Origin of the sequence: Stutzerimonas kunmingensis (assembly GCF_014764705.1) — a bacterium.
Classification (GTDB): Bacteria; Pseudomonadota; Gammaproteobacteria; order Pseudomonadales; family Pseudomonadaceae; genus Stutzerimonas.
Window position 1 is genome coordinate 1 of record NZ_JACXXG010000027.1, and the last position, 55,921, is coordinate 55,921.

The 55,921-nt window shown below is 62.4% G+C and carries 53 protein-coding genes, 2 tRNA genes and 1 pseudogene (1 of these 56 cut by a window edge); 22 read left to right on the top strand and 34 right to left on the bottom strand.

The window, feature by feature from the left end; genetic code table 11:
- Positions 1 to 116 precede the first annotated feature (116 nt).
- From IEG05_RS17655 to ppc, 5 genes and pseudogenes are all read right to left on the bottom strand, one after another.
- Positions 117 to 569, bottom strand: a pseudogene (locus IEG05_RS17655) (DUF72 domain-containing protein); the annotation flags it as partial.
- A gap of 74 nt (positions 570 to 643) precedes the next feature.
- Positions 644 to 988 (bottom strand): hypothetical protein, encoded by a 345-nt coding sequence (locus IEG05_RS17660; protein WP_046618735.1) that lies wholly within the window; start codon positions 986 to 988, stop codon positions 644 to 646.
- Positions 989 to 1,052: 64 nt separating this feature from the next.
- Entirely contained in the window at positions 1,053 to 1,730 is a 678-nt protein-coding gene (gene tsaB / locus IEG05_RS17665) for a tRNA (adenosine(37)-N6)-threonylcarbamoyltransferase complex dimerization subunit type 1 TsaB (RefSeq protein WP_046618737.1), read from the bottom strand.
- A gap of 144 nt (positions 1,731 to 1,874) precedes the next feature.
- Entirely contained in the window at positions 1,875 to 2,522 is a 648-nt protein-coding gene (gene adk / locus IEG05_RS17670; RefSeq protein ID WP_046618738.1) for an adenylate kinase, read from the bottom strand.
- A gap of 245 nt (positions 2,523 to 2,767) precedes the next feature.
- Positions 2,768 to 5,407, bottom strand: coding sequence for a phosphoenolpyruvate carboxylase (gene ppc, locus IEG05_RS17675; protein ID WP_046618739.1), 2,640 nt, complete (start codon positions 5,405 to 5,407; stop codon positions 2,768 to 2,770).
- 224 nt (positions 5,408 to 5,631) lie between these two features.
- Between ppc and IEG05_RS17680 the strand changes: the two genes are divergently transcribed.
- The 3 genes from IEG05_RS17680 (at position 5,632) to lptF (ending at position 7,495) form a co-directional block, all read left to right on the top strand.
- Positions 5,632 to 5,982: a hypothetical protein gene (locus IEG05_RS17680; RefSeq protein WP_041014543.1), complete on the top strand. Its 351-nt coding sequence runs from the start codon at positions 5,632 to 5,634 to the stop codon at positions 5,980 to 5,982.
- Between the two features lie 287 nt (positions 5,983 to 6,269).
- Complete coding sequence (locus tag IEG05_RS17685) at positions 6,270 to 6,662, top strand: DUF4398 domain-containing protein (RefSeq protein WP_014820986.1); 393 nt, start codon at positions 6,270 to 6,272, stop codon at positions 6,660 to 6,662.
- Between the two features lie 50 nt (positions 6,663 to 6,712).
- Positions 6,713 to 7,495, top strand: a complete 783-nt coding sequence (lptF, locus tag IEG05_RS17690) for a lipotoxin F family OmpA-related lipoprotein LptF (RefSeq protein ID WP_046618740.1) — start codon at positions 6,713 to 6,715, stop codon at positions 7,493 to 7,495.
- Positions 7,496 to 7,563: 68 nt separating this feature from the next.
- Here lptF and IEG05_RS17695 read toward each other — a convergent pair whose 3' ends face one another.
- From IEG05_RS17695 to IEG05_RS17745, 11 genes are all read right to left on the bottom strand, one after another.
- Positions 7,564 to 7,887, bottom strand: coding sequence for a PA3694 family proteiin (locus tag IEG05_RS17695; RefSeq protein WP_041014544.1), 324 nt, complete (start codon positions 7,885 to 7,887; stop codon positions 7,564 to 7,566).
- Between the two features lie 58 nt (positions 7,888 to 7,945).
- Positions 7,946 to 8,692 (bottom strand): TIGR00266 family protein, encoded by a 747-nt coding sequence (locus tag IEG05_RS17700; RefSeq protein ID WP_042926247.1) that lies wholly within the window; start codon positions 8,690 to 8,692, stop codon positions 7,946 to 7,948.
- Between the two features lie 62 nt (positions 8,693 to 8,754).
- Positions 8,755 to 9,414, bottom strand: a complete 660-nt coding sequence (locus IEG05_RS17705) for a Bax inhibitor-1 family protein (protein ID WP_046618741.1) — start codon at positions 9,412 to 9,414, stop codon at positions 8,755 to 8,757.
- A 42-nt stretch (positions 9,415 to 9,456) separates the two neighbouring features.
- Entirely contained in the window at positions 9,457 to 10,866 is a 1,410-nt protein-coding gene (locus tag IEG05_RS17710) for a flavohemoglobin expression-modulating QEGLA motif protein (protein ID WP_191122464.1), read from the bottom strand.
- Positions 10,867 to 10,938: 72 nt separating this feature from the next.
- Positions 10,939 to 12,441 carry a lysine--tRNA ligase gene (gene lysS, locus IEG05_RS17715; protein WP_045666686.1) on the bottom strand — a complete coding sequence of 501 codons (1,503 nt, stop codon included), beginning with the start codon at positions 12,439 to 12,441 and terminating at the stop codon, positions 10,939 to 10,941.
- Between the two features lie 64 nt (positions 12,442 to 12,505).
- Positions 12,506 to 13,601, bottom strand: a protein-coding gene (prfB, locus tag IEG05_RS17720) for a peptide chain release factor 2 (RefSeq protein ID WP_152664397.1) whose coding sequence is annotated in 2 segments (ribosomal slippage) — positions 12,506 to 13,528 and positions 13,530 to 13,601 — 1,095 coding nt in all. Because the reading frame shifts where the segments join, the coding sequence is not laid out codon by codon here.
- Positions 13,602 to 13,725: 124 nt separating this feature from the next.
- Positions 13,726 to 14,442, bottom strand: a complete 717-nt coding sequence (locus IEG05_RS17725) for a tellurite resistance TerB family protein (RefSeq protein WP_042926252.1) — start codon at positions 14,440 to 14,442, stop codon at positions 13,726 to 13,728.
- Positions 14,443 to 14,485: 43 nt separating this feature from the next.
- Positions 14,486 to 15,595: an NADH:flavin oxidoreductase/NADH oxidase gene (locus IEG05_RS17730; protein WP_046618745.1), complete on the bottom strand. Its 1,110-nt coding sequence runs from the start codon at positions 15,593 to 15,595 to the stop codon at positions 14,486 to 14,488.
- 95 nt (positions 15,596 to 15,690) lie between these two features.
- Positions 15,691 to 17,784, bottom strand: coding sequence for a molybdopterin oxidoreductase family protein (locus tag IEG05_RS17735; protein ID WP_046618746.1), 2,094 nt, complete (start codon positions 17,782 to 17,784; stop codon positions 15,691 to 15,693).
- Between the two features lie 128 nt (positions 17,785 to 17,912).
- Positions 17,913 to 19,628 carry a single-stranded-DNA-specific exonuclease RecJ gene (gene recJ, locus IEG05_RS17740; protein ID WP_046618748.1) on the bottom strand — a complete coding sequence of 572 codons (1,716 nt, stop codon included), beginning with the start codon at positions 19,626 to 19,628 and terminating at the stop codon, positions 17,913 to 17,915.
- Positions 19,629 to 19,654: 26 nt separating this feature from the next.
- Entirely contained in the window at positions 19,655 to 20,182 is a 528-nt protein-coding gene (locus IEG05_RS17745; RefSeq protein ID WP_046618750.1) for a winged helix DNA-binding protein, read from the bottom strand.
- Positions 20,183 to 20,374: 192 nt separating this feature from the next.
- Here IEG05_RS17745 and IEG05_RS17750 point away from each other — a divergent pair, with 192 nt between their 5' ends.
- The 4 genes from IEG05_RS17750 to IEG05_RS17765 all read left to right on the top strand — a co-directional run bounded on the left by IEG05_RS17750 (position 20,375) and on the right by IEG05_RS17765 (position 24,074).
- Positions 20,375 to 21,124 (top strand): 5-oxoprolinase subunit PxpA, encoded by a 750-nt coding sequence (locus tag IEG05_RS17750; RefSeq protein ID WP_046618752.1) that lies wholly within the window; start codon positions 20,375 to 20,377, stop codon positions 21,122 to 21,124.
- On the top strand, positions 21,121 to 21,828 hold the full coding sequence (pxpB, locus tag IEG05_RS17755) for a 5-oxoprolinase subunit PxpB (RefSeq protein WP_046618753.1): 708 nt from the start codon (positions 21,121 to 21,123) through the stop codon (positions 21,826 to 21,828). The genes IEG05_RS17750 and pxpB overlap by 4 nt, the downstream gene beginning before the upstream one ends.
- Positions 21,825 to 22,739, top strand: a complete 915-nt coding sequence (locus IEG05_RS17760) for a 5-oxoprolinase subunit C family protein (protein ID WP_046618754.1) — start codon at positions 21,825 to 21,827, stop codon at positions 22,737 to 22,739. The genes pxpB and IEG05_RS17760 overlap by 4 nt, the downstream gene beginning before the upstream one ends.
- Positions 22,740 to 22,853: 114 nt before the next feature.
- On the top strand, positions 22,854 to 24,074 hold the full coding sequence (locus IEG05_RS17765) for an NRAMP family divalent metal transporter (protein ID WP_046618755.1): 1,221 nt from the start codon (positions 22,854 to 22,856) through the stop codon (positions 24,072 to 24,074).
- 18 nt (positions 24,075 to 24,092) lie between these two features.
- Here the strand turns inward: IEG05_RS17765 and IEG05_RS17770 are convergent, their stop codons facing one another.
- Positions 24,093 to 24,632, bottom strand: a complete 540-nt coding sequence (locus IEG05_RS17770) for a YaeQ family protein (protein ID WP_046618756.1) — start codon at positions 24,630 to 24,632, stop codon at positions 24,093 to 24,095.
- A gap of 197 nt (positions 24,633 to 24,829) precedes the next feature.
- On the opposite strand from IEG05_RS17770, the gene IEG05_RS17775 reads away from it, so the two are divergent.
- Positions 24,830 to 25,048 carry a bacterioferritin-associated ferredoxin gene (locus IEG05_RS17775; RefSeq protein ID WP_014821003.1) on the top strand — a complete coding sequence of 73 codons (219 nt, stop codon included), beginning with the start codon at positions 24,830 to 24,832 and terminating at the stop codon, positions 25,046 to 25,048.
- Positions 25,049 to 25,239: 191 nt separating this feature from the next.
- Positions 25,240 to 25,710: a bacterioferritin gene (bfr, locus tag IEG05_RS17780; protein WP_003300730.1), complete on the top strand. Its 471-nt coding sequence runs from the start codon at positions 25,240 to 25,242 to the stop codon at positions 25,708 to 25,710.
- A 71-nt stretch (positions 25,711 to 25,781) separates the two neighbouring features.
- Here the strand turns inward: bfr and IEG05_RS17785 are convergent, their stop codons facing one another.
- The 3 genes from IEG05_RS17785 to IEG05_RS17795 all read right to left on the bottom strand — a co-directional run bounded on the left by IEG05_RS17785 (position 25,782) and on the right by IEG05_RS17795 (position 26,964).
- Positions 25,782 to 26,531: a BamJ family beta-barrel-assembly machinery protein gene (locus IEG05_RS17785; RefSeq protein WP_014821004.1), complete on the bottom strand. Its 750-nt coding sequence runs from the start codon at positions 26,529 to 26,531 to the stop codon at positions 25,782 to 25,784.
- Positions 26,532 to 26,798: 267 nt separating this feature from the next.
- Positions 26,799 to 26,875: transfer RNA gene (locus IEG05_RS17790), tRNA-Asp, on the bottom strand.
- A gap of 13 nt (positions 26,876 to 26,888) precedes the next feature.
- Positions 26,889 to 26,964, bottom strand: a tRNA-Val gene (locus IEG05_RS17795).
- Between the two features lie 215 nt (positions 26,965 to 27,179).
- Here IEG05_RS17795 and rdgC point away from each other — a divergent pair.
- Complete coding sequence (gene rdgC / locus IEG05_RS17800; RefSeq protein WP_045666798.1) at positions 27,180 to 28,100, top strand: recombination-associated protein RdgC; 921 nt, start codon at positions 27,180 to 27,182, stop codon at positions 28,098 to 28,100.
- Positions 28,101 to 28,136: 36 nt separating this feature from the next.
- Here the strand turns inward: rdgC and IEG05_RS17805 are convergent, their stop codons facing one another.
- The 4 genes from IEG05_RS17805 to IEG05_RS17820 all read right to left on the bottom strand — a co-directional run bounded on the left by IEG05_RS17805 (position 28,137) and on the right by IEG05_RS17820 (position 31,299).
- The gene (locus IEG05_RS17805) at positions 28,137 to 29,549 is read right to left on the bottom strand and encodes an MFS transporter (protein ID WP_046618759.1); all 1,413 of its coding nucleotides are present in this window, start codon (positions 29,547 to 29,549) and stop codon (positions 28,137 to 28,139) included.
- On the bottom strand, positions 29,546 to 29,872 hold the full coding sequence (locus IEG05_RS17810) for an AzlD domain-containing protein (RefSeq protein WP_046618760.1): 327 nt from the start codon (positions 29,870 to 29,872) through the stop codon (positions 29,546 to 29,548). Before IEG05_RS17810 ends, IEG05_RS17805 begins: the two co-directional genes overlap by 4 nt.
- A complete protein-coding gene (locus IEG05_RS17815; RefSeq protein WP_014821007.1) occupies positions 29,869 to 30,585 on the bottom strand; it encodes an AzlC family ABC transporter permease in 717 nt (238 codons plus the stop codon). Before IEG05_RS17815 ends, IEG05_RS17810 begins: the two co-directional genes overlap by 4 nt.
- A 153-nt stretch (positions 30,586 to 30,738) precedes the next feature.
- Positions 30,739 to 31,299, bottom strand: a complete 561-nt coding sequence (locus IEG05_RS17820) for a GNAT family N-acetyltransferase (protein ID WP_046618762.1) — start codon at positions 31,297 to 31,299, stop codon at positions 30,739 to 30,741.
- A gap of 277 nt (positions 31,300 to 31,576) precedes the next feature.
- Here IEG05_RS17820 and IEG05_RS17825 point away from each other — a divergent pair, with 277 nt between their 5' ends.
- Both IEG05_RS17825 and IEG05_RS17830 read left to right on the top strand, forming a co-directional pair.
- Positions 31,577 to 35,044 carry a hybrid sensor histidine kinase/response regulator gene (locus IEG05_RS17825; RefSeq protein ID WP_046618764.1) on the top strand — a complete coding sequence of 1,156 codons (3,468 nt, stop codon included), beginning with the start codon at positions 31,577 to 31,579 and terminating at the stop codon, positions 35,042 to 35,044.
- Between the two features lie 88 nt (positions 35,045 to 35,132).
- Entirely contained in the window at positions 35,133 to 36,380 is a 1,248-nt protein-coding gene (locus IEG05_RS17830; RefSeq protein ID WP_046618766.1) for an MgtC/SapB family protein, read from the top strand.
- A gap of 9 nt (positions 36,381 to 36,389) precedes the next feature.
- Here the strand turns inward: IEG05_RS17830 and IEG05_RS17835 are convergent, their stop codons facing one another.
- Together IEG05_RS17835 and IEG05_RS17840 are read right to left on the bottom strand one after the other, a co-directional pair.
- Positions 36,390 to 37,862, bottom strand: a complete 1,473-nt coding sequence (locus IEG05_RS17835) for a DNA recombination protein RmuC (protein WP_046618768.1) — start codon at positions 37,860 to 37,862, stop codon at positions 36,390 to 36,392.
- A 65-nt stretch (positions 37,863 to 37,927) separates the two neighbouring features.
- Positions 37,928 to 38,275, bottom strand: a complete 348-nt coding sequence (locus IEG05_RS17840) for a tetratricopeptide repeat protein (protein ID WP_046618888.1) — start codon at positions 38,273 to 38,275, stop codon at positions 37,928 to 37,930.
- Positions 38,276 to 38,821: 546 nt separating this feature from the next.
- Here IEG05_RS17840 and IEG05_RS17845 point away from each other — a divergent pair.
- The 3 genes from IEG05_RS17845 to IEG05_RS17855 are packed head-to-tail and all read left to right on the top strand — an operon-like array spanning position 38,822 to position 41,977.
- On the top strand, positions 38,822 to 41,395 hold the full coding sequence (locus IEG05_RS17845; protein ID WP_046618770.1) for an intermembrane phospholipid transport YdbH family protein: 2,574 nt from the start codon (positions 38,822 to 38,824) through the stop codon (positions 41,393 to 41,395).
- A 37-nt stretch (positions 41,396 to 41,432) separates the two neighbouring features.
- Entirely contained in the window at positions 41,433 to 41,624 is a 192-nt protein-coding gene (locus IEG05_RS17850) for a YnbE family lipoprotein (protein WP_014821014.1), read from the top strand.
- Between the two features lie 8 nt (positions 41,625 to 41,632).
- The gene (locus IEG05_RS17855; RefSeq protein ID WP_014821015.1) at positions 41,633 to 41,977 is read left to right on the top strand and encodes a YdbL family probable chaperone protein; all 345 of its coding nucleotides are present in this window, start codon (positions 41,633 to 41,635) and stop codon (positions 41,975 to 41,977) included.
- 48 nt (positions 41,978 to 42,025) lie between these two features.
- Here the strand turns inward: IEG05_RS17855 and IEG05_RS17860 are convergent, their stop codons facing one another.
- The gene (locus tag IEG05_RS17860) at positions 42,026 to 42,334 is read right to left on the bottom strand and encodes a hypothetical protein (RefSeq protein ID WP_046618772.1); all 309 of its coding nucleotides are present in this window, start codon (positions 42,332 to 42,334) and stop codon (positions 42,026 to 42,028) included.
- A 72-nt stretch (positions 42,335 to 42,406) separates the two neighbouring features.
- Entirely contained in the window at positions 42,407 to 44,773 is a 2,367-nt protein-coding gene (locus IEG05_RS17865; RefSeq protein WP_046618773.1) for a DNA polymerase II, read from the bottom strand.
- A gap of 360 nt (positions 44,774 to 45,133) precedes the next feature.
- Here IEG05_RS17865 and IEG05_RS17870 point away from each other — a divergent pair, with 360 nt between their 5' ends.
- The 7 genes from IEG05_RS17870 to IEG05_RS17900 all read left to right on the top strand — a co-directional run bounded on the left by IEG05_RS17870 (position 45,134) and on the right by IEG05_RS17900 (position 50,562).
- On the top strand, positions 45,134 to 46,417 hold the full coding sequence (locus IEG05_RS17870; protein ID WP_052462862.1) for a tyrosine-type recombinase/integrase: 1,284 nt from the start codon (positions 45,134 to 45,136) through the stop codon (positions 46,415 to 46,417).
- 102 nt (positions 46,418 to 46,519) lie between these two features.
- Positions 46,520 to 47,350 carry a DUF6387 family protein gene (locus IEG05_RS17875; RefSeq protein WP_041014568.1) on the top strand — a complete coding sequence of 277 codons (831 nt, stop codon included), beginning with the start codon at positions 46,520 to 46,522 and terminating at the stop codon, positions 47,348 to 47,350.
- A gap of 113 nt (positions 47,351 to 47,463) precedes the next feature.
- Entirely contained in the window at positions 47,464 to 47,691 is a 228-nt protein-coding gene (locus tag IEG05_RS17880) for a helix-turn-helix transcriptional regulator (RefSeq protein WP_041014569.1), read from the top strand.
- A 148-nt stretch (positions 47,692 to 47,839) separates the two neighbouring features.
- Positions 47,840 to 48,079 (top strand): hypothetical protein, encoded by a 240-nt coding sequence (locus tag IEG05_RS17885; RefSeq protein ID WP_041014570.1) that lies wholly within the window; start codon positions 47,840 to 47,842, stop codon positions 48,077 to 48,079.
- A 68-nt stretch (positions 48,080 to 48,147) separates the two neighbouring features.
- Entirely contained in the window at positions 48,148 to 48,474 is a 327-nt protein-coding gene (locus IEG05_RS17890; RefSeq protein ID WP_224742878.1) for a virulence-associated protein E, read from the top strand.
- Complete coding sequence (locus tag IEG05_RS17895; protein WP_052462863.1) at positions 48,471 to 49,985, top strand: YfjI family protein; 1,515 nt, start codon at positions 48,471 to 48,473, stop codon at positions 49,983 to 49,985. The genes IEG05_RS17890 and IEG05_RS17895 overlap by 4 nt, the downstream gene beginning before the upstream one ends.
- Positions 49,969 to 50,562, top strand: coding sequence for a hypothetical protein (locus tag IEG05_RS17900; RefSeq protein ID WP_041014572.1), 594 nt, complete (start codon positions 49,969 to 49,971; stop codon positions 50,560 to 50,562). The genes IEG05_RS17895 and IEG05_RS17900 overlap by 17 nt, the downstream gene beginning before the upstream one ends.
- Positions 50,563 to 51,038: 476 nt before the next feature.
- On the opposite strand, the gene IEG05_RS17905 is transcribed toward IEG05_RS17900, so the two are convergent.
- The 6 genes in view from IEG05_RS17905 to IEG05_RS17930 are tightly spaced (at most 15 nt apart) and all read right to left on the bottom strand, a layout consistent with a single transcriptional unit that may run on beyond the window.
- Positions 51,039 to 51,725, bottom strand: coding sequence for a GntR family transcriptional regulator (locus tag IEG05_RS17905; RefSeq protein WP_031323376.1), 687 nt, complete (start codon positions 51,723 to 51,725; stop codon positions 51,039 to 51,041).
- 15 nt (positions 51,726 to 51,740) lie between these two features.
- Positions 51,741 to 52,142 (bottom strand): oxalurate catabolism protein HpxZ, encoded by a 402-nt coding sequence (hpxZ, locus tag IEG05_RS17910; RefSeq protein WP_041014573.1) that lies wholly within the window; start codon positions 52,140 to 52,142, stop codon positions 51,741 to 51,743.
- Positions 52,139 to 52,807 carry a cysteine hydrolase family protein gene (locus IEG05_RS17915; RefSeq protein WP_041014574.1) on the bottom strand — a complete coding sequence of 223 codons (669 nt, stop codon included), beginning with the start codon at positions 52,805 to 52,807 and terminating at the stop codon, positions 52,139 to 52,141. The genes hpxZ and IEG05_RS17915 overlap by 4 nt, the downstream gene beginning before the upstream one ends.
- The gene (locus tag IEG05_RS17920; protein WP_041014575.1) at positions 52,804 to 54,339 is read right to left on the bottom strand and encodes an ABC transporter ATP-binding protein; all 1,536 of its coding nucleotides are present in this window, start codon (positions 54,337 to 54,339) and stop codon (positions 52,804 to 52,806) included. The genes IEG05_RS17915 and IEG05_RS17920 overlap by 4 nt, the downstream gene beginning before the upstream one ends.
- 2 nt (positions 54,340 to 54,341) lie before the next feature.
- The gene (gene biuH / locus IEG05_RS17925; protein ID WP_191122465.1) at positions 54,342 to 55,031 is read right to left on the bottom strand and encodes a biuret amidohydrolase; all 690 of its coding nucleotides are present in this window, start codon (positions 55,029 to 55,031) and stop codon (positions 54,342 to 54,344) included.
- A gap of 4 nt (positions 55,032 to 55,035) precedes the next feature.
- Positions 55,036 to 55,921, bottom strand: the 3' portion of a protein-coding gene (locus IEG05_RS17930; RefSeq protein WP_041014577.1) for a formamidase. Its footprint extends 122 nt past the window's final position; the window shows 886 of its 1,008 coding nt (coding positions 123-1,008); its start codon lies off the right edge, out of view; its stop codon occupies positions 55,036 to 55,038.

Below are 55,921 nucleotides of genomic sequence, written 5' to 3' on the forward strand. Positions count from 1 at the left end.
TATAACTGAACAGCTCGTTTTGTTTGAGGTCGAGTCCACGCATCGGCTTGGGCTGGCTTCGGCAGAAGAGGATGGCCGCCATTTTGCCAGAGCCACGCGGGCTCTGGCTTTTTTCAACGGCCTGCTAGACAGATGCGCTCAATGCCGCGATCACGCAGCAATCGGTTCAACGCGCGCTCGCCATCCCCTCGGTCGAAGAATCCGGGATGCCGCACCTCGATCGCCAGCGATGCGTCGAAGCCATCGATGAACGCCGCAAGCTCGCTCAATCTGGATGGCCCAACGCTGGCGGGCAGTTGCAGCCAGAACGGCGTTACCCTTCGCCCCAATGGCAGCAAGAGCCGCTGGAAGGCATGCGCCTGCTCCAGCGCCGCACGCAGATCGCCGGCCTGGCTGACATCGCGGGGAAATTTGGCACAGAAGCGGAAGCCCTCGGGCATCTCGCCGGCCCAGCGCTGGACCTTCTGCTCCGATGGCCAGGCGTACAGCGTGGTATTGCCCTCGACTGTATTGAAGGTGGAACAGTAGGCGGCAAGGAAATCGGAAGCCGGCGTAGCCGTCGGGTACAACGAGCCGAGCCAGGCACTCTCGTTCCAAGAGGGACAACCGATGTAATAGGGAAGCTCTGGCAGATCGAACCGCCTCAGGCGTAGAGGTCGAGCCCGAGCACCTCTGCGCCGTCGAACTCGACGCTCATGCTGGCGGTGCTGGCGTAGCTGGCCAGCGCCTGGGCCACGCGACTGGTCAGTGGGCGCTCGGGCTGCGGCTCGTCATAGCGGAATGCGGAGTAGCGTTCGACCAGCGCGCTGGAATTGACCCGCTGCTGCGGACGATCAGCCTGGGGCTGGTAATCCTGACCGGAGCGGCTGTCGACCCCGCGCTGCGCCTGCGCGACCCGCTGCGTTTCCCCATAGCTATCCGCCGCCCTGCCGGTACGGGCAGAACGTTCCGTTGAATAGGGAACGGGAAAGGAGCTTTCGACGCGCATCATTGGACTCGATCAGAGGCCTGGCGACTCTAACGGGCAGCCAGGAGTTTGGCAACGTTCCTCGTCATTTGATCCCTTTGGGCGTCGCAACATTGTCCCGCAGGTAGACCGGCTGGGCCTGATCGGCCTCCAGCGCCTCGCCTCGGTGCCAGGCGAAACTAGCCAGACTCAGCAGATCTTCGGCATGCGGCAGCATCCCGGCGTCGTGCGCACGTACGGCCGCGGTTATCCGCTCGGCGTAACCCCAGCCGGTACCGGCGCCAAACCAGTCCTCACCTGCATCGCGCGGCAGCACCGCCTGCTCGGGCGGCAGCACGGCCTCACTGCCGACCAGCTGCATCTCCCCGGCCTGCTCGCGATAACAGCCCCAGTAGACCTCGTCCATGCGCGCATCGATGGCCGCCGCGACCTGCGCTGCGCCGTGCTCACGCCAGGCCCGCTGGGCAATGGTCGCGAGGGTCGAAACCGGCAGCACCGGCCGCTGCAACGCGAACGCCAAGCCCTGCACCACACCGATGGCAATCCGCACGCCGGTAAAGGCACCTGGCCCCCGCCCGAAAGCAATGGCATCTACCGCGGACAGCGCAACCCCGGCCTCGCCGAGCAGCGTCTGCACCATCGGCAGCAGCCGCTGGGCATGCAAGCGCGGAATCACCTCGTAGTGACTCAGCACCTTGCCGTCGTGCAACAGCGCGACTGAGCAGGCTTCGGTGGCAGTATCCAGGGCCAGCAGAGTAGTCATCGGGTCGGTCCGGTCGGTAAAAAGGCGCCGATTCTAACGTATTCGCGGAGCGGGTTCTTTCGCGCCTGTCCTGATCTCTGTGCAAAAAAATGCCCGTATCTTTCGATACGGGCATTTCTATTCGCTCGTGCCAGGCAGCTTCGATCAGCTCAGTGCAGCAAACACCTTGGCCGTAATCTCGTCCACCGAACCGACACCTTCGATGCAGCTGTACTTCGGCGTGCCTTCCGCGGCTGCCAGGCTTTGGTAGAAATCCACCAGCGGCTTGGTCTGCGCATGGTAGACGGACAGGCGATGACGCACGGTCTCTTCCTTGTCGTCTTCGCGCTGGATCAGCTCATCGCCGGTTTCGTCGTCCTTGCCCGCAACCTTCGGCGGGTTGTGCTCGGTGTGATAGACGCGGCCGGAAGCCGGATGCACACGGCGACCCGCGATACGGCCGACGATTTCCTCGTCGTCCACGGCGATCTCGATCACGTTGTCGATACGCACGCCGGCTTCCTTCAGCGCTTCGGCCTGAGGAATGGTGCGCGGGAAACCGTCGAATAGGAAACCGTTGACGCAATCGGGTTGAGCGATGCGCTCCTTGACCAGATTGATGATCAGATCATCGGAAACCAGGCCACCGGCATCCATCACGCTCTTGGCCTTGAGGCCCAGCTCGGTGCCCGCCTTGACTGCGGCACGCAGCATGTCGCCCGTGGAGATCTGCGGAATACCGAATTTTTTGGTAATGAAGCCAGCCTGGGTACCTTTTCCAGCACCGGGCGCTCCCAGCAGAATCACACGCATGATGAGTCCTCGAGTTTCTTAGAAGGGGGGCGATCCTGCCAGCGGGCCGGAGTGGCTCTTCGCTGACGAATCAAAAATTCTGGTTTGCCGCCATGCGACAAAAGGTTGAACACGATACACAGCGCACCGAGGCGGCACAAGCCGTCCCGAAAGCGTCTATCGACCCGCATAAATGTCACGATTCGACGCGAGTTGCGCTCAACGACTACGCATCGCGCAGCCGTTGAGCGCCGGGAACTGCCACTTCAGCCCGTGTTGCGCAAGCCCGCCGCGATACCCGCCACACTGACCAGCAGCGCCTGCTCGAGCGGGCTGTCTGCCGGGTTCTGCTGCTGCCTTGAGCGAGCCAGCAGTTCTATCTGCAGCAGGTGCAACGGATCAAGATAGGTGTTGCGCAGGCTGAACGCCTCCTGGGTCTTCGGGCTGTGGTCGAGCAGATCGGCCTGGCCGGTCACGCTCAGCACAGCGCCGACCACCTGCGACAATCGGTCACGCAAATCGCTACCAAGGGAAAGCAGTTCCGGCTGCACCAGGCGCTCATCGTAACGCCTTGCGATATCGGCATCGGCCTTGGCCAGCACCATTTCCAGCATGTCGATGCGCGTAGTGAAGAACGGCCATCGCGCACGCATTTCGGCCAGCCGCTCGCCCTCCCCGCGCGTCAGTGCGCTCTGCAGCGCCTGCTCCCACCCAAGCCAGGCGGGCAGCATCAGCCGCGTTTGCGTCCAGGCGAAAATCCAGGGAATCGCCCGCAGGCTTTCCACCCCACCCTCGCGACGTTTGGAGGGGCGACTGCCCAACGGCAAACGGCCCAGTTCCAGCTCGGGTGTCGCCTGGCGGAAGTAATCGACGAACTGCGGATGCTCGCGTACCACGCCACGATAGGCCGCCACCCCTTCGGCGGACAGGCGATCCATGGTCTCACGCCAGTCGGCCTCGGGCATCGGCGGCGGCAACAGAGTCGCCTCGAGCACCGCGGCGAGGTACAGATTGAGGTTCTGCTCGGCGATGTCCGGCAGGCCGAATTTGAAGCGAATCATTTCGCCCTGTTCGGTGGTACGGAAGCGCCCGACTACCGAGCCCGGCGGCTGCGACAGGATCGCCGCATGCGCCGGGCCACCGCCACGCCCCACGGTGCCGCCGCGGCCATGGAACAGCAACAGTTCGACGTCGTGCTCCCGGCATACGTCCACCAGCCGTTCCTGAGCGCGGTACTGGGCCCAGGCGGCGGCAGTAGTGCCAGCATCCTTGGCCGAGTCGGAGTAGCCGATCATCACCTCCTGCGGGCCATGCAGACGCTGGCGATACCCGGGCAGCGCGAGCAGGCGGTCAATGATCGGCGCGGCGTTATTCAGGTCGTCCAGGGTTTCGAACAGCGGCACCACACGCATCGGACGCTGCAGGCCGGCTTCCTTGAGCAGCAACTGCACGGCGAGTACATCGGAGGCCGCATGGGCCATGGAAATGACATAGGAGCCAAGTGACGCCGCTGGCGCCTCGGCGATCACCGCGCAGGTGGCGAGCACCTCTGCGGTATCGGCCGACGGATGATAATGCGCCGGCAGCAGCGGGCGGCGATTGCTCAGTTCAAGCTGCAGCCAGTCCAGTCGCCGCTGCTCGTCCCACGCCTGATAGTCGCCCAGCCCGAGGTAATCGGTGATTTCCGCCAGTGCTGCGGCATGCCGTGCCGCGTCCTGACGAATGTCCAGCCGTACCAGGAACAGCCCGAACACGGCCAGTCGCCGCAGGCAGTCAAGCAGCGCGCCATCGGCGATCATGCCCATCCCGCGGGCATGCAACGAGCGGTAGCAGAGTTCCAGCGGCCGACGCAGCTCGGCGCAGTCCTGCAGCACTTCCGCCGGAGCCGGCTGGCCATGCTCGATGGCCGCCCGTGCCCACTCCCGGGTCGCCCGCAGCCGTTGACGCAGGGGCTTGAGCAGGACCCGGTACGGCTCGGCCGAATCACCGGTCAGGCGCAGCAGTTCCTCACTGGCTTCGCTCATCGACAGTGCGGTAATCAACCCTTCGATCTCCCGCAGGTACAGATCGGCAGCCACCCAGCGTGCGGTCAGCAACACTTCGCGGGATACCATCGCGGTCACGTTCGGGTTGCCGTCGCGGTCGCCACCCATCCAGGAGGCGAAGCGGATCGGCGCGGCTTCTAGCGGCAGGTGCAGCCCGGTCGCCCGCCTGAGCGTCGCATCGGTCTGGCGCAATACATTGGGTATGGCCTTCCACAGCGAGTTCTCGATGGCGGCGAAGCCCCACCGCGCCTCTTCCACTGGCGTCGGTCGGTTGCGACGGATTTCCTCGGTGTGCCAGACCTCTGCGATCAGGCGCTGCAGCTGCAGCTCGATCTTCGCCTGCTCGGCGTCGGAGAGGTCGGTGTGGTCCCGTGCGGCCAGCTGTTCGGCGATGGCGTCGTACTTCTGGATCAGCGTGCGCCGTGAAACTTCGGTGGGGTGCGCTGTCAGCACCAGTTCGATTTCCAGGCGGCTGACCTGTCGTGCAATGAACTCGTCGCCGTGTCCGGCGGCCTTGAGGCGTTCGATCAGATCGGCGAACACGCTGGTTTCGAACGGTACCGGCTCGCCTGCCGTACGGCGACGAACCTGATGGTACTGCTCGGCGATATTGGCCAGGTTGAGGAACTGGTTGAACGCCCGTGTCATCGGCAGCAGTTCATTCTCGTCAAGGCTGTCGAGCGTCTCGGACAGCAGTTGCGCACCCTCGGCCGAGCCTTTGCGTGCCGCCTTGGCGCCTTTGCGGATGCGTTCGATCTTGTCGAAGAACTGGTCGCCATGCTGGGCGCGAATGGTGTTGCCGAGCAGTTCGCCAAGCAGGTGTACGTTGTCGCGCAGGCGCGCGTCGATGATTTTCGCCATGACCTTCTTGCTCCTCCTGGGCTGCCGCCTTCACATGAGCGACTCGCCGCTGCTTATCAGACGCGCCGCGGAGAAAACGATCCTGAACGGCTACGCTGAAATTACCTCCAACCAGAGTGCCCACAGCATCCGGTCATGACAAGGCGTCAACGCCGACGACCCTGTTGCGGACAGCACGATTGCACATGTCATCACCGCTCGTAAGCGCGGGCAAAGGAGTAATCATGAGAATTTCCGAGCTGGTCAGCCATTGGGAACGCGACGCCAAGGGTCACATGAGCCAGACAACCTACAGCATTCCGCTAGACGTCGAGAGCGCGGCACGGCTCGCGGCGCTCGCCGAGATGTACCCCAAGCGCAGCACCGAAGCGCTGCTCGGCGAGCTGGTTGGTGCGGCCCTCGAAGCCGTCGAAACCAGCCTTCCGTATGAGCGCGGCACCCAGGTCATCGCCACTGACGAACAGGGCGACCCGGTCTACGAGGACGTCGGCCCCACCCCGCGCTTTCTCGAGCTCTCGCGCAAACACCTCAAGCGCATGCTCGACGAGGAAGCGTCTTCCACCCCGCCGACCTGACCCGAAAGCGCACCCTGCACGCTCGGTGCCCGCTCAGGGCGCCATCGCACAGGTCACCCTTGTTGCATACGCCCGCCCTGCCCGCGCAGGCCAGTCCCCACCCCGTTAATACCGCGCTGGTAGCGGATTCCCCGATGACAACCGCTCTAGCCCGCCAACTTTCACTGAACGATTAGCGCCATTTGGCCTCACAAAAATATGTCCCGACATCGGTAGTGCCCTATTCAGCACACTGCCCGGCCAGGGACGGTAGCTATTCGTTGAGCAATTCGAACTGGAGACTGACCATGAACAAAGCTGTCGCAACCCACGCTTCGAGATTTCAGCTACCCAAGCTGGCGGCCATTGCACTTGGTGGCCTGCTGCTGACCGCATGCGCCGGCAACCCACCGACCGAGCAGTTCGCTGTGACTGAATCGGCCGTGCGCAGCGCCGTAAGCGCTGGTGGTACCGAGTACGCCGCAGTGGAAATGCGCGCCGCGCAGGAAAAGTGGAAAGAGGCCGAACTGGCCATGCAGAAAGAAAACTACGAACAAGCCCGCAAGCTGGCCGAACAGGCCGAATGGGATGCCCGCGTAGCCCAACGCAAGGCTGAAGCGGCGAAGGCTCAGAAGGCCGTCGAAGATGCGCAGCAGGGGATTCAGGAATTGCGCGAAGAAGGCATGCGCAACGTTCGCTGATTCCTCGCCACGCCCGCCATTCCGTTTATAGCCAATAGGATGAACTCGTCATGCACAAGCTCGTAACCCTACCTACCATACTGGCCCTGAGCATCGGCCTAGTGGCCTGCGCCAACCAGCCCAATCAGAACCTTGAAGAGGCGCGCAGCAGCTTCTCCGCTCTGCAGAGCGACGCCCGCTCAAGCAAGGTCGCAGCCCTGGAAACCCAGGACGCCAGCAACATGCTGGACAAGGCCAACAAGGCATATCTGAACGATGCCGACGAAGAAACGGTGGATCAGCTGGCCTACCTGACCAAGCGCCGCATCGAACTGGCCGAGCAGACTATTGCCCTGCGCGCGGCCGAAGAGGATCTCGGCAAGGCCTCCGCGCAGCGCGCCGAAGCCCGCCTCGAAGCCCGGGACGCGCAGATCCGCAAGCTGCAGGAGGACATGCAGGCCAAGCAGACCGAGCGCGGTACCCTGGTGACTTTCGGTGACGTTCTGTTCGACCTGGACAAGGCCGAACTTAAACCGGCCGGTATGCGCGGCATCCAGAAGCTCGCTGAGTTCCTGAACGAGAATCCGGAGCGCAAGGTGGTAGTCGAGGGTTATACCGACAGCACCGGCTCCGACTCTTACAACCAGCAGCTTTCCGAGCGCCGCGCCCAATCCGTGCGCCGCGCATTGACCCACGCGGGCGTCGATCCACAGCGCATCCAGGCGGTGGGCTATGGCGAGCAATACCCGGTTGCGAGCAACGACTCGCCGTCCAGCCGCGCGATGAATCGCCGCGTCGAGGTGACTATCTCCAACGACAGCCAGCGCGTCGCGCCACGTTCGTCGATGGAGTGACCACGGACCGTGGGCATGGCGAGCTGATGCCCTGCCCCTTTAGCAGCCCGTCGCCCTGACGGGCTGTTTTATTTGCTCTCCTGCGGCGCATCCTGACCTATGCAGCGCACGGCGCGCTTCTTGCTGTCGACCAGCACGCCTGTCAGGCCCTTCTGTTCGGTATCGAACAGCACCAGCACACCATCGATGCACTGAGCCACCTGCGACGCCGGCTTCAGCGATACCCGGTAATCCTCGCCGGGAACGGTCTTGAGCATGGTGTAGTCAGCCAGCAGCAACGCATCCTCTGGCTTGGCGATATGCACGTAGCCGTAATAGGACAGCACCGCGACCGTGCCAAGCACGCTGCCGATGGCGGTCAGGATCAGGGGAATGGGATTGCGTTCGGACATGGACGGTCTCATCGAGGCAAAGAGGCGCATTGTGACAAATTCGAAGGTCGCCTGCGGCTCATTTACCGCCGGCGCGGGTTTCACCGCGGGCCTGTGAGGTCGCCTCGTAGACCCGCTCGGCCAGGCGCGAGAAGGGCAGGCTCTGGATCCAGACGCTGCCGGTGCCCTTGAGGGTGGTGAGCAGCAGCCCTTCGCCACCGAACAGCATGCTCCGGAGGCCGCCGGCAAGCTGGATGTCGTAGTCGATGCCCTGCGTGAACGCCACCAGGCAGCCGGTATCCAACCGCAGGGTTTCGTTGTTCAGCTCCTTGCGAATCACGGTGCCGCCGGCATGCACGAACGCCAGTCCATCGCCTTCCAGGCGCTGCAGGATGAATCCCTCGCCACCGAAGAAGCCTGCGCCGATGCGCTTGCTGAAGCTTATGCCGATGCGCGTGCCATAAGCCGCGCAGAGAAAGGCATCCTTCTGACAAAACAGCTTGCCGCCCACAGCAGCAAGATCAATCGGTACCACTGTGCCCGGATAAGGCGCGGCGAAGGCCACGCGTGCCTTGGCCTTGCTTTCATTGGTGAAGTGAGTGAGGAACAGTGACTCGCCGGTGAACATGCGCTTGCCCGCGCCCCACAGCTTGCCGAGCACGCCGCTCGCCGAACCGTCGCCCATGCGCGCTTCGAAACGCACGCCGTCGGTCATGTAGTTCATTGCTCCGGCTTCGGCGATCACCGTCTCGTCTGGATCGAGGATGATCTCCACGCTTTGCGCGGACTGACCGAGGATTTCGTATTCAAGTTCGTGGCTGGACACGGCGAGCTCCTGAAGCGATCGGGTTGCGGCGCTGCAAGGATCCGGCAGCGTCCCGCCGTTGCCTATTTGCGCCCGAGAATGCGCAGGATACGCAGGAAAAGGTTGATGATGTCCATATAGAGCGCGGCTGCGCTGTCAATGGCATTGTCCAGCGTCTTGGGGATCTGATTCGCCCGGCCCCAGTCCACGCCGACATAGCCGCAGAAGATCAGCACGACGATCCAGTCGATCACGCCGTGATGAATGCCGAGGATGAACACCTCGACCAACTCGACGACGATCACCAGCAACAACGCCACTGTCAGCGCACCGGCGATGCTGGCGAAGAACTTCGGAAACAGCGTGCCGAGCAGCATCATGCCGAGGGTAACAAGCGCGGTGATGCGTATCGCCTCATGCACCAGAGAGGCGTCGTAGCGGCTCACCACCAGGTTGACGATGAGCCCGAACGGCACCACGACCAGGTTGTAGCCGAAAAAACTCACCCAGGGCTGGTTCGAACGATGAAACAGCCAGGCGCCGGTGAGGCAGCTGGCGAAGTAACCGCCAAAGAACAGCCAGGGATGGATGCTGCGAATGGACTCGACCGGGATGTTGCCGACCATCCACCAGTTGACCCAGAAGCCCCAACAGAGCGTGAGGCCAATGACGAGGTTATACGCAGCGGGTGAGAGTGTGCGATCCATCGGGTTCGCACGCCGGGCAAAGACGGAGTTTTCCATATCGTTACGCTTCCTTGCGTGAGTGATGTCGGATATTCGGGATCAGAGAATGTTCGCGTAGTCGGCTTCGATGCGATCCAGGCTCAGGTGATTGAGGAAGTTGGAGAAGCACATCCAGGCCGACAGCGCATTGAGGTCCTGAAATTGCTGCGGCAGATACTTGGGCGGGACGACCATGCCCTCGTCCACCAGCTGGCGCAGCGTGCGCATGTCCTCAAGCGTGGTCTTGCCGCAGAACAGCAGCGGGATCTGCTCCAGCCGGCCTTTGCGCACGGCTAGCTGGATGTAGTTGTAGATCATGATGAAGCCCTTCAGGTAGGACAGGTCCTTGGTGAAGGGCAGACCATCGGGGGTCGAGCCGCGGAACACCCGGCTGGCATTGCTGTAGCAATCGTCGTCGCCATAGCCCTGCTCGCGGAAGAAGGCGAACACGTCGAGGAAATCCGCGCCCTCCTCGGCCATGTGGATGGCGCGGGTGCGGTTGGTCAGCTTGCGCAGGCGCGTCGGGTAGGAGGCGAAGGCGATCACCTCCATCAGGATTGCCAGGCCTTCCTGAGTAACCGTTGAAGACGGCGGCCCCTTGGCGAGGAAGGTGCAGATCGGCTGGTTCTGCCCGTTGAGCGTGGTGCCGACGTGCACCAGGCCTTCGTGAACCTCCAGCGCGCGCACGTCACGCTCGTTGAACAGCGCGTCGCTGCGGATCTTGATGTAGTCGGCGCCCGCTGCCGCATCGGCGAGGATGCCGTCGGACTCGAAAACACGGATCACGCCCTCGCCTTCGCCGAACACCACATCCAGCCGCTTCTGCAGCAGCTCGACGGCCTGCGGCGCGGTGAGATTCTTCGGCTCGTCACGCAGGTCGCCACGGTCGGCGATGTTGTTCAGATAGTCGGAGAGCATGAGGCCGAGGTCGGCCAGGGTTGGATCGCCAGCATGGAAGGCGTCGGATGCCGCGCCGTAGAGCTCCTGGGAGATCATGCCGAAGTCCGGTGTGCCACGCGCCTCGAGCATGCGGATGACCATGCGGTATTCCTTGCACATGCGCCGCATGATCTGCCCGACCGGGTTGAACTGACCGAGCTGACGGGTGATGTCGCGCTCGATGTCCTGGAATTCCTGCTTCTTGGCGCTGGAATCGAAGGCCAGTGGCCGGCCCTCGTAGTAGCCGCGATCGATCTTCGGCAGCTCGCGGCCCTTGGCGGCGAAAAAACCCTGGCGGGTATTCTCGTCCCACTTCACCGCGTCCAGTACGCGCACTGGCGTCTGCGCCTCGACGATGCGGTCGGACAGCCCGCGCACGATGGTCTGATACTCGTCCAGGTTGTTACGGCTGTTCATCAGTCCCTCTTCACGGATGACCCGTACCGGCAGCTGCAGCTGCAGCTCCAGCACGGCCTTGAGTGTGCCGAGTACGCTGGCGGCTCCGCCCATGTCGTACTTCATCTCGTCCATGCCCTGGCCCCTTGAGGTTATACCCGCAGCGGCCGAGGCCGGCACACTGCGGGTCGGTCGACGCTCAGTGGATCAGAGTTCCGGACGCATATGCGGGAAGAGGATCACGTCGCGGATCGAAGGCGAGTTGGTCAGCAGCATCACCAGGCGATCGATGCCGATACCCTCGCCCGCGGTTGGCGGCATGCCGTACTCCAGCGCACGAACGAAGTCGGCGTCGAAGTGCATGGCCTCGTCATCGCCGGCATCCTTGTCGGCTACCTGGGCGTGGAAGCGCTCGGCCTGATCCTCGGCATCGTTGAGCTCGGAATAGGCGTTGGCGATCTCGCGGCCACCGATAAACAGCTCGAAGCGATCTGTGACGTTGGGGTTGCGATCATTGCGTCGGGCCAGCGGCGAGACTTCGAACGGGTATTCAGTGATGAAGGTTGGCTGTTCCAGTTTGTGCTCGACCAGCTCCTCGAAAATCATCACCTGCAGCTTGCCCAGGCCTTCATGGCCGAGCAGCTTGGCGCCGGCCTTCTTGGCGATGGCACGGGCCTTCTCGACGTCGTTCAGGTCGTCCGCGGAGATTTCCGGGTTGAACTTGAGGATCGAGTCGAACACCGACAGCCGCGCGAACGGCTCGCCGAAGTGGAACACCTTGTCGCCGTAGGGCACGTCGGTGCTGCCGAGCACGGCCTGGGCCAGCTCGCGGAACAGCTCCTCGGTCAGGTCCATGTTGTCTTCGTAGTCGGCGTAGGCCTGGTAGAACTCGAGCATGGTGAACTCGGGGTTGTGCCGGGTCGAGACGCCTTCGTTGCGGAAGTTGCGGTTGATCTCGAACACGCGCTCGAAGCCACCGACCACCAGACGCTTGAGGTAGAGCTCCGGCGCGATGCGCAGGAACATCGGCATGTCCAGCGCGTTGTGATGGGTCTCGAACGGTTTGGCCGCAGCGCCGCCGGGAATGGTCTGCAGCATCGGCGTTTCGACTTCGAGGAAGTCACGCTCGGCGAGGAACTTGCGGATATGCGAGATGACCTGGGAGCGCACGCGGAACGTTTCGCGCACCTCCTCGTTGACCATCAGGTCGACGTAGCGCTGGCGGTAGCGCTGCTCGGTGTCGGTCAGGCCATGGAACTTGTCCGGCAGCGGGCGCAGCGACTTGGTCAGCAGGCGCACGCTGTTCATGTAGACGTACAGGTCGCCCTTGCCGGAGCGCGCCAGTGTGCCCTCGGCGGCAATGATGTCGCCCAGGTCGAAGTGCTTGACCGCCTCGACCTGCTCGGCCGGCAGCGTCTTGCGATCGACATAGACCTGGATGCGCCCGCTCATATCCTGCAGCACCATGAATGGCCCGCGGTTGAGCATGATGCGCCCGGCGACCTTGACCGGAATGGCGGCCGCCTCCAGCTCCTCCTTGGTCTTCTCGGCGTACTGTTTCTGCAGGTCGCCTGCATAGCGGTCGCGACGGAAGTCATTGGGGAAGGCATTGCCCTGCTCGCGCACGGCAGCAAGCTTTTCCTTGCGCTGGGCAATCAGCTTGTTTTCTTCCTCTTGGATGGCGTGCTGGTTCAGCGGTTGTTCGCTCATTGCGGGTCGTCCCGGTCAAATCGTTTCAATGGAGGTGCTTGCGGCTTGAGGCTTGCAGCTGCTCTCAGAGCCCCTGTTTCAGGCTGGCTTCGAGGTATCCGTCGATGTCGCCGTCGAGCACCTTCTGGCAATCGCTGCGCTCCACACCGGTACGCAGATCCTTGATGCGCGAGTCGTCGAGCACGTAGGAACGGATCTGGTGCCCCCAGCCAATGTCCGACTTGCTGTCTTCCAGCGCCTGAGAGGCGGCGTTGCGCTTCTGCATTTCCAGTTCGTACAACTTGGCCCGCAGCATCTTCATGGCGGTGTCCTTGTTGGCGTGCTGGGAACGTTCGTTCTGGCAGGCCACCACGGTATTGGTCGGGACGTGGGTGATACGCACGGCCGAATCGGTGGTGTTTACGTGCTGACCACCGGCGCCGGAGGAACGGTAGGTATCGATGCGCAGGTCGGCCGGGTTGATCTCGATCTCGACCCTGTCGTCGATCTCGGGCGAGACGAACACTGCCGAGAACGAGGTGTGGCGGCGCGCGCCGGAGTCGAACGGGCTCTTGCGCACCAGGCGGTGCACACCGATCTCGGTGCGCAACCAGCCAAAAGCATATTCACCCTTGATGTGCACCGTGGCACCCTTGATGCCGGCGACTTCGCCCTCGGACAGCTCGACGATCTCGGCAGTGAAACCGCGCTTGTCGGCCCAGCGCAGGTACATGCGCAGCAGGATGTTCGCCCAGTCCTGCGCCTCGGTGCCGCCGGAACCGGCCTGGATGTCCAGGTAGCAGTTATTCGGGTCCATCTCGTGGCTGAACATGCGGCGGAATTCGAGCTTTTCGAGGATTCCGCGCAGACGGTCCAGCTCGGCGGCCACATCATCAACGGCGCCTTGATCATCTTCTTCGACCGCCATGTCGAGCAGGTCGCGAGAGTCGGCAAGTCCGCCATCGAGGTCATCGATGGTTTCGACAATCTGCGCCAGGGTGGCGCGTTCACGGCCCAGGCTCTGGGCGTATTCGGGCTTGTTCCAGACGTTGGGGTCTTCGAGTTCGCGGTTTACTTCGACGAGACGATCATGCTTCTGATCGTAGTCAAAGATACCCCCGAATTGACAGGGTGCGCTCGGACAGGTCCTTGATGCTGTTGAGGATCGGGTTGATTTCCATAGGTAGGCAGCTCTCAATCGGACGGTGCAAAAGCCGGCGATTATAACTCAGCCAACCCGTGCTGACAGCCCGCCGGACGTGCCGGCGGACGGTCAGGAGCCGGATTTGCCCTCATGACGGTCGATCAGGCACTCACACCGCGTACCTGGCTTTCCAGCTCGGCTTTGAGTTGCGGATCGAGCTGCAGGCAGCGGGCAAGTTCATCCAGATAGGCACGTTCCATGAAATGCTCCTCGTCGACCATCAGCACGCTGGCCAGATACATCTCCGCAGCCATCTCCGGAGTACTGGCGGCACTGGCCACGTCAGCCGGGTCCAGCGGCTTGTTCAGCTCAGCTTCGAGCCAGTGCTGCAGATCAGCATCGGCCAGCTTGCCCAGCTCCGCCTCGATCAGCTGACGCTCTCGGGCATCGACATGGCCGTCGGCCTTGGCCGCTGCCACCAGTGCCTTGAGAATGCCCTGGCTGTGCACCTCGACCTCTGCCGGCGGCAGGCGATCGATGGTTTGTGGCGTCTGCTGCTGCGTCCCGCCCTGCTGTGCCTGCCAGTTGCTGTACGCCTTGTAGGCCAGCACGCCGAGTGCAGCCAGACCGCCGTAGGTCACCGCCTTGCCGCCCATCTTGCGTACCTTGCGGTTGCCCAGCAGCAACCCCATGGCACCGGCCGCCAGCGCGCCGCCACCGGCACCCGACAGGGCATTGCCGAGCGAACCGCCGCCAACGCCGGACAGCAGGTCGCTCAAACCGCCTTTGCCAGGTTTTCCGCCTGCACTGGATTGCTGCTTCTGCAGCAGGTCCTGACCGGACCTGAGCAGTTGATCGAGAAGGCCACTGGTTTTCATCGAAGTCCCCAAACGGATTGAATCAGGATTTGAACAGAAGTGCTCAGTCAAACGACTCGGGCACCTGACGAATCGGCGTGTCGCGATGGGCGGCACGCACGTACTGCGCCGGCCAGGCCACGGAACTGTCACGCAGATCCTCGGCGGCATGCAGCGGCCAGTACGGATCACGCAGCAGTTCGCGGGCGAGCAGAATCAGGTCGGCCTGGCCGGTGCGCAGGATGTGTTCGGCCTGCACCGCCTCGGTGATCATGCCGACCGTGCCGGTGGCGATACCCGCCTCCTTGCGCACGCGCTCGGCGAACTGGGTCTGGTAGCCCGGCCCGACTGGAATATCGGCGTTGGCAGCAGTGCCGCCGGATGACACGTCGATAAGGTCGACGCCAATTTCCCTGAGCCGCCGCGCGAGTTCGACGGTTTCGTCGGCATTCCAGCCATCATCGACCCAGTCGGTCGCCGAGAGGCGGACGAACAGCGGCAATTCCTCGGGCCAGACCTCGCGAACAGCCGCCGTAACCTCCAGGAGCAGGCGGATACGGTTATCGAACGAGCCGCCGTAACGATCCTGGCGCTGATTGGATAGCGGCGAAAGGAACTGATGCAGCAGGTAGCCATGGGCCGCATGCACCTCGGCGACCTTGAAGCCGGCTGCCAATGAGCGCTCGGCCGCCTCGACGAACGCCTGCACGACGACCGCGATGCCGGCATCGTCCAGCGCCGTCGGCACGGCATGTTCAGGCGAGAAAGCAATGGTCGAAGGGCCGACCGGGGTCCAACCGCCAGCGGCGATAGGCACGCTGCCATGCTTGCCGAGCCAGGGCCGCCACGTACTCGCCTTGCGCCCGGCATGGGCCAGCTGCACGCCGGCGAACGCGCCCTGCGCCTCGATGAAGCGGGTGATACGGCGTAGCGGCTCGACATGCTCATCGGACCAGATGCCGAGGTCGTCCGGCGAAATACGCCCCTCAGGGCTGATCGCCGTCGCTTCGATGATCACCAGCCCGGCGCCACCGACGGCCCGACTGCCCAGATGCACCAGATGCCAGTCGTTCGCCATCCCGGCCTTCGCCGAGTACTGGCACATGGGCGATACGGCAATCCGGTTGGGCAGTTTGAGCTGGCGCAGGGTTAGCGGCTGGAAAAGCTGGGACATGTCGGCCTCTACTGTCGATGATGCGGATTTGACACCCGTCAGTAGAGACCGTTTCGCCGCTCATGCCCAGCCCGACATCGGTGGAACTGTCTGCCTCAGGCAGCGCTAACCTGCACCGGCACACCGTTGAGCGCGGCATTGCCGGATACATCCAACTGGCGCTCGTCAGTCAGGTCGTTACTGCTGGCGCCCGGTTGCTGCCGGGCGATATCCATTTGCACGCCAGGACGGGCGTGGCCCCAGCCATGCGGCAGGCTGACCACGCCGGGCATCATCTCCTCGCTGGCCAGCGCCTCCACCTCGACCACGCCGACACGGGAATGCACACGCACACGCTGGCCATCCAGCAAAGTCCGAGCAGCCATGTCCGCAGGGTGCATCAGCAGCTGGTGACGCGGCTTGCCCTTCACCAGGCGCTGGTAGTTGTGCATCCAGGAATTGTTGCTGCGTACATGCCGGCGGCCGATCAGCAGCAGCTCGTCGCTCTTGGTCTGCGGCTCGGCGGCGAAACGCTGCAGATCCTCCAGCATCAGCGCTGGCGCAGCCTGGACGCGTTGGCTCGGCGTTTTCAGGCGCCGCGCCAGATTCGGCTTGAGCGGCCCTAGATCCAGCCCGTGGGGATGATCCTTCAGTGCTGCCAGGCTCAGCTTGCGCTCGGACTTGTCGCCGTATGGCCCATGGCGTAGCGCCAGATCCATCATTTGCTGCGGCGGCATGGTGGGCTTCAGCTCGACGCCGACCCGCACTGCGTACGCCTTAGCCAGCCCGATGAAGATTTCCCAGTCGTGCAGCGCACCCTCGGGTTTGGGCAGTACCGGCTGGTTGAAGCGGGTGACGTTGCGCACGGCGAGCAGGTTGAAGGTGGCGTCGTAATGGTCGTGCTCCAGCGGCGCGGTCGGCGGCAGGATCACGTCGGCATAGCGAGTGGTTTCGTTGATGTAGAAATCCACACTGAGCATGAACTCCAGCCCATCCAGCGCCTGCTCCAGCTTGCGCCCGTTGGGCGTGGAGAGCACCGGGTTTCCGGCCACGGTGATCAGTGCACGCACCTGCCCTTCCCCAGGTTCAAGCATCTCCTCGGCCAGTGCCGCTACCGGTAGTTCGCCGCCGTATTCAGGCAACTGCGAAACCCGGCTATGCCAGGCGGCGAAGTGGCCGCCGGAGGTGGTCTCCACCAGATCCACCGCAGGCTCGGTACACAGCGCGCCGCCGACCCGATCGAGATTGCCGGTGACCAGGTTGATCAGCTGCACCAACCACTGGCAGAGCGTGCCGAAGGCCTGGGTCGAGACGCCCATCCGCCCGTAGCAGACTGCCTTGTCCGCCGCCGCGAAATCCCGCGCCAGCTGGCGGATCTGCTCGACCGGAATCCCACAACGGGCGCTCATCGCCTCGGCGGTAAAGGCGGCGATCGCCGTGCGCACCTCCTCGATGCCGTCCAGCGGGAGCTCGCTGGTGCGCGTCAGGCCTTCCTCGAACAGAGTATTGAGCAGGCCAAACAGCAGCGCCGCGTCTTGTCCCGGCCGCACGAACATATGTTGATCGGCGATCGCTGCGGTCTCGCTGCGACGCGGGTCGACCACCACCAGCTTGCCGCCGCGGGCGCGGATCGCCTTCAGCCGCTTCTCCACGTCAGGTACGGTCATGATGCTGCCGTTGGAGGCCAGCGGGTTGCCGCCGAGGATCAGCATGAAATCGGTGTGATCGATGTCCGGCACCGGCAGCAACAGGCCGTGGCCGTACATCAGATGGCTGGTCAGGTGATGCGGCAGCTGATCGACCGAGGTCGCGGAAAAGCGATTGCGCGTCTTCAGCAGCCCGAGAAAGTAGTTGCTGTGGGTCATCAGCCCGTAGTTGTGCACACTCGGGTTGCCCTGGTAGATGGCCACGGCATTGGCGCCGTGGCGCTCGCGGATCTCAGCCAGGCGCTCGGCGACCAATTCGTAGGCCTCCTCCCAGCTGATCGCCTGCCACTCATCGCCGCAGCGCCGCATCGGGTGGCGCAGCCGGTCAGGGTCGTTCTGGATGTCCTGCAGGGCGACAGCCTTGGGACAGATATGGCCGCGGCTGAAGCTGTCGAGGGGGTCGCCCTTGATCGAAAGGATGCGCTCGCCTTCGGTCTGGATGGTCAGGCCGCAGATGGCTTCGCACAGGTGACAAGCACGGTGATGGACGCTGATGTCGCTCATTTCGGATTCCCGCATGGCGCTGTTGTTGTCCAGCCACTCTAGGCGCCACGGCCATGGGCAACAATCAGACGTCTTGACGGGGAATGGCGCTGGATTCAGCCGGCCTATCGTCAGCCGGCATGCATCGATCAGCGCGGGGCGATATGCGCCACCATCAGCTGCACGCTTTCATGACCGCGGTACTCGTTGACGTCCAGCTTGTAGGCCAGCTCCGCCCAGCGCACCGTCGGATTCGGCCATATCTCGCGATCGATGTTGAAGGCGATGCCATCGAGGGTCAGCGAACCACATTCACTCTTGAGTACCAGCTTCAAATGGCGCTCGCCAACCAGGCGCTGCTGCACCAGCTGGAACACACCATGGAACATCGGCTCGGGGAAGTGCTGCCCCCAGGGCCCGGCGTTGCGCAGCGCACGCGCCAGCTCCAGATGAAATTCCTCGACACTCAGCTGGCCGTCGGTGAGCAGCCGGCCGGTGAGATCGTCCTCGCAAAGCTGACGGCGCACTTCGGCGTCGAACGCGGCGGCGAAGGCGCCGAAGTTGGCTTGCGGCAGTGAAAGCCCGGCTGCCATGGCATGCCCGCCGAACTTGCTGATCAAGCCCGGATGCTTGGCGGCGACTGCATCCAGCGCATCGCGGATGTGAAAGCCCGGCACCGAGCGCGCCGAGCCCTTGAGCAGCCCGTCGCCAGCATCGGCGAAGGCGATGGTCGGGCGGTGGTAGCGCTCCTTCAGGCGCGAAGCCAGGATGCCGATCACACCCTGATGCCAGTCCGCCTCGAACAGGCACAGGCCGAACGGCAGGTCTTCCAGCGGCAGATCCTTGAGCTGCGCCAGCGCCTCGCGCTGCATGCCCTGCTCGATGCTCTTGCGGTCCTTGTTCAGCTCATCGAGCTGGACCGCCATATCGCGCGCCAGTGCCTCGTCCTCGCAGAGCAGGCATTCAATGCCCAGCGACATGTCATCCAGCCGCCCGGCCGCGTTGAGCCGCGGTCCGAGAATGAAGCCCAGGTCGGTAGAGGTGATGCGTCGATGATCGCGCCCCGCCACTTCGAGAATCGCCCGCAGGCCCGCCCTCGCCCGCCCCGCGCGAATTCGCGCCAATCCCTGATGGACCAGGATGCGATTGTTGGCATCCAGCGGTACCACGTCGGCGACACTGCCCAGCGCCACGAGATCCAATAGCTCAGCCAGGTTCGGCTCGGCCCAGCCCTGACGGGTGAACCAGTCCAGCTCGCGCAGCCGTGCGCGCAGGGCCAGCAGCACATAGAAGATGACCCCGACCCCGGCGATGCACTTGCTGGGGAAGGCGCACTCAGGCTGATTGGGGTTGACGATGGCATCAGCCGCCGGCAGTTCGTGACCCGGCAGGTGATGGTCCGTGACCAGCACCTTGAGCCCTGCGGCCTTGGCCGCCGCCACGCCGTCGACGCTGGAGATGCCGTTGTCCACGGTCACCAGCAGATCGGGCTCGCGCTGCAAGGCAACGGCAACGATTTCAGGGGTCAGACCGTACCCGTACTCGAAGCGATTGGGCACCAGGTAATCGACGTGGGCAGCGCCAAGCTGGCGCAAGCCAAGTACACCCACGGTGCTGGCCGTAGCGCCATCGGCATCGAAATCGCCAACAAAGAGAATGCGCTGGCGCTTCTCCAGCGCCTCGACCAGCAACTCGACTGCCGCATCAATGCCCTTGAGCTGCTTATAAGGGATCAGCCGCGCCAACCCCTTGTCCAGCTCTGCCGCGCTGGCCACGCCACGCGCCGCGTAGAGGCGCTGCAGCAGTGGCGGCATATCGCCAAGGTCGGGCAGCTGCTCGGGCAAGGGGCGGGGTTCGATACGCATGGGATTCCAGACTCGGTGAAGGTCGTTTACAGGGAGGTGGCGGCGCGTGCGGCCTGATCGTACAAGCCGGACATGGCGCGCAGCATGCCTGCCAGGCGGTGGATCTCGTCAGGGTCGATATTGAGGTTCTCGAACGAGGCAATCAGGCATTCGCGGCGGATGTCGGCGTATTCCTGGCAGAGCGCGCGGCCCTTTTCGGTGGTGCGATAGAACATTTCCTTGCCCTGCTTGGCACCTTCCACCAGGCCGAGTTTGCTCAGCTTCTTCAGCGCGTAGGTCACGGTGTGCGTGTCTTCCACGTTGAGCAGCAGGCAGATGTCTGCCTGTCGCTTGGCGCGGCCGCGACTGGCGAGGTTGTGCAGCACCATGACGTCCAGCGCGTTCATCTCTACCGTGCCGCAGGCCTGCATGCAGCGCTCCATCCAGCGCATCAGCGCGGCGCTGGCGACAATGATGCCGTACTCCAGTTCAGACAGTTCCTGGGACTGCTCGGCAAGGTGCGCCGAAGCAACGATCGAAGATCGCAACGGACGAGGGCTTTTGGCGTCAACCATCTTGAGTTCCTGACTGATGAAGCGGCAGCGCCGTTCGTATCGATGGGGCGGGCAAGGATACAGCAATGTCCGTTCAGGCACTTCAGACGCCCAACGGAAGAAATACGTTGATAATTTATCAATACTTTATCAATGTATCGATCCTCGACACCGCCGAAAACGCACCAGTCCATTTCGAAAGGAGCAGCCATCGTGAGTCGTCTCTTACTCAATTGCGACATAGGGGAAAGCTTCGGCGCCTGGACCATGGGCCTGGATGCCGAGGTGATGCCTTTCATCGACTGCGCCAATGTCGCCTGCGGCTTCCACGCGTCCGATCCGCAGATCATGCGGCGCACGGTCGCATTGGCACGCAAGCATGATGTGCGCATCGGCGCCCATCCGGCCTATCCGGATCTGGTCGGCTTCGGCCGGCGCTCCATGGCCTGCAGCCCGGCCGAAGTGGAGAACATGCTGCTCTACCAGATCGGCGCGCTCGACGGCATCTGCCGCGCTGAAGGCACGCAGGTCCGCTACGTCAAACCCCACGGTGCGCTGTACAACGACATGATGCGCCAGCCCGACCTGCTGCGCGCAGTGATGAGCGCCATCAAGGCCTACAGCGCCAACCTGCCGCTGATGCTGATGTCCACCCGCGACAACAGCACGAGCCAGGCGCTGGCGGAAGAAATGGGCATCACCCTGTGGTTTGAAGTGTTCGCCGACCGCGCCTATGACGCCGCCGGCATGCTTGTTTCGCGCAGCCTGCCAGGCGCCGTCCACCACGATGCAGAAACCGTTGCCGACCAGGCCCTGCGCCTGGCCAAGGGCGAGGCGCTGATTGCGAGCGATGGCAGCGCGCTGATTCTGCAGGCCGATACCCTCTGCGTGCATGGCGACAACGCCGGTTCCATAGCCGCCGTCCAGCGCATCCGTCAGGCGCTGCAGGCGCTTCCCGCATGAAGCCGCGGATCGAAGTGGTCGGCGTCGACAGCCTGTTGCTGCGCCTGTTCGATCAGATTGATGAAGACAACATGCCCTGGATGCTCGCCGCCAGTCAGCGTGTGCGCGAAACCTTCGGCGCGGCACTGGTCGATCTGGTGCCCTCCTACACCACGCTGCTAGTGCACTACGACCTGACCCAACTGGACGACCTGCAGGCTCGCCAGCACCTTCACCAAGCGCTCGCGGGTCTGCAGCCCGCCGCCGCCGAAACCGCGCGCCAGCATGAAATCCCGGTGTGGTACGACGCCAGCGTCGGCCCCGAGCTACGAGCGCTAGGCAAGCGCAGCGGACTCGGTGTAGCTGGCGTGATCGAGCAACACAGCGCGCATATCTATCAGGTATTCGCCCTAGGCTTTGCACCGGGCTTCGCCTTTCTCGGGCTGGTCGATGAGCGTCTGGCTAGCCCGCGCCTGGCCACACCACGCAAGCAGGTGCCGGCCGGAAGCCTGGGCATCGCCGATCGGCAGACCGCCATATATCCGCTGGTATCGCCGGGTGGCTGGAATCTGATCGGGCGCAGCCCGGTTCGTCTGTTCGACCGCGAGCTCGACGACTATAGCCTGTGGCAACCAGGCGACCGGGTGCGCTTCGTGCCCATCGAGCGCGCCGAATTCATCCGCTTGGGCGGCAACGACAGTCCTTTTCAGGAGACTGCCGTATGAGTCTGCTTATCGAACGCGCCGGCGCATTGGCCAGCTTGCAGGACGGCGGCCGTATGGGCGTCCGCCACCTCGGCGTTACCCAGGGCGGCCCGGTGGACTGGATTTCCCACAACTGGGCCAACTGGCTGCTTGGCAATCCGGTGCAGGCCGCGACGGTGGAAATCACGCTGGGGAATTTCAGCCTTCGCGCGCAAACCGATACCTGCCTGGCGATCTGCGGTGCCGATCTCGGCGCCGCGCTCGATGACGAAGCCATCGCGCCGGGGCGCAGCTTCGAGGTCCGTAAGGGTCAGCTGCTTACCTTCACGCATCCGAAGCGAGGCGTTCGCGCCTATCTCGCTGCGCCAGGCGGCTTTCAGGCGACACCGGTGTTGGGGAGCTGCGCCACGGTGCGGCGCGAGCAGCTTGGCGGCTTGACCGGTGACGGCCAAGCGTTGACCGAGGGCAACTGCTTGCACTGGCTCGGCGGTGCTTCTGACACTTCCCGGGAGCTGCCCGCGCAAACCGTCACCCCGCTTTCGAGGCCGAGCCTCGCGGTCGTGCTCGGCGCGCAGATTGGTGATTTCAGCGGCCAGAGCCTGTTCGATGCCTTCAACAGCGACTGGACAGTCGATCAACGAGCCGACCGCATGGGCGTGCGCTTGCTCGGCCCCGCGCTTCACAGCACGCGCTCATCCATGATTTCCGAAGGCGTGCCGCTGGGGGCGATCCAGGTTCCGGCCGACGGGCAGCCGATCATCCTGCTCAACGACCGCCAGACAATCGGCGGCTATCCACGCCTCGGCGCGCTGACACCTGCGGCGGTGGCCCAGCTGGCGCAGTGCCTGCCCGGTACCCCTCTCAGGCTCAAACCGATTTCACTGGAGGCCGCGCAACGCGCGCACCGCGAACTGCTAGCCCAGTGGCGGTAGTCGCTCATAAGGAGCCGCTGACCAGCAGCCAGTTATTCCTACAAGAACAACATTGCCGGGTATGACCCGGGCGCATTTCTACCTGCCCCAACGCCAAGAAAAAGAAGGTATCCAATGCAAGCCACACAAGCCGAACGCGGCACTCCCGCCCAGCGCAACGTCCTGCGCGGCGCCATTTTCATCATGGCGACTTCGTCCATCGGACCCGCGTTTCTAACCCAAACGTCGCTGTTCACCGAGAAGTATCTGGCGAGTTTCGCCTTCGCGATCCTGATCTCTTTGCTCATCGACATCGGTGCCCAGCTTAATATCTGGCGGGTGATCACCGTTGCCAACCTGCGCGGCCAGGACGTCGCCAACCGCGTGATACCCGGTGTCGGCCATCTGATATCCGCCTTCATCGTGCTTGGCGGCATCGCCTTCAACATCGGCAACATCGGTGGCGCCGGATTGGCGATGAACGTGATCTTCGGCGTCCCGCCGTTAATCGGCTCGCTGATCGCCGCCGTGCTGATCATTGGCATCTTCCTGCTACGCAACGCCAAGGGCGTGATGGACTCGGTGATGCAGGTGCTCGGCCTGGTGATGCTGTGCATGATCGGCTACGCCATGCTGCAGTCGAATCCACCGCTGCTCGAGGCGATGAGTCGCAGCTTCAATCCGGACGACCCATTGATCCTGCTGCTGCCGATCGTGACCTTGGTGGGCGGCACGGTCGGCGGCTACATTTCGTTTTCCGGTGGCCATCGCCTGGTGGAAGCCGGCATCACCGGCGTCGAGAATGTCAGGCTGGTAACCCGCGCGGCCGTGATCGGCATCGCCACCACCGGCGTCGTGCGCATCTGTCTGTTCCTCGCCGCGCTCGGTGTCGTCAGCCAGGGGTTGAGTCTCGATCCGAGCAACCCCGCTGCGTCGGTGTTCTCCCATTCGATGGGCACCATCGGCTACAAGATCTTTGGCGTAGTGCTGCTGGCCGCTTCGGTTTCATCGGTGATCGGCGCCGCTTATACCAGTGTGACCTTCATGTACTCGCTGCATGACAGCATCCGCCGGCATAACCAGCGAGTCGTGATCGCCTTTATTGCCTGCTCGACGCTCATCTACAGTCTGGTCGGCCAGCCCGTGAAGGTTCTGGTGGTAGCCGGCACGCTGAATGCCCTGGTGCTGCCGCTGGCACTGGGCTGCATACTGCTCGCATCGCGCAAAACGAACATCGTCGGCGACGCCTACCGTCACCCAACCTGGATGCTGGTGTTCGGCATATTGGCCATGCTGGCCACGGCGGTCGGGGTGGTGATGTCGTTCAATGCGCTGCTGGAGTTCTGGCAAGCGTGACTGGCACGGCGGGCGCTCTCAGCGCTCGCCGAGCAACCAACCCAACTTCACTTCGAACTGGCCACGCTCATCGGTGATGAACAACGTGCCGTCACTGATCATCACGCCCCACTGCAGACTACGCGGCAAGTCCTTGACCAACGCGGCAAGTGACTCCGAGTCGATGGTGGCAATGGACAGATTCTTCAATCCCTTCACCGCATCGATCACCTTGCCCTGCCAGACGCGCAGATTGCCATAGGCAACCAGGCTGACGCGTTCGGCTCGTCGCGAACACCAAGTCAATCGCTCTGCATCCGGCTGACCCACTTCGATCCAATGAAGGACGCGGCCATCCAGACTCTTTTCCCAGAGTGCTGGCTCGTCCACATCAGAGAGGCCGCGACCAAAGGCCAGCTGCTCGTTATACCAGAGCGCATAGGCAATTAATCGCACGCCGAGGCGTTCTTCGGTTTCCGACGGGTGTTTGGCGACCGTAAAGCGCAGATTCTCGTATACCCCGCGGTCCAGGTCCGTGAGATTCAGCTCGACTTTATATGGTGTGGCTTGCAGGGCCATGAACGGCCTCCGTTGCGAAAAGGCGCGCAGTCTACCGCAAAGCGGTCAACACCGATCTTCGCTGCGGCCTTCGACACCGTCGGTACGAACGGAAAAATACGCTCATCGGGAGACCCCCCCCGACGAACGAACTTTGACAATTATTCTCATTCTGATTAGCATCCCAACCGTCAACGAATTCAACGGGTAGTGTTTCTATGTACGTCTGTCTTTGCCAGGGTGTCACCGACGGCCAGATTCGCGATGCCATCTACGAAGGCTGCTGCAGCTACCGTGAAGTACGGGAAACGACCGGCGTCGCCACCCAGTGCGGCAAGTGCGCCTGCGTCGCCAAGCAGGTCGTGCGCGAGACGCTCAGCAACGTGCAAAGTGCCCAGGCCTCCCTCGCCTACCCTGCCAGTTTTGTTCAGGCTTGACAGACTGAAGCCATGAAGCCGGGCCATGCCCGGCTTTTTTTTGCCTGCAAATCAGCAAGTTGCTCAGAAGGATGCGGAACGCAACTATTCTCGCTAGGGTTTAGCTTTAGCATTCAATGACTTAGGTTTGACAGGTCGCCTGAGCGTGGCCAGACTGCTTGCATTCCCACCGCGTCAGGCAGGCTAACTACATGAAAGGCGACAAGCTGGTCATTCAGCACCTCAACAAGATCCTCGGCAATGAGCTGGTAGCCATCAACCAGTACTTCCTGCACGCGCGCATGTATGAGGACTGGGGTCTCGGCAAGCTCGGCAAGCATGAGTACGAAGAATCCATCGACGAGATGAAGCATGCGGACAAGCTGATCAAGCGCATCCTGTTCCTGGAAGGCCTGCCGAATCTGCAGGATCTGGGCAAGCTGCTGATCGGTGAGAACACTCGCGAGATGCTCGAGTGCGACCTCAGGCTGGAGCAAGGTGGCGTGCAGGATCTGAAGGTCGCCATCGCTTACTGCGAAAGCGTCGGCGACTACGGCAGTCGCGAGCTGCTGGAAGACATCCTCGAATCCGAGGAGGAACACATCGACTGGCTGGAGACGCAGCTGAGCCTGATCGACAAGGTGGGCATGGAAAACTACCTGCAGTCGCAGATGGACGACTGACTCAGTAACAAGCCCATATAAAAACGCCCCGACTAGATCGGGGCGTTTTCGTTTGCAGCGAAGAGAACCGCTTATTCCTGCTCGGCTGCTTCAGCAGGCTGCTCGGCTGCGGGCTGCTCGGCCTCGTCACCCTTGATATCCAGCAGCTCGAGATCGAAGACCAGCACCGAGTTGGCCGGGATCAGCGGGCTCGGGCTCTGCTCGCCGTAGGCCAGTTCGCTCGGGATGTAGAGCTTGTACTTCTCGCCCACATGCATCAGCTGGAGACCTTCGACCCAACCTGGAATCACACCGCCTACCGGCAGATCGATCGGGCTGCCGCGCTTGATCGAGCTGTCGAAAACGGTGCCGTCTGTCAAGCTGCCCTCGTAGTGCACGGTCACCACGTCGTTCTCGGTCGGTTGACGGCCTTCGGCCGCCTTGACGACTTCGTACTGCAGACCGGATTCGGTGGTCTTCACGCCTTCACGCTTGGCGTTGTCTTCGAGGAACTTCTTGCCAGCCTCGACCGCTTTGGCATTCATCTCAACCATGCGCTCTTCGGCACGGGTCTGCAGGAAGGTGAAAGCTTCCATCAGCTGCTCATCGGTGAGCTTCTGCTCCTTCTTGCCGATGGCATCTTCAATACCCTGCGCAACAGCCTGGGAGTCGAGATCATCCATACCCTCCTGCGCAAGGCTCTTGCCCATGTTCAGGCCGATACCATAGGACGCCTTCTGCGCCGGAGTGTCCAGTTTGACACTGGTCTGCGAGTCGCAGCCGGCCAGCACCAGGCCAACCAGGGCAACCGCAGGCGCCAAACGATGATGTCTCAGTCTCATGCTGTTTCCTTAAATACGCTGTTGGGCATTCGAAAAACCGATGGTCGAGCTTAGCAGCGCATCCCGGCACTGGCTACCGCACCCCAAGGCAAGGACCGTAAAGAGATTGCAAAGAACGGACGCGCGTAGCAATCCGACAGCAGGATCGATCCGAGCGAGAAGCGGCACCCGCAGCTTCCGCCCACAAAAATTCAGGCAAAAAAAAACGGCCTAGATGGCCGTTTCTTTCGTTGCTTCAGGGCGTTCAGTGGACCCGTGAAGCGAATATGGCGCAGCGGACGGGACTCGAACCCGCGACCCCCGGCGTGACAGGCCGGTATTCTAACCGACTGAACTACCGCTGCGCTAAACCTCGAGTGGTGGGTGATGACGGGATCGAACCGCCGACCCTCTGCTTGTAAGGCAGATGCTCTCCCAGCTGAGCTAATCACCCGTTTGCTCTCGAAGTGGGGCGCATTCTAGAGAGGGTTCCGCGCCTTGGCAACCCCCTTTCGAAAAAAAAATTGCAGAAGTTCCAAAGACTTAGGAAAACCCTCGATTTACCAGCCGATTTTTCTCGTCCGCCGTGCATTAACATCCCGCAGGGTTGGCCTGAACTGGCCAGGCAGGAATAATGCACCCCTTTGCTTTCCGGAGTTCTACCCCGCCATGTGGTTTCGTAACCTGCTCGTTTACCGTCTCACCCAGAACGTCGCTCTAGATGCCGAGACACTCGAAGCTGCACTGGCCGCCAAACCTGCCCGCCCCTGCGCCAGCCAGGAGCTGAGCACCTACGGCTTCGTCGCCCCCTTTGGTAAGGGTGAAGACGCCCCCCTGGTGCACGTCAGCCAGGGTTTCCTGCTGATCGCCACGCGCAAGGAAGAACGCATTCTTCCGGGCAGCGTCGTCAAGGATGCGCTGAAGGAAAAGGTCGACGAGATCGAAGCCGAGCAGATGCGCAAGGTCTACAAGAAGGAGCGCGACCAGATAAAAGACGAGATCATCCAGGCCTTTCTGCCGCGCGCCTTCATCCGCAAATCCGGCACCTTCGCCGCAATCGACGCCGAACGCGGGCTGATCCTGGTGAACTCGGCCAGCCCGAAGAAGGCCGAGGACCTGCTGTCCACCCTGCGTGAAGCGATCGGCTCGCTGCCGGTGCGCCCGCTGACCGTGAAGATTGCGCCAAGCGCCACCCTGACCGATTGGGTCAAGACGCAGAAGTCCGCAGACGACTTCTTCGTGCTCGACGAATGTGAGCTGCGCGATACCCACGAGGACGGCGGAGTGGTGCGCTGCAAGCGCCAGGACCTGACCAGCGACGAGATCCAGCAGCATATGGAAGCCGGCAAGCAGGTCACCCAGCTGTCGCTGGCCTGGCAGGACAAGCTGTCCTTCGTGCTGGACGACAAGTTGATTATCAAGCGCCTGCGCTTCGAGGAACTGCTGCAGGACCAGGCCGAGCAGGACGGTGGTGAAGACGCCCTTGCCCAGCAGGACGCCAGTTTCCTGCTGATGATGATGACCTTCCGCGAGTTCCTGCCTTCGCTGTTCGAGGCGTTCGGTGGCGAAGAAGTCCCCCAGGGCCTCTGACACCCGCTCGGGGCGCTGATCGGCGCCCCGCTCCCCTCAACGCACCTTCAGCTGCAACGCCAGCGCCCCGCCCAATCGCTCCCCCAGCGACCAGATCAGAAAACGCTCGATGAACTCCGGCGCATCGACGAACAGCGCCCCGCAGACCAGCACGCTGAGCAACGAAACAGTCAGGAAAAGCTGCGGTATCGAGAGCTTCAGCAGCACCAGCAGGACAATTGCGATGATCGCCGACGCGACCATGAACAGCGCATTGAGAATGTTGTTCGCTGCCACCACTCGCGAGCGCTCGTGAACCACACTGCGTGACTGGATCAGGGCATACAGCGGGACGATGTACAGCCCACCGAAAATCCCCAGCCCGAGGATATCCATCAGTACCCACCAGGCAGAAGGCTCGCCGAGCAGCGCAAGCCAGTCGACCGTACCCACAGGCTCCACGTGGCCGCTCGCATGCCACCACAGCAGCACTCCGCAAAGGCTCAGGCCAATGGCTCCGAACGGGACCAGGCCGATCTCCACGTGATGCCGCGACAGCCGCTCGCAAAGCAGCGATCCCAGCGCGATGCCGACCGAAAACAGCGTCAGGATCAACGTCACCACGCTTTCATCGCCACCGAGATAGTCCTTGGCAAACGCCGGGATCTGCGTCAGGTAAGTCGCACCGAGAAACCAGAACCAGGAATTGCCCAGCATGGCCCGGGACACCGCCCGCTGCTGACCGAGCCCCAGCCGCAGAATGCGCCATGACTGACGCAGCACGCGCCAATCCATATGCAGGGTCGGCAGCGCTGCCGTACCGGCTGGAATGGCCAGACTGGCGAGATAACCGACGAGCGCGATCAGCACCACGCTGATCGCCACCAGCTCGGCGTAGCCCTCGCTCGCCATCAACACACCCGCACCGATGGTGCCCCCGAGAATCGCCAGGAACGTTCCCATCTCTACCAGCGCATTGCCTCCCACCAGCTCATCCTCGGCGAGCTGCTGCGGCAGGATCGAGTACTTGACCGGACCAAACAGCGCCGACTGGGTGCCCATGCAGAACAGCACCGCAAGCAATACCGGTAGGTTGCCGAGCGACATGCCGAGCGCCCCGACAAGCATGATCAGGATCTCGGCGAACTTGATTCTGCGAATCAGCCAGGCCTTCTCGAAGCGCTCGCCGAACTGGCCACCCAGCGCGGAGAACAGAAAGAACGGCAGGATGAACAGCAGCGCACAAAGATTGATAAGCAGACTCTTGTCGGCGCCAGTGCCGATCTTGAACAGAATCGCCAGGATCAACGCCTGCTTGAACACGTTGTCGTTGAATGCACCGAGCAGCTGCGTGCAGAAAAAAGGCAGGAAGCGACGCTTGCCGAGCAGGCGAAACTGCGAATGCGTATTCGCCGGTCCGCCAGCTGGCAAACGCCTTGTAGAGCTAGCCCCGGTCGATTCCTGATTCATATCGGCAACTGCCCGAAAGCCCAGCGCAGCAGAAAGAAGCTCAGCAGTCCGCCGGCGATAGTCGCCAGCAGGTTGCGGCTAAACGCAGCTATGACGATCGCCAACAGCCCCGCGAGCAGATAGGCATTGTCCGGGCGCAACGCCCACTGCCCTTCCGGCATCAGCATTCCCGGCACCACGATGGCAGTCAGTACCGCCACCGGCACGTAATGCAGCCCCTGCTCGATAGCGCGGGGAAAGCGCAGGTTGGGCCAGGCGAAAAAGCTGTAGCGGATCACGAAGGTGATCGCCAGCATGCCGAAGATCAGCAACCAGGTCGTCATAGCGCCCCCTGCATGCGCGCAGCCGCTTCGGCGCGACGTTCGAGCCAGACGCCGACGACGATGCCGGCCATGGCGGCGGCGATCAGTCCGAGCTTGTAAGGCAGCTCCCAGGTCAGCAAGGCCACCGCGCCAGCCACCAGCGCCGAGGCCACCTGCGGGCGCGTCCGCATCATCGGCACCGCGATGCCGATGAAGGTGGCGATCATGGCGAAGTCCAGCCCCCAGCTGGCGATATCCGGAACCGCCTGACCGAAGGCGACACCCACCAGTGTCGACAACTGCCAGTTGATGTACATGGTCAGCGCGGCTCCGAGAAAGAACCAATGCTTGTACGGCGACTCATCGTCGCGGGCATAGCGGTTCTGCACCACGGCGAAGGCCTCGTCCGTGAGCCAGAACGCCAGAGGGGCGCGCCAGCGGCCCGGCAGATGACGAACGAATGGCTGCAGCGCGGCGCTGTACAAGGCATGCCGCAGATTGACCACGAAGGTGGTCAGCAGTACCACGGCTGCGCCTACGCCACCGGTTATCAGCGTGATCGCGATGAACTGTGCGGAACCGGCGAAGACCAGCGAAGACATGCCCATGGTCTGCCAGGGCGTCAATCCGGCGCCGACGGCCAGCGTGCCGAAGATGACGCCGAACGGAATCGCACCAAGGATCAACGGCAGAATGTCACGGCATCCGTGAACGAACTCTTGCGAGCGGGACATTGGAACTCCTGTAGCCAATTTTGCACCGAACCTTGCGTTGCCTATCGACCTCGTAGCGAAAGGCGTGGGTGGCGGACGGATCGACGCAAAACATGCGGCAAAGCACCGCACGATAACCGAACTCAGACGCTCAGGCGATGCGTCGCAGAGCAGTCAGTCGGCCGCGAGCCGCTGCTTGAGCTGCGGCCAGTCACGGTCGGTGATGCTGTACAGCACGGTATCGTCCAGACGACCGTCTGCCAGTCGCCGATGGTTACGCAGCAATCCTTCGCGTAGGGCACCTAGCTTTTCGATGGCCCGCTGCGAGCGGAGGTTACTGGCGGCAGTCTTCAGCTGCAGGCGAACCAACTGCCATTCTTCGAATGCGTGACGCAGCAGCAGGTACTTGATCGAGGCATTCAGCCCGGTGCCATGCTCCGCCTGATCCAGCCAGGTCCAGCCCAATTCGGCCGCCGGCAGGCTCAGATTGAAGTCGGCGAAGCGCGTGGTGCCGACCAGCTGCTCGGCCATGCGCACACTGAAGACAACCGCGCGCCCCTCGCGCTGTTCCGCCAGCGCATGGCGGTACCAGTCCGGCCGTAGCGGCCCGCTCATATATGTCAGCTCGGCGCGGTTCCGCTCTGCCAGGGCAACCAGCTCCGGGATATCCGCTTCCATCAGCGGCTCCAGGCGCAGCGCCCCGCGTTGCAGGGTTACCGGATGGGGGCTGAGCATGACATTCTCCTGTTATTGCGTCCGGGCAAATCGGCGGTTACCAGACAGTAACCCATGGCGCAGGAAACGCCGTACTTCGCGGACGACCGGCGATATTGCTGGCGGGCCCGCGCTAGACGCATGCGACCTTGGTCGCAACCCTGCACACGGGGTGACCATTGCTGCGAAACTTCGCGAACTCAGCATATTAACGAGTCACCAGGGCTGATTGAATTCGGCACCGTTACCGGCCCGCCGAGGCCTGCCTGGCACTCACCTTTCGTTTTCTGGAGTTTGCATGACGCTGTCAGGCGGGCTGATCGCCGCGGTCGCCCTCGTCTATATGGCCATTCTGTTCGCCATCGCTTTCTACGGCGACCGCAACAGCGCTTCCATGTCGCCGCGCCTGCGGCCTTGGGTCTATAGCCTTTCACTGGCGGTGTACTGCACCAGCTGGACCTTCTTCGGCGCTGTTGGCCAATCCGCCGAGCAGCTCTGGGCGTTCCTGCCGATCTATCTGGGCCCGATCCTGCTGATGCTGTTCGCACCGCATGTGATCCAGAAGATGATCATGATCAGCAAGCAGGAGAACATCACCTCCATTGCCGACTTCATCGCCGCCCGCTATGGCAAATCTCAACTGCTGGCAGTGGTTGTTACGCTGATCTGCCTGGTTGGCGTACTGCCGTACATCGCGCTGCAGCTCAAGGGCATCGTACTCGGCGTCAACCTGCTGAGCGGCATCAACATCGAGGTGGCCGGCACCGGCACGCGCGACACCGCGCTGATCGTCTCGATCGTGCTGGCGCTATTCACCATTCTGTTCGGCACGCGCAACCTCGATGTCACCGAGCATCACCGCGGCATGGTCCTGGCGATCGCTTTCGAATCACTGATCAAGCTGCTGGCATTCCTGGCGGTGGGCGCCTTCGTCACCTTCGGCCTGTTCGACGGCTTCGGCGATCTGTTCAATCAGGCCTATGATTCGCCGAACCTTGCCGGATTCTGGAGCGAAGGCGTCAACTGGTCAGCCATGCTGGTCCAGACCACCGTCGCGATGATGGCGATCGTCTGCCTGCCACGGCAGTTTCACGTTTCGGTGGTAGAGAACATCGAGCCGCGCGACTTCCGCCTGGCCCGCTGGGTGTTCCCGCTCTATCTGGTACTCGCCGCGGTATTCGTGATCCCGATCGCGCTGGCGGGACAGATGCTGTTGCACGCTGGCGTAACGCCGGACTCTTTCGTCATCAGCCTGCCGTTGGCCGAACTGCATCCCTGGCTCGCCCTGCTCGCCTTCATCGGCGGCGCCTCGGCGGCAACCGGCATGGTAATCGTCGCCAGCGTCGCGCTTTCGACCATGGTTTCCAACGACATGCTGCTGCCCTGGCTGCTGCGCCGCCAGGAAACCGAGCGCCCATTCGAGGCGTTCCGTCACTGGATGCTCTCGGTACGTCGCATCAGCATCGTCGTGATCCTGCTGCTCGCCTATGTCAGCTACCGCCTGCTCGGCTCCACGGCATCGCTGGCTACAATCGGCCAGATCGCCTTCGCCGCCATCACTCAGCTGGCCCCGGCGATGGTTGGTGCGCTGTATTGGAAGCAGGCCAACCGTCGCGGCGTGTTCGCCGGCCTGACCGCCGGCGCGGCAATCTGGTTCTATACGCTGATTGTTCCTCTGCTGGGCTGGCCGCTGGAAATGTTCCCGGGCCTGAGCTGGATGTACAACGGCGGCCTCGGTTTCGGCCTCAGCGGACTGACCCTGGGCGTGACCCTGTCGCTGATCGGCAATGCCACGCTGTTCTTCTGGGTATCCATCCTCACCCAGACCCACGTGGCCGAGCATTGGCAGGCCAGCCGTTTCATCGGTCAGGAGATCGCCTCCCCGACCGGTGCCCGCCGTCTGCTCGCCGTACGCGTCGAAGACCTGCTGGTCCTGGCATCCCGCTTCGTCGGCGCCGAGCGCGCCGAGCAGAGTTTCCAGCGCTTTGCCCGTCGCCACGGCCAGGACTTCTCGCCCAAGCTGCAGGCCGATGGTCAGTGGATCGCCCATACCGAACGCCTGCTGGCGGGCGTGCTCGGCGCGTCGTCCACCCGTGCGGTGGTCAAGGCAGCGCTGGAAGGCCGCGACATGCAGGTCGACGACGTGGTGCGCATCGTCGGCGAAGCGTCGGAGGTGCTGCAGTTCAACCGCGCACTGCTGCAAGGCGCGATCGAGAACATCACCCAGGGCATCAGCGTGGTCGATCAGTCGCTGCGCCTGGTGGCATGGAACCATCGCTATCTCGAACTCTTCGAGTACCCGGACGGGCTGGTCTACATCGGCCGCCCGATCGCCGACATCATCCGCTACAACGCCGAACGCGGACTATGCGGTCCCGGTGATCCCGACACCCACGTGGCCAAGCGCCTGTACTGGATGCGCCAAGGTCGCGCGCATACGTCCGAGCGGCTGTTCCCCAACGGCCGCGTCGTGGAGCTGATCGGCAACCCGATGCCGGGCGGCGGCTTCGTGATGAGCTTCAGTGACATCACCGCCTACCGCGAAGCCGAACGCGCCTTGAAAGATGCCAACGAAGGTCTCGAACAGCGCGTCAGCGAGCGGACCCAGGAACTGTCGCAGCTCAACCAGGCGCTGATCGAAGCCAAGAGCACCGCGGAAGCGGCCAACCAGTCGAAGACCCGCTTCCTCGCCGCCGTCAGCCACGACCTGATGCAGCCGCTCAACGCCGCACGGCTGTTCTCCGCCGCACTGTCGCATCAGCAGAGCGCGCTGCCCAGCGAGGCCCAGGAACTGGTGCAGCATCTCGACAGTTCGCTGCGTTCGGCTGAAGACCTGATCACCGACCTGTTGGATATCTCGCGCCTGGAAAGCGGTCGGGTGACTCCGGATCGCAACCCCTTCCCGCTCGCCACGCTGTTCGACACGCTGGGCACGGAGTTCACCGCCCTGGCCCGCGAACAGGGGGTCAACTTCCGCGTGCACGGCAGCAAGCTGCGCGTCGACAGTGACATCCGCCTGCTCCGTCGCGTGCTGCAGAACTTCCTCACCAATGCCTTCCGTTACGCCAAGGGCCGCGTGGTACTCGGCGTGCGCCGGCAAGGCGCATCACTGCGGCTCGAAGTCTGGGACCGCGGCCCGGGCATCCCGCATGACAAGCTGAAGGTGATCTTCGAGGAGTTCAAACGCCTGGACAGCCACCAGACCCGCGCGGAGAAAGGTCTGGGCCTGGGCCTGGCCATCGCCGACGGTCTCTGCCACGTACTCGAACACCCGCTGGAAGTGCGCTCCTGGCCGGGCAAGGGCAGCGTGTTCAGCGTCACCGTGCCGGTCGCCCGTGCATTGAGCCAGCCGCGCCCGGCAGCCAAGCGTGGCGAGCCGCAGCACACCGCGTTGACCGGCACTCAGGTGCTTTGCATCGATAACGAGGACAGCATTCTGGTCGGCATGAACAGCCTGCTCACCCGCTGGGGTTGCCAGGTATGGACCGCCAGCAACCGCGCCGAATGCGAAGCGCTGCTGGCCGAGGACATTCGCCCGCAACTGGTACTGGTCGACTACCACCTCGACGAGGGCCAGACCGGCACCGAGCTGATGGCCTGGTTGCGCACTCGGCTGGGCGAGCCGGTGCCCGGCGTGGTGATCAGTGCCGATGGCCGCCCGGAACTGGTGGCGGCGATTCACGCAAGCGGCCTGGATTTCCTCGCCAAGCCGGTCAAGCCTGCGGCGTTGCGCGCCCTGATGAGCCGGCACCTGACGCTTCAGTAAACAGGCGACCTCGGCCAGCGGGTGAAACAATCGCGGCCGAGGCCGGTTACACTGCTGGCAATTTGCACACTTGGCGGCAAGGTGGCCGATGACGCTCGAGCTTTTTCTCAACCTCGCCACGGCGCTTGCCGTCGGGCTACTGATCGGCACCGAACGTAGCTGGAGCGGCAGAGACGGCCCCGGCCAGGAGCTGGTCGCCGGGGTCCGCACCTTCGGCCTGTCGGGCCTGTTCGGCGGGCTCGCGGCGGTTAGCGTCAGCCATCTCGGCGGCTCTGCCTGGGTGGCCATGTTCGCCATGCTCGCGCTGCTGGTCATTGCCGGCTATCTGATCGATGCGCGTCGCAGCGGCGACCATGGCATGACCACCGAGGTCGCCATGCTGCTGACCTTTGTTCTCGGCAGCCTGGCGGTCGCGGAGAGCCGGCAGCTCGCCGCCGCATGCGCCATCGTCGTGGCGCTGCTGCTGAGCCTGAAAGCCCCGCTGCATCAGGCGCTGAAGCGGCTCAGCGAGGCGGAACTGGGCGGCGCGCTGAAGATGCTGTTCATCTCCGTGGTGCTGCTGCCCACGCTGCCGAACCAGGGCTATGGCCCCTGGCAGGCACTCAATCCCTACACGACCTGGATGATGGTGGTACTGATCGCCGGAATCGGTTTCGCCGCATACGTGGCGATCCGTATCCTTGGCCCTCGTCACGGCCTCTTCGTCACGGCGCTGCTTGGCGGCATCGTCTCCTCCACTGCGATGACCATCACGCTGGCGCGGCTGAACGCGCCGAAGCTGCGTGCCGCGCTCGCAGCCGGCCTGCTGGCGACGTCGGCGCTCATGTTTCCTCGCGTTCTACTGGAGGTGGGACTAGTCAATCCGGCGCTGCTTCCTGGCCTGATCCTGCCTCTGGCGTGCGCCGGCGCCATCTATACAGCAGGTGCAATCTTCTATTACCTGCTGGCAGCCAAAACGCCCACAGACACTGCCGAGCCCCTGCTGAAGAACCCGTTCGAGCTGGGACCGGCGCTACGCTTCGCCGCCTTGCTGGTGTTGATCCTGCTACTGGTCGAGGGGGCACGGCGCTGGCTGGGCGATGCCGGCATCTACATGGTGTCGCTGGTCGCAGGTCTGACCGATGTGGATGCGATCACCCTCTCGCTGGCCAACAATGCCCGCGACGGGCTCAGTCACGAGGTCGCGTCGCGCGGCATCGTATTCGCCGTGCTGAGCAACAGCCTGGTCAAGGCCATGCTGATCGCCTTCATCGGTGGCCGTGAACTGGCTATCCGTACCCTGCCGATCATGTTCGCCGGGCTGCTGACCGCGCTCGCCGTGCTGCTGTTGCGTTAGCGCCGCGATCTAGTCGCCCGCCTCGCTGAGTTCCTCGGCACCGGCACGCTCCAGCCAGTCGCCCGGCAAGCGCTTGCTGGCCCGCGCACCGAGCGACTTCAATTGCTCGGCTCGACCAACAAGGTTGCCGCGACCATCGCTAAGCTTGTTGCGCGCCGCCAGGTAAGCACGATCCACCTGCTGCAAGCGGCTGCCGATCTCATCGAGATCCTGGATGAAGGCTACGAACTTGTCGTAAAGCCCGCCGGCTTTCTCGGCGATCTCCCGGGCGTTCTGGCTTTGCCGCTCCTGCCGCCAGAGGCTGTCGATGACCCGCAGGGTGGCGAGCAAGGTCGTCGGACTGACGATCACGATGTGCCGCCCATAGGCTTCCTGGAACAGATCGGGATCTGCCTGCAGCGCGGCCGCGAAAGCCGCCTCGATCGGCACGAACAGCAGCACGAAGTCGAGGCTCTGCAAGCCATCGAGGCGCTGGTAGTCCTTCAGCGAGAGCCCCTTGAGGTGGCTGCGCAGCGATTGCACATGCTGCTTGAGCGCCAGCGCCCGGCTGCCTTCATCCTCGGCGCAGGTCAGCGCCTGATAGGCGGTCAGACTGACTTTGGCATCAACCACGACCTGTTTGTCCCCGGGCAGATGGATCAGCACATCCGGCTGAAAACGCTCACCGTCAGGGCTCTTCAGGCTGACCTGCGTACGGTACTCGCGACCCTTCTCCAGCCCGGCGTGCTCCAGCACCTTTTCCAGCACCAGCTCGCCCCAGTTGCCCTGTGTCTTCTGCCCTTGCAGCGCACGGGTCAGGTTGGTCGCTTCATCACCAAGGCGTTGGTTCAGCTGCTGCAGGCGCTCCAGCTCGCGAGCCAAGGAGAAGCGCTCGCGCGCTTCGTTCTGGTAGCTCTCCTCGACTCGCTTCTCGAACGACTGGATGCGTTCCTTCAGCGGTTCGAGCAGCTGTCCCAGGCGCTCATGGCTGGACTCGCTGAAACGCTGCTCACGCTCGTCGAAGATTTTGCCGGCCAGCTCAGCGAACTGTGCCCGCAGGTCGTCACGCGCTGCCTGCAGGTCTGCCAGCCTTTGCTGATGGGCGTTGTGCTGTTCGCGCAGTTCGGCTTCGAGTGCAGCATGGGTCGCGCTCAACCGGCGCAGTTCACCTTGCTGGGCGTCGCGCTCGGCTTGCAGGTCGGCAATGGTTTCATCATGGCCGTCACGCTGCGTGCGCAACAGTTCGGCCTCGCGGCGCAACGCAGCCAGCTCGGCCTGTTGCGCTGATTTGATGCCACTCAACTCGGCCAGCTCGATCCGACAGCCCTCCAGCTGCGCCGTCAGCCCCTCCTGCGCCAGGGTGGCCTGTCGGAGCCGCTCATCGAGCAACGCCTGTTCGGACTCGCTGGCGGACAGGCGGCGCTGCAGATAAAGGCTCAGCCCAGCCAGGGCAGCCAGGCCGAGCGCCAGACCAATCAATAGATGAAGAGGATCAAAGGACATGAAGGGCTCCGGCAAAAGTGCCGGGCAGTATAGCGAGCCGCAGGTGGGTGGTCAGGCGGGTGCCGTCAGCCCTTGAACCGCTGAAGGAAGCTCGCAGCCTCCTGGGAACCCTGTGCGGCGGCTTGCTCGAGCCACAGGCGCGCCTTGGCAGGTTCGCTGTGGTCGGGCTGGCAATAAAGGCGTCCCAGCTCCAGCTGTGCCTGGCAGTCGCCTGCACGGGCCGCCTGACGCAGCAGCTCGAAACCGATACGGCGGTCGCGCTGACCATCGCACTCGCAGCACAGCAGACGCCCCAGACGACTCTGCGCTTCCACCACGCCCTCACGCGCCGGCTGCTTGAGCAGGCGCCCCGCAATCCGCTTGACACCCTGATTTCTGCCCAGGTGCTGGCTATTGAGCAACCACAGCGCCATGCGCAGCGGCAACCGTGCCGTAGGGGCGGTAGTGGCGAAGGAGGCGGAGGAGGCTGTACGCGTTCTCATGCACATCTGGGGGCTGGATGAATAAGGTCGCGCACTCTACTCCTTTTTTCCGAGAGTTAAAGTCTTGTCAAAAGCGAAAAAATTAGATCCGGATCACACTAAAAAATTAATCCACAGAAGCTGTGGATAAGTCAGTGGACAAACAGAAGACAAATCTATGAATGCCACGTCTCATGGGGGCTGCGCTTAAACTGACGTTTTTTTCGCCAATGAAAAAAGTGCTTATTTTTCAATTGGTTATTAACGATCTATGAGTTCAGGCGATTTGCGACAGTTTGTCATAAGGCCTTGACAGGCATGCTGCGCAAATGTGCACAAGTTCAGCGCACCCGGCGCGAAGCGGCTTGCCACAAGGGTTGCAGCGGCACAAGAGCGAACTTTCAGACAAAGCTGTTGTCGTCCTGCGCACCTTGCCGGAGCACGGTAGCTACGCTTGTTCTGCGGCTATGCTGTACGCCTCGCATTCTGGAACTGGAAATGACGAAACCGTCGAGAATACTGCGCTGGCTGCTGGTTAGCCTGCTGCTACTGCTGCTGCTTGCCGGCGGTTTCGCCTGGTATCAATGGACAGCGTTCAAGCGCGAACAAGGCATCGTCGAACTCGACTGGCAGGGGCTGCGTGTCTCTTTCAGAAGCATATCGATCCGCCAGCTTGACTATGCACAGCTGACCGAGAACGGCCTCAACCTGACCGTCCGGGCTGAAAATATCGCGCTGCGAGTTCCCAGCATTTTTCAGCCATTTCCACCACAATCGCTTCAAATAGATCGCCTCAGCACGACCCTACTCTCGCTACCGCATGCCGGGAACGAGAGCTCGCCTCCGCGCGACGCCGAGCAATATGCACGCTGGGGGGCGTGGCTGCCGCAGCGAATGACCATAGCTGATTTGAGGATGGACCTCCCCTGCGCGAAGGGTCGGTGCGACGAACGGGGCAGCCTGTGGCTGGAACACGCCGGCGAAACACTGCTGCCTGTCGATGCCCGGCTGGACCTGCGACGCAACGAACACCGTGTTTCGCTGATCGTCAGTGCACAGGGACCAGACCCCATGCACAGCCTGATCGAAGCCAGACTGCTGATCGACGAGCAGCCGCGCCTGGAAGGCCGTAACCGGTTCAACCTCCTCGGCAACACCCTGCGATTCGATGGCACCCTTGCCATGGGCAGCTTGCCGGAAGCGCCCTGGCTGTTGAGCTGGCTAAGCGAATGGACCGGCTACGAACCCACCCCGCTGCCAGACATGCCTGCTGACATGCGGCTTGGCGCAGGTTGGGCGCTTAGCGTGCCTCGCTCGACAGACGGCACGCTCGAATGGCGCCGTGCCGGCGGGGAGCTGCGTCTCTCCGGCCACTTGCCGGCGCCGTGGCCAATCATCGGGCTTGGCGAGGTGCAAGGCGATATCGACCTCACGGCTAATGGACAGGATGGCCTGTGGCTGCCTACCGAGCTGAAAGCCAATGTCCAGCTACGCCCCGAACCGGCGCTCGTCGCCGACCTTCCCGAGAATGTGCGACCTGAGTGGCTGAACATCCAGATCGAGCCCTTGGATGCCGAAACCGATCAAGACGAACTGCCGCTACAGGTCAAGCTGGACGCCCAAGGCGCCACACCGGCGACCCTGCAGGCACGGGTGCGACTGAATACCGCACCGCCATATGTACTGCAGATCGAGCAGGCGCAACTGCAACTGCGCAGTAGCAAGCTGAAGCTGGATGCGCTTTCGCTAGGAGGTCTGGAGGCCACGCTGGACTTCTCCGGTCGTGCGGACCTCGAGCAGATCGATGTACAGCTGCATAAAAGCTCACGGGCCACCCTCACCGACCTGACCAGCGGAGAACTCACTGCCCGCCAACTGCAGGCCCTGCTCTCCCAACCGCTCAGCCTGCATCTCGACCGCCGCAACTCAGAGCCGCCTAGCTGGCGCGTACAGGGGCCGCTGGACCTGCGCGTCAGCCGACTGGATCACCCGCGACTGATCTCCCAGGGCTGGCACTGGAGCGGGCAGCTGGAAGCTGATGCCACAAAACTGGCAGCGACCGGCCCATTGAGCAACGATGTCGGGCTGACACTGGCAGCAAACCTGAACAAGCGCTGGAACGGCCCACTACAGGCAAGCGGCAAGCTAAAGGAGATCTTTCTGCGCGCCGGCAACCCGCTTGCCCGCAGCTTCACAGCCTGGCCGGAGATGCTCGAACTGAACAGCGGGCGCCTGCTGGCTGATGGCACGCTTTCTGTGCCAGCTGGCAGCACACCGCCATCCGCCAGGCTCACGCTGGAGGCCCGGGGACTGGCCGGCATCATCGACCGCGCCGAGATATCCGGGCTCGACGCAAGAATCGCTGCAAGCCTCGAGCGCAACCGCCTGGAGCTGGATATAACCGAGCTGCGCCTCGCTCAGCTCAATCCCGGATTCACTTTTGGCCCGCTGCTGCTGCGCGGAAACTATCGCACCGATCTCGCTCATCCAGTGCAAGGCCAGCTGCGCTGGGCAACCGCGGAAACCCAAATCTTCGGCGGCAGGTTCTGGCTCGCCCCCGCCACGCTCGACCTGGCTGCACCGCAGCAACAATTAAGCGCCAAGCTGCAAGGACTGCAACTGAGCGACATGCTCGCCGCCTACCCTACCGAAGGGCTCGATGGCAGCGGCCTGATTGATGGCAGCTTCGACATTCGCCGCAGCGCACTCGGGTTCAGCGTCGACCAGGGCGAGCTGGCCGCGCGCGCACCCGGCGGTGTACTGCGCTTTCGTTCGCCGAAGATAGAAGCCCTTGGTCAGTCGAACCCGGCCATGAAGATCGTCACCGAAGCCCTGCACGATTTTCATTATGATCGGCTGAGTAGTGACGTCCGCTATGATGAGAGCGGCAAACTGAACCTCGCGCTGCGCCTGAACGGCCGCAACCCAGCCCTGGAAGGAGGCCGCCCGATCAATTTTTCGATCAATCTAGAAGAGGACATTCCGGCGCTGCTGACCAGCCTGCAACTGAGCGACCGGGTAAGCGAAACAATTCAACGACGGGTGCAGGAACATCTTCAACGCCTTCAATGAGGCCCTGCAGCCGCTAGCCGACACAGGAGAGACCGCCATGCGGTTGCGCCAATCGCTGACCATTCTGCTGCTGGCCATGCTCGCCAGCGCCTGTACGCCGCGGGTGGAACTGGCCGTACCGAACGAGCCGATCAACATCAACCTGAACGTAAAGATCGAACATGAGATTTACATCCGAGTGGACAAGCAGCTCGACTCGATCATTAACGAAGACAGCGGACTGTTCTGAGGACGACGATGAAAACCTATCTGAAATTGGCAAGCCTGCTGTTGGCACTCATGATCGCTCTGCCAGCGGCAGCCATGACACTCAACGAAGCCATGTCCGCCCTGGGTGACGCCAAGGCCAGCGGCTTGCTTGGCGAGAAGCCCGACGGCTATCTCGGAGTGGTGCGGTCCAGCCAGAACGCCGAGGACATCGCAAGCCAGATCAATCAGGCGCGCCGAGCCGAGTACCACCGCGTCGCCAAGCAGAACGGCATCAGCGTCAGCGACGTGGAAGCCATCGCCGGCAAGAAAGCCATCGAGAAGACGCCCTCGGGCCAGATCATTCAGCTCAACGGCAACTGGGTTCGCAAGTAACCGACGATGATGGCCGGGTCCGCCGGCCATCGCTCTTCGCGGCAGCGCCTACAGCAGCGTCAGAGCGTGTGCCCGGATCACCAGGCTCTCCTGCCGAAACCGGCGCTCCAGCTCGGCGCGATAATCTGCCCACCAGTCCTTGTCTAGATCATTGGCCATGACTTCGTAGACCACCGACTCGTCATGAACCGCGTTGTCGCCCTCTTCCAGCCAATAGCCACTCGCCGGGGCTCGCGAATAGGTGGTCAGGCCACCGAAACGCTCGATGAGCTCATCACGCACAGCACGGAAAGACGACTTCGGCAGCGCCTGCTGATCGTTGTCGTAAAGCGGTAGCAGCAACTGAATCAGGTACATGTCGGAGCTCCAATGAATGTTGCTCGACATATGACCGGTGCGGCACTAGATAGATGCCGCCAGCCGACGAATTCAGAACAAGCCGAGCTGCCCATCGACGAGCGACGCGAAGTCATCGCCCACGAAGGGCAGAATTGCATCCGCCACGGGCTGCAGTTGCCGCGTTACATAGTGGTCGTAGTCGACGGCCGATGACCGTGTTTCCAGCGGCTCGGGCCCGGCGACCGTCATCAGGTAGCTGATCCAGCCACCGTTCTGATACTGCCGAGGCCGCCCCTGACGGTCGTTGTAGTCATCCGCCAAACGCGCCGCACGCACATGGGGTGGCACATTGCGCTGGTAGTCATCGAGCCTGCGGCGCAAGCGCTTGCGATAGATCAGCAGCTCATCCAGCTCACCGGCCAGCGTGCGCCGTACGTAGTCGCGCACGTACTCCCCATGCGGCTGGCGGTGGAAGATGCGCTGGTAGAGCTCCTGCTGAAAGCGCTGGGCCAATGGCGACCAGTCGGTACGCACGGTTTCCAGCCCCTTGAAGACCATACCGTCGCTGCCATCGGGCCGGGTGATCAGTCCGGCATAACGTTTCTTGCTGCCCTCCTCCGCACCACGAATGGTCGGCATCAAAAAGCGCCGGAAATGGGTTTCGTATTGCAGCTCCAGCGCACTACCCAGCCCGTACTCGGACTGCAGATACACTCGCCACCAATCATTGATGTGCTGTACCAGCTGACGGCCGATCAGCGCCGCCTCGTCATCCGAATGCGCTTTGCGCAGCCAGACGAACGTGGAATCGGTATCGCCATAGATGACGGCATGCCCCTGCGCCTCGATCAGCTCCCGTGTGCGCCGCATGATCTCGTGACCGCGCAGGGTGATGGACGAGGCCAGGCGCGTATCGAAGAAACGGCAGCCACTGGAACCGAGCACGCCGTAGAAGGCATTCATGATGATTTTCAGCGCCTGCGACAACGGCTTGTTGTGCTCGCGTTTCGCCGTTTCGCGCCCCTCCCAGACGCGCTCCACGATTGCCGGCAGACAGTGCCTAGTCCGCGAGAAGCGCGCACCGCGGAAGCCGGGAATCGACTGTTCGTCATCCGGCTGGCGCAGCCCGTCGATCAACCCCACCGGGTCGATGAGAAAGGTTCGTATGATCGACGGATAGAGGCTCTTGTAATCGAGCACCAGTACTGATTCGTAAAGCCCCGGCTGCGAACTCATCACGAAGCCACCCGGGCTGGCCTCTGGCTGCCGCTCGCCAAGATTCGGCGCGACGAAGCCCTGGCGATGCATCAGCGGCAGGTACAGATGCTCGAAGGCCGCGACCGAACCGCCACTGCGATCGGCAGCCAGCCCGGTTACCGTGGCGCGCTCGAGAAGGAAGGTCAGCAGTTCGGTGCGGGCGAAGATGCGTGTTACCAGCTCGCAATCCTTGAGGTTGTAGCGCGCCAGAGCCGGTTTGTCCTCGGCGAACATGCGATCGATTTCCGCCATGCGCTGGTAGGGATTGTCGATGGCCTTGCCTTCACCCAGAAGGGTCTGGGCGACATTCTCCAGGCTAAAGGAGGGGAAGCTCCAGGTCGCCGAGCGAAGCGCCTCGATGCCGTCGATAATCAAGCGCCCAGCGGCCGCGGCGAAATAATGATTGCCGCGACCGCCGTGCTCGCGCCACTCCATCTCCGCACCACCGCGCCCCAGACGCAATGGCACTTGCAGGCGCTGCGAATGATCGCGCAGCACGCGCAGATCGAACTGCACCAGATTCCAGCCGATGATCGCATCCGGGTCATGCTCGGCGACCCAGTCGTTCAGCCGCTCGAGCAACTCGCGTCGGCTATCGCAATACTGCAGAGAAAAATCGACGGTCTTGCCCTGCCCGTTTTCCGGCCCGAGCATGTAGACCTGACGCTGGCCACAGCCCTCCAGGGCAATCGAATAGAGCTCGCCGCGGGCGGTAGTTTCAATATCCAGCGAAACCAGTCTTAGCTTCGGCCGGTAGTCAGGCGCCGGTTTGAGCTGCGCATCGATCGACGCACCGTCACCGCCAGACGCATCTGAAAAGGACACCGGCGCGGTGATGAAACGCTCCATCAGGTAGCGCTCGGGCGGACGGATATCGGACTCATAGACGTCCACCCCGGCCTCACGCAGCAACCGCGCGCAATCCAGCAAGCGACGGTACGAACGGCTGTACAACCCCATCACTGGCCGATGGCGGAAGTCGTACAAGGCCAGCGATCGCAATTCCACATCGCGCTCGCGACGTAGCAGCGCTTCAGCAAGAGGACGCTGCTCTTCGGGGATGAAAGCGACGGAATCTTGATGCGGGACACGTAGCTGCCGTGCGCCAGCGTCGGTGGCCAGCCAGAAACTGACCTCCGTACCCTCCGGCGCATCCCGCCAGTGCCGGGTCAGGATAAAGCCCCGCCGTAGCTGCGACATCCCCCCCCCTCGCTTCGCACAACACTGTGATGGCCATGCAGCAGACTGCACCTGCCGTTGAAGCGTAGCCATCATCAGACTAACCCGGCCGCCGCATACCAAGGCCACAAAAAGCAAAAACCCCCGGACTCTGTCGAGTGCAGGGGCTTAGGCTATATGTAATGGCGGAGAGATAGTCCGCCAATTCTACTTCCATCAAGAGTAAGCAACATCCGGTAAACCACGCTGTATCCTTTTTATTTCGGGCTTTTCAGCCTATCATCGTCCAGAGAGCGCCAGACGTTTACACCCAAAGCTACCGGCAAAGGTGTGGGTCAGAGTGTAGGTCAGAGTTCAGACGATGTAGGTCGGGAGGCGCGAATGGGAAAGCTGACGGTTCGAACCGTGGACAGTCTGGTGAAAGCCGGAACGTCCGGCATGACCGGCGATGGCGAAGGGCTGTACTTTCAAATCAGCAAGACCGGGGGCACAAGCTGGGTTTTCCGCTACAAGGTTGCCGGCCGGCCTCGCATGATGGGCTTGGGACGATACCCCGAGACAAGCCTTGCAGAAGCCCGTGAAAAAGCCACAGAGTGCCGCAAGCTGACCAAAGCCGGCATTGACCCTCTTGATGCGCGAGACGCAAACCGTGAGCGTCAGCAACTGGAGGAGAAGAAAGAGCGCCAGCGCATCGAGCAAGAGCGCCTCGCCCTGGGGGTTGCCAAGGCCCGTGCCGTAACCTTCAAGACCGTGGCCACCGACTACATCGCTGCGCACCGCGCCGGCTGGAAGAACATCAAACACGCCCAACAATGGGAAAATACGCTCGCCACTTACGCCGAGCCCACCATTGGGCATCTGCCGACGCATGACGTAACCACAGCGCACCTGCTGCAGATCCTACAGCCGGTTTGGACAGAGAAGCCCGAGACCGCCAGCCGCGTGCGCAACCGCATTGAACTCGTACTGGATGCTGCGAAGGCGAGAGGGCTGCGCGAAGGCGAGAACCCGGCCCGCTGGCGTGGCCACCTGGACAAGCTGCTGCCCAAGCGGTCCAAGGTGCGCGCCGTGAAAAGCCATGCTGCTATGCGTTGGGCCGACCTGCCGGCGTTCATGGTCGAACTGGCGACGCTGGAGGCCAGCAGCGCCCGCGCTCTAGAGTTGACGATTCTCACTGCCTGCCGCACCAGCGAGGTATTAAACGCCAAGTGGGACGAGATTGATTACGAAGCGGCTACTTGGACGATCCCTGCGGAGCGGATGAAGGCCGGCAAGGCGCATCGCGTGCCGTTGTCCGATGCGGCGCTGGCCGTGCTGGACACCCTGCCCCGCATCGAGCGCAGCCCATTTTTGTTCCCAGGTATGAAACCCGGCAAGCCTCTCTCCAACCTGGCCATGACCATGACCATGCGACGCATGAACATAGGCCATCTAACCGTCCACGGCTTCCGCTCCACCTTCCGCGACTGGGCAGCGGAGCGCACGCATTATCCGCGCGAGGTCTGCGAAATGGCACTGGCTCATAAAATTGCCGAAGGGGCCGAAGCAGCTTACTGGCGCGGCGATATTTTCGATAAACGCCGTTCTCTGATGATTGACTGGGCGCAATACGCGACCACCTCACCAGCCGCTAATGTCATTCAGGGCGACTTCAAGCGCGCATGACCCAGACCCGGCCAGCCTAGCCCGACTGGGTGAAAAGCAGACTTCCCACCTGCCCGGCTGGCCGACCCATTCAGTAAGTGGGACGCCTGGGAGGGCGTAGCGGTGGCTAAGATTGCCCGAGTGAAAGATCTTCCGGAGTGGTTCGGTCTGGAAAAATACCAACAGACAGAGGCTTTTGGAGCTGCGGAGTGGCTTACCCAGCTCCGCGCACGCAAGTATGTTCACGACTGCTTCGTGTCTTTTACAAACGCGGGGCTAGATCTCCCCTACATGTCTGAGCTGCTACAGGCGGCCAAAACAGAGCTAACGCTCTTGAGAGAAAGCCCACTTGGAGATTTCTCCGACAGCACTTGGTCTCAAGTAATGGGAGATTTCTCGGAAGTTCCGTACGGGAACCCCGTGCGCGGCCTGACTTTGCTTGACCTGATAAATCAATATCGAGCTGACCATCAAGACTATGAAAACGGCCTTTGCCCGGAGAGCAAAAAGAACCGCTGGAGCCTAATCCAAACAACGTCCTTAAAGGTAATACCAGAAGAGCTTATCAGCACTTCAGTTGGGGCATTAATGGAAACCGGTGAACCTTTATTGGTCGACATGAGAGCGCCAGACCCAGTGCTGGTCGAAGCCTTTGTGGACTGGCTCAAGAAAGCACGAACACGGCAACCAATCAGCTCCAGCAAGCGAGAGCGCCCAGCCTATAGAGATTGGAAGGGGTACGGGCTGCTACCGTATTTAGATCTGCGGATCTGGCTAATGGAAACCGGCAACCGCATATCGCATCACGTCATGGCTGAGGCAGTTGGCTACTGCAAAGGAGGCGACAGTTTTCGAAAGACCGTTCCAAAGCTAGCCAACGACCTACTGTTTAGCTTGGCCGAATTAGAAGCGATGGCCGCCGTTGAGGCCACGTCGGAAAAACTCTACTCCTGACTTTTTCCGGAAAAACTCGGGACCTGAATCTCGGCATGGTGCCGTCCTGAGCTGGTGTATTGAATACATAGCCAAATCCACTACGCGTCGACGAACGCAATGGAGGTCTGGCTATGTCTGCCACTACCGCTACCCCGCCCCACCGCTTCTCCCGCCCCGAACGCCGTATCTACCGCTTACAGCAGGTCATGGACGCCACCGGCTTTGGCCGCGCCTGGATCTACGAATTGATGAAGCGCGGGGAGTTTCCCCAGGCTCGTAAGATTGGCACCCGCGCCGTTGGCTGGCCCAGCGATCAGATCGACCAGTGGGTCGCCGACCGCATGGAGGGCCGCGCGTGAAAAAGTCGACCCGCCCCGACGCAATAGGTCCTCTGTCGAAAGTTAGCTCTCATAGCTTCATCACGTTGCTGGACATGTACGGACACATCCTGAGCTTGATCCCCCCGCTGATATTGATCGCTCTGTGTTGGCTAGTGGAGGTTCGCGCTTGAACGTCTCTACCGAACACCACGCCGCGGATCATGAGGCGTTCATTCTTGACCGGATCTTCCCATTGGTTGTTGCCCATGCACGTGCGAGCAGCGCTCCGATCGAGGTCGTTGTAATGGCTACCCTTCTGAGCCTGGCGACAGTAATGCATATCAAAGGGTTGAGCCGCCGCACCCTGATTCAGTTAATCGACGCAACTCTCCTAACGATTCACGAAGCTCCGGAGGGCTTGCATTGATGCCCTCTCCGATCGATGTGGTACTCCCTCGCCTAGATGCCGTTAAGGCAATCGGAAAGCACAAATGGATGGCCCGCTGCCCTACCCGTGCGGACAAGACGCCGAGCCTGTCCATTCGTGAACTCGATGATGGACGCGTCCTGCTGCATGACTTCGGTGGCGAGAAAACCACTGACGTATTGGCCGCCATCGGCTTGGGCCTCGCCGACCTGCACCCGGGCAGCAAGCAGCGTCCCCCTCGTCGAAGCCCGAGCCGTGCCGCCATTGAGCATGAGCAGCACATCGTCGCTCTCGGTCTGTCGCTGCTCGCCCAAGGTAAGAACCTGTCGCCTTCCGATCTAAGTCGTTTAGAAACCGCACGCCGCCGCCTTGAAATGGTGGGGGTGCGCGCATGAACAAGGATCTCTACGCCTCTCATTGGCCCGAGCTCGAACAGCACGTGACTCCCCGGCCTTTGCCCGATGCGCTCCCCCCCGTACCGTCGATCGAGCCGGAGATGCTGCCGGAATCGATTCGATCTTATGTGCTGGACGTATCGCAACGAATGCAGTCGGCACCCGATTACGCTGCCGTAGTAGCCATTTGTGCCCTTTCTGCAGTGCTGGGCCGCAAGGCCCTGATACGCCCAAAGCAGCACGATGACTGGACCGTGACCCCGACCGCATGGGGAGCTCTCATCGGTGGGCCGAGCACAATGAAATCGCCATCGATGGCTGAAATGCTGCGTCCCCTCAATAGCATCGAGGCTCGCGCGGCGGTCGAATGGAAGGAACGCGCGAAGCAGTACAAGGCTGAAGTCGAAGTAAACGAAATTGAGATCAGTCTCGCCAAAACAACTGCTAGAAAGCTGATGCAGAAAGGCCAAAGAGAGGAAGCCATCATGTCGTTGGCATCCACGGAAGGCAGCGACGAGGAGCCGTCGTTAGAGCGGATTATTGTGAATGATGCTTCGTTCGAGGCGCTGGGCGAGCGGATGCGCGAGAACCCGAATGGGCTTTTGATGGTGCGTGACGAGCTGTCGGGTTGGATAAGTCTGTTGATGCAAGAGGACCGCCAATCGGATCGTGCATTCTTCCTGGAGGCATTTAACGGCAACAGTAGTTTCACCTATGACCGCATCGGACGTGGGACTGTCCGTATCGAGAATTGCACACTGTCGGTTATCGGCGGTATTCAACCCAGCCGTATCGCGCCCCTCGTGCGCGGTGCCCTGCGAGGTATCGCTGATGATGGTCTGATCCAGCGACTGCAGCTCGCCATCTGGCCTGACCCGGTCAAGTCGTGGCGATGGATCGACCGAGCGCCCGACACGTGCGCTCGTACCCGCTACTTCAACACCTTTGATCGCTTGCACGCCCTGGAGCTGCCAGGCAACGGGGATGAGCCGGCCTGCCTGCGATTCACACCCGAAGCGCAGGCCATGTTCATCGAATGGATGGAGGAGATCCAAATCGACGCTCGGGGCGATGAAATGCCTGCGGCGATGCAGAGTCACTTGCTCAAGATGCCCAAGACTGTTGCTGGTCTTGCTCTGCTGTTCGAGCTTCTGGACGGCGGCACCGAAGCGGTCGGAGGTGTCGCAACAGGTCGCGCTTTGGACTGGGGCGATTACTTACGCGGTCACGCAAACCGTCTGTACAGCGCCGCGACGCATGGTGGCATCGAAGGCGCCCGGCTGATTCTGAAACGCAAAGCAAAGCTGCCCAACCCTGTGAAGGCCCGAGAGATTCAGCGCCGGAGCTGGAGCGGGCTCTCTACTCCTGAGGAGGTCGCGAGTGCGCTTGAGGTGCTGGTCGATTATGGACATCTGACGGAGCAGGTGATGGACCCCTCACCAATGGGCGGCCGACCAACCAAAACGTACCGTTGGGTAGAGGAGGTCTCCAACGATGGGCAGGTGGCTTAACAAGGTCCAGAAATACACTGAGGGCACACCGACAGAACCGACAGAACCGACAGAACCGACAGAACTAGCTTTTGTCAGTTTCGTCGGTGCTGCATCAAGCAGTTTTCAGGAAAACGAATCGGTCGGACTGACTACCACCAATGGTCCCCGCCCGGATCGCGTCTGGCTGCACTTGATGGTGGTCGATGGCCGTGTAACCCAGCGAACCGGCGACCAGAAAACTGCGATCATCAAAGGCGAAGCGCACATGCGATACGGTGACAAGCTGCTGGCGGTGGTGCCCGTACCCGGCTTCGACCGCCCGCTTACCGAGGACGAAGTCATCAATGCTCTGGCAGGAACTCTTGGGGCGCCTGCAGCGCTTCCCTTGCCGTCAGATGCATGGCTGTTCCGTATTGCACGGCTGCTGGGAGTTCAGCCTGCCGAGCTACTAGACGGCAGGCATCTGGAACCACACGACCTAATCGAGCAGGCCGGCACTGCTCCTGAGCTAGTGGCTGAAACGATCCGGCGAAGTCCGGCCTGGATCAGCCGGCCGCGTGGCATCGGAAAGCAGGCTGAGACGTCCCTTTACTAGCAGTGGCCGTACCCATCCCAGCCCCACGACATGTATGGAGGGCGGAGCCACCAGTTGACCTTGTCCTCGGAGCCCGCCGGCATGATGGCATAATGGACCACATGCAGCATTTCTCTGCAGGTCTGGCCACTTGTCTTGTTCCACACCAATGACAATGGCGGTTGGTGGCCTCGGATGACCGAGATAGGAGCCTAGTCCGACGCTGGAGCGATTTTCTGCGTGCGGTGCGCTCCAACTGAGAGCTGTGCAGGGCTTATTCTTTCAAATAGTCCTCCTATGTCAGCCATAGCGTAGGGCTTCCCGAGTCTGCGAGCTCTTCAATCGTGTGCGTCCGGCCTCGGCCGCGAGGGCTCGCACTACGGCATCGACGACTACATTGAGCAAAAATACATGTGCCTCGGCATCGGTTGAGGCATTGACCGGACACCCGCGTTATCGGCTTATCCGAGGTCCGGCTTTTCGAGTCGAACGCGGGATTACGCCTGTTGAAGACTGTTGCGTGCCTCGGACAGCATCGACAGGCTGATCTTGCGTACTTCGATCTTGCTCTGTTCGATATGCGAACGCAGAAGCATCTGCGCCTCATCGCGCCGGCGTGATGCCAGTGCCGTCAGAATGCGTGCGTGTTCGTTGTAGGTTTCCTCGATCCGAGCGCTCTTGTAAAAATCCAGGCGCCGGACAATACGGATGCGATCACAGACTTCAGCGTGCACACGCATCATTTCCCGATTTCCGGCGGCTGCGAGCAAACCGCTGTGGAAGGCTTCATCCAGATCGGCGACCTGCTTCATGCCGTGCTCGCGCTCGCCCGGCGGCACCATCCAGATGCGATTGAGTTCCACAAGCGCGCCGGCCAGATCCGGCAGGCCGCATAGACGCTCGATGGCGACGCTCTCCAGTACCACACGCAGGTCGTACAGCTCGTCGATCTGGTTGAAATCCAGCGGCTTGACGGTCCAGCCGCGGCGAAACCCCACTTCCAGATAGCCCTCGCGCTCCAGACGATAGAGCGCATCGCGCACCGGTGTACGCGACACCTGGTAGCGCGCGGCCAATTCGGTCTCGCTGAAGCGGTCATGGGGCAGCAGCTGATAGTCGAAGATTTCCTGCTTCAACCGTTGATAGATCTGCTGCGCCAGGGCATTGGTCTGGTGCTTGAGAATGGCATCACCTGTCTGTCAGAGCGTACTGAGATCGACACTTACATGTGCCGAAACCACTTTCCAGCCGGCGGGAAAGCGTACCCAGGTCTGCATTTGCCGGCCAGTACGCAGGGTTTCACCGTCGCTGAATTCCGTGCTGACGGTGGCATAGTTCTCATCAAAAGTGGATATAACCGTGTTGCGCAGCTGGCGGCCGGGCCCTACCGGCGTGCAGATGCGCCGGTAGGCGGCGATATCCCGCGCACCGTAGAGGTTTTCGGCAACGCCATAACGCACGGTATGGTCGGTGTCCCAAAAGTAGTCGTCCAGCACCTCCAACTCATTGGCCAGCAGGGCGCGCTCGTAGTCCTCGAAGGCCAGGCGCACGGCCTCGACCACATGGGGCAGATTGATCAATGGCTCTTTGTCCACGCTCATTCCTCGTTCATGGCAGCGTCCAGCGCTGCCAACGTGGCGGTATGTCCGACGATCCCCCCCTGGGCGACGATCATCTCCAGGGTCGCCTGCTTGAAGGCAGGGAAATAACTGTCGGTTGCGTCTTCGATCAACAGGCAGCGATAGCCCCGGTCGTTGGCCTCGCGCATGCTGGTCTGCACGCAGACCTCGGTGGTCACACCCGCGAAAATCAGACACTCAATGCCCTGTGCGGCCAGCCTGTCCCCCAGACCGGTCGCGTAGAACATCCCCTTCCCCGGTTTGTCGATCACCCATTCACCGGCAATCGGCGCCAGTGACGGGATGATCTGATTGCCCGGCTCGCCACGCACCAGGATGCGTCCCATCGGCCCCGGATCACCGATACGCAAGCCTTCTGCGCCGCCTTCCCGCTTGGCTGCAGGACAGTCAGACAGGTCCGGCAGATGCGACTCTCGCGTGTGGATGACCAGCATGCCCTTCTCCCGGGCCAGCGCCAGCAGCGACTCCACCGCCGGGACGATGGCCTGCAACAGACTTACGTCGTTACCCAGCGCCGCACCAAAACCACCTGGTTCGAGAAAGTCCCGCTGCATATCGATAACGACCAATGCGGTACGTGCCGGATCGAAGCTGAAGGCGCCCGGCTTGCCCGGCACGCTGATCATGCTGCACCTGCCGTATGGTCAGCGCCGGCCATGTAGTGACCCAACGTGGCACGGTCAGCTTGGTCAGCGGCGACCTCGAAATTGATTTCACCCTCGTGGATCACCAGGATGCGGTCGGACATTTCCAGCAACTCGTCCAGATCCTCGCTCAGCAGCAGCACGGCGGCACCCTGGGCGCGGGCATCGCGCAGACGCTGGTGGATGATCGCCACCGAGGCGAAATCCAGGCCGAACACCGGGTTGGAGACGATCAGCGTGCGCACGTCGTGGGTCAGCTCGCGGGCCAGGACCGCACGTTGCACGTTACCGCCTGACAGCGTACCTATCGGCCGCAGCGGGTCCGCCGGGCGCACGTTGAACTGTTCGATCAGGGCCTCGGCCTGGGTCTGAATCGCCTTCCGGTTGATCAGCCAACCCTGGCGGCACAGTGGCGGCTGGTCGAAATTGCGCAGCGCCAGATTGTCCGCCACGCTCATGCCGGCGATGCAGGCATTGCGCAGGGGCTCTTCCGGCAGGCTGAATACCTTCTCCCGTTGCATCTCCCGGCGGCTGGCCTGGTAAGGAGCGCCATTGATGCGAATCTCGCCACTGACCGACTGCCGCTGACCGAGCAGCGCCTCGGTCAGTTCACGCTGGCCATTGCCGGAAATGCCGGCAATGCCGACGATTTCGCCAGGGCGCACGTCCAGCGACAGCTTGCTGACCGCCAATGTGCCCTTGTCATTGGCCACGCTCAGTTCGCACACCTCCAGCCGAGGTGCGGCGTCGCGGTCTACCGGCTGCTGGCTGGCCGGCTCGGCAGCCGCTTCGGAGGCGCCCATCATCCAGGTGGCCAGTTCCTCCTGGGAGGTGGCGCTGACCTGGGTACTGCCGACCAGCCGGCCCTTGCGCAGCACGCTGACATCGTCAGCGAAGCGCGATACCTCGCCGAACTTGTGGGTGATCATCAATACCGAAATATCCCCACGGCGAGCCATATCGTGCATCAGGCCCAAGACCTCTTCGGCCTCCTGCGGCGTCAGTACCGAGGTCGGTTCGTCGAGAATGATCAGTTGCCGGTCCAGATACAGCTGCTTGAGGATTTCCAGCTTCTGCTTCTCGCCCGCCGCCAGCGAACTGACCGGACGTTCGATATCCAGCCGGAACGGCATACGCTGCATGAAGTCATTGAGGCGCTTGCGCTCCAGAGGCCAGTCGATGCGCCAGCCCAGATCGCCACGCGATAGCACCAGATTCTCCGCCACACTCAGGCCCGGCGCGACGGTGAAGTGCTGGTAGACCATGCCAATGCCCAGCGCATGAGAGTCTCGCGGGGTACGAATCTGCTGCTGGCGGTTGTTGACCAGCAACTCGCCGTCGTCCAGCGGACCGTAGCCGACGATACCCTTGACCAGCGTGCTCTTGCCCGCGCCATTCTCGCCCAACAGCGCATGGACGGTACCGGCGCGCACGGTCAACGACACCCCCGCCAGCGCCTGAAAGCTGCCGAAGGATTTGCTCGCGCCGATGATTTCCAGGCTGATCGCACGCATGCTCAACGCTCGCTCAACAGCTCGACGAGCGACGCCGAGTTGGACACAGCACCAAACACCCCACCCTGCATCTTGACCATGTGCAGCGCAGCCAGGTGGTTACCCGGATCGGTGGCACCACAGCAGTCTTCCAGCAACAGGCACTCGAAGCCGCGATCATTGGCCTCACGCATGGTGGTGTGCACGCAGACGTCGGTGGTGATGCCGCACAGGATCAGGTTCTCGATGCCGCGGGTACGCAGGATCAGTTCCAGGTCGGTGGAGCAGAACGAGCCCTTGCCGGGCTTGTCGATGATCACTTCGCCAGCCAGCGGCTGCAGCTCCGGAATCAACTCCCAGCCCGGTTCGCCACGCACCAGAATGCGGCCACAGGGACCCGCATCGCCGATGCCGGCACCGATGCGCCGGGATCGCCAGCGCTTGTTGGCCGGCAGATCGGACAGGTCCGGGCGATGCCCTTCGCGGGTGTGGATGATATGAAAGCCCTGCTCGCGCATGACCTTCAGCACACGGTTGATCGGCTCGATGGGCGCACGCACGGCCGCCAGATCGTAGCCCATGGTGTCGACGTAGCCGCCTTCACCACAGAAATCAGTCTGCATGTCGATGATGATCAGCGCGGTATTGGCCGGATGCAACCGCCCGTCATACGGCCAGGGATAAGGATCGGAAACAAGAAAGCGCTCGCTCACGGTGTTACTCCTGGCTGTGCGGGTTGTAGAGTCGCTCGGGCGCGGCAAAGCCGCAGCTGCTGCCATCGGTATGGACCACGTCGTCCTCCCAGGGCAGGCGGTACTGGCCAGCCGCAAGGTCATGCATGTAGGTGTAGGGGCAATCCTGCGCCCCGCCCTTGACCGCCACATAACCGCGGTGGCCGAACTGATAGATATTGTTCTCCACGCCCCAATGCTTGCGCGCCTCGCGCACCAGGTCCGGACGCAGCTCGCAAGAGACGATCTCGTCCGCCCGCCCGCCGCCCTCGGCCATGGGCGTGCCATCGAAATCGACGAACATGGCTTCGCCCATCGAATCGAAGGTGCCGTCGGAACCGCACATGCACACGCTAGCGGTCTGCATCAGATTGGTGAAGGAATTGACCTGGTTGGTGATCTTCCATGAATGGCGGATCGGTGCGGTGTAGCCGGCGGTACGGATCATGATTTCCGCCCCCTTGTAGGCACACTCACGGGCCATTTCCGGAAACATGCCGTCATGGCAGATGATCAGGGCCAGCTTGCTGCCGCGCGGACCGTCACAGACCGGGATGCCGAGATTGCCCGGTTCCCACGGTTCGACCGGCACCCAGGGGTGCAGCTTGCGGTAGTACAGGCGCACTTCACCGGTATTGTCGACAATGATGCCGCTGTTGTAGGGGTTGCCGTGCGGGTTGGCTTCCATGATCGAGAAGCAGCCCCAGATGCTGTGATCGATGCAGGCCTGCTTCAGCGCCGCCACTTCCGGCCCATCCAGGGTACACATGATGTCGGGTGAGGTATCCATCGACAGCCCGTGCAGCGAGTACTCCGGAAATACGATCAGGTCCATGCCTGGCATGCTGCGCCGGGCCTTGCCGATCATCGAC

What these genes read in the sequence shown, in the direction of transcription:
- IEG05_RS17870 (WP_052462862.1), top strand. Translation starts at nt 45,134, where the DNA reads ATGGGAAAGCTGACGGTTCGAACCGTGGACAGTCTGGTGAAAGCCGGA.
- IEG05_RS17765 (WP_046618755.1), top strand. Translation starts at nt 22,854, where the DNA reads ATGCAAGCCACACAAGCCGAACGCGGCACTCCCGCCCAGCGCAACGTC.
- adk (WP_046618738.1), bottom strand. Translation starts at nt 2,522, where the DNA reads ATGCGTGTGATTCTGCTGGGAGCGCCCGGTGCTGGAAAAGGTACCCAG.
- IEG05_RS17900 (WP_041014572.1), top strand. Translation starts at nt 49,969, where the DNA reads ATGGGCAGGTGGCTTAACAAGGTCCAGAAATACACTGAGGGCACACCG.
- IEG05_RS17890 (WP_224742878.1), top strand. Translation starts at nt 48,148, where the DNA reads ATGGCCCGCTGCCCTACCCGTGCGGACAAGACGCCGAGCCTGTCCATT.
- hpxZ (WP_041014573.1), bottom strand. Translation starts at nt 52,142, where the DNA reads ATGAGCGTGGACAAAGAGCCATTGATCAATCTGCCCCATGTGGTCGAG.
- IEG05_RS17770 (WP_046618756.1), bottom strand. Translation starts at nt 24,632, where the DNA reads ATGGCCCTGCAAGCCACACCATATAAAGTCGAGCTGAATCTCACGGAC.
- IEG05_RS17730 (WP_046618745.1), bottom strand. Translation starts at nt 15,595, where the DNA reads ATGTCCCAGCTTTTCCAGCCGCTAACCCTGCGCCAGCTCAAACTGCCC.
- IEG05_RS17860 (WP_046618772.1), bottom strand. Translation starts at nt 42,334, where the DNA reads ATGTACCTGATTCAGTTGCTGCTACCGCTTTACGACAACGATCAGCAG.
- IEG05_RS17850 (WP_014821014.1), top strand. Translation starts at nt 41,433, where the DNA reads ATGCGGTTGCGCCAATCGCTGACCATTCTGCTGCTGGCCATGCTCGCC.
- IEG05_RS17865 (WP_046618773.1), bottom strand. Translation starts at nt 44,773, where the DNA reads ATGTCGCAGCTACGGCGGGGCTTTATCCTGACCCGGCACTGGCGGGAT.
- IEG05_RS17660 (WP_046618735.1), bottom strand. Translation starts at nt 988, where the DNA reads ATGCGCGTCGAAAGCTCCTTTCCCGTTCCCTATTCAACGGAACGTTCT.
- IEG05_RS17680 (WP_041014543.1), top strand. Translation starts at nt 5,632, where the DNA reads ATGAGAATTTCCGAGCTGGTCAGCCATTGGGAACGCGACGCCAAGGGT.
- IEG05_RS17705 (WP_046618741.1), bottom strand. Translation starts at nt 9,414, where the DNA reads ATGGAAAACTCCGTCTTTGCCCGGCGTGCGAACCCGATGGATCGCACA.
- IEG05_RS17835 (WP_046618768.1), bottom strand. Translation starts at nt 37,862, where the DNA reads ATGTCCTTTGATCCTCTTCATCTATTGATTGGTCTGGCGCTCGGCCTG.
- IEG05_RS17760 (WP_046618754.1), top strand. Translation starts at nt 21,825, where the DNA reads ATGAGTCTGCTTATCGAACGCGCCGGCGCATTGGCCAGCTTGCAGGAC.
- IEG05_RS17725 (WP_042926252.1), bottom strand. Translation starts at nt 14,442, where the DNA reads ATGAAAACCAGTGGCCTTCTCGATCAACTGCTCAGGTCCGGTCAGGAC.
- IEG05_RS17880 (WP_041014569.1), top strand. Translation starts at nt 47,464, where the DNA reads ATGTCTGCCACTACCGCTACCCCGCCCCACCGCTTCTCCCGCCCCGAA.
- IEG05_RS17855 (WP_014821015.1), top strand. Translation starts at nt 41,633, where the DNA reads ATGAAAACCTATCTGAAATTGGCAAGCCTGCTGTTGGCACTCATGATC.
- IEG05_RS17845 (WP_046618770.1), top strand. Translation starts at nt 38,822, where the DNA reads ATGACGAAACCGTCGAGAATACTGCGCTGGCTGCTGGTTAGCCTGCTG.
- IEG05_RS17825 (WP_046618764.1), top strand. Translation starts at nt 31,577, where the DNA reads ATGACGCTGTCAGGCGGGCTGATCGCCGCGGTCGCCCTCGTCTATATG.
- IEG05_RS17785 (WP_014821004.1), bottom strand. Translation starts at nt 26,531, where the DNA reads ATGAGACTGAGACATCATCGTTTGGCGCCTGCGGTTGCCCTGGTTGGC.
- IEG05_RS17920 (WP_041014575.1), bottom strand. Translation starts at nt 54,339, where the DNA reads ATGCGTGCGATCAGCCTGGAAATCATCGGCGCGAGCAAATCCTTCGGC.
- IEG05_RS17685 (WP_014820986.1), top strand. Translation starts at nt 6,270, where the DNA reads ATGAACAAAGCTGTCGCAACCCACGCTTCGAGATTTCAGCTACCCAAG.
- recJ (WP_046618748.1), bottom strand. Translation starts at nt 19,628, where the DNA reads ATGCGTATCGAACCCCGCCCCTTGCCCGAGCAGCTGCCCGACCTTGGC.
- lysS (WP_045666686.1), bottom strand. Translation starts at nt 12,441, where the DNA reads ATGAGCGAACAACCGCTGAACCAGCACGCCATCCAAGAGGAAGAAAAC.
- IEG05_RS17805 (WP_046618759.1), bottom strand. Translation starts at nt 29,549, where the DNA reads ATGAATCAGGAATCGACCGGGGCTAGCTCTACAAGGCGTTTGCCAGCT.
- IEG05_RS17830 (WP_046618766.1), top strand. Translation starts at nt 35,133, where the DNA reads ATGACGCTCGAGCTTTTTCTCAACCTCGCCACGGCGCTTGCCGTCGGG.
- rdgC (WP_045666798.1), top strand. Translation starts at nt 27,180, where the DNA reads ATGTGGTTTCGTAACCTGCTCGTTTACCGTCTCACCCAGAACGTCGCT.
- IEG05_RS17745 (WP_046618750.1), bottom strand. Translation starts at nt 20,182, where the DNA reads ATGGTTGACGCCAAAAGCCCTCGTCCGTTGCGATCTTCGATCGTTGCT.
- IEG05_RS17695 (WP_041014544.1), bottom strand. Translation starts at nt 7,887, where the DNA reads ATGTCCGAACGCAATCCCATTCCCCTGATCCTGACCGCCATCGGCAGC.
- bfr (WP_003300730.1), top strand. Translation starts at nt 25,240, where the DNA reads ATGAAAGGCGACAAGCTGGTCATTCAGCACCTCAACAAGATCCTCGGC.
- IEG05_RS17895 (WP_052462863.1), top strand. Translation starts at nt 48,471, where the DNA reads ATGAACAAGGATCTCTACGCCTCTCATTGGCCCGAGCTCGAACAGCAC.
- IEG05_RS17775 (WP_014821003.1), top strand. Translation starts at nt 24,830, where the DNA reads ATGTACGTCTGTCTTTGCCAGGGTGTCACCGACGGCCAGATTCGCGAT.
- IEG05_RS17820 (WP_046618762.1), bottom strand. Translation starts at nt 31,299, where the DNA reads ATGCTCAGCCCCCATCCGGTAACCCTGCAACGCGGGGCGCTGCGCCTG.
- IEG05_RS17840 (WP_046618888.1), bottom strand. Translation starts at nt 38,275, where the DNA reads ATGGCGCTGTGGTTGCTCAATAGCCAGCACCTGGGCAGAAATCAGGGT.
- pxpB (WP_046618753.1), top strand. Translation starts at nt 21,121, where the DNA reads ATGAAGCCGCGGATCGAAGTGGTCGGCGTCGACAGCCTGTTGCTGCGC.
- IEG05_RS17735 (WP_046618746.1), bottom strand. Translation starts at nt 17,784, where the DNA reads ATGAGCGACATCAGCGTCCATCACCGTGCTTGTCACCTGTGCGAAGCC.
- IEG05_RS17915 (WP_041014574.1), bottom strand. Translation starts at nt 52,807, where the DNA reads ATGATCAGCGTGCCGGGCAAGCCGGGCGCCTTCAGCTTCGATCCGGCA.
- tsaB (WP_046618737.1), bottom strand. Translation starts at nt 1,730, where the DNA reads ATGACTACTCTGCTGGCCCTGGATACTGCCACCGAAGCCTGCTCAGTC.
- ppc (WP_046618739.1), bottom strand. Translation starts at nt 5,407, where the DNA reads ATGGCGAAAATCATCGACGCGCGCCTGCGCGACAACGTACACCTGCTT.
- lptF (WP_046618740.1), top strand. Translation starts at nt 6,713, where the DNA reads ATGCACAAGCTCGTAACCCTACCTACCATACTGGCCCTGAGCATCGGC.
- IEG05_RS17710 (WP_191122464.1), bottom strand. Translation starts at nt 10,866, where the DNA reads ATGGACGAGATGAAGTACGACATGGGCGGAGCCGCCAGCGTACTCGGC.
- IEG05_RS17810 (WP_046618760.1), bottom strand. Translation starts at nt 29,872, where the DNA reads ATGACGACCTGGTTGCTGATCTTCGGCATGCTGGCGATCACCTTCGTG.
- IEG05_RS17815 (WP_014821007.1), bottom strand. Translation starts at nt 30,585, where the DNA reads ATGTCCCGCTCGCAAGAGTTCGTTCACGGATGCCGTGACATTCTGCCG.